General features: G+C 72.0%; 53 protein-coding genes, 1 tRNA gene and 6 pseudogenes (1 of these 60 running past the window's edge). 29 read left to right on the plus strand and 31 right to left on the minus strand.

Annotated elements, in window-relative coordinates:
• Positions 1-61: 61 nt before the first annotated feature.
• The 8 genes and pseudogenes from ACRAWB_RS09915 to ACRAWB_RS09950 all read right to left on the minus strand — a co-directional run.
• Positions 62-447, minus strand: a pseudogene (locus tag ACRAWB_RS09915) (50S ribosomal protein L1); the annotation flags it as partial.
• Positions 448-519: 72 nt separating this feature from the next.
• Positions 520-951, minus strand: a complete 432-nt coding sequence (gene rplK, locus ACRAWB_RS09920; RefSeq protein ID WP_064110975.1) for a 50S ribosomal protein L11 — start codon at positions 949-951, stop codon at positions 520-522.
• 120 nt (positions 952-1,071) lie between these two features.
• The gene (nusG, locus tag ACRAWB_RS09925) at positions 1,072-1,995 is read right to left on the minus strand and encodes a transcription termination/antitermination protein NusG (RefSeq protein ID WP_064110974.1); all 924 of its coding nucleotides are present in this window, start codon (positions 1,993-1,995) and stop codon (positions 1,072-1,074) included.
• 54 nt (positions 1,996-2,049) lie between these two features.
• Positions 2,050-2,322: a preprotein translocase subunit SecE gene (gene secE / locus ACRAWB_RS09930; RefSeq protein WP_018189749.1), complete on the minus strand. Its 273-nt coding sequence runs from the start codon at positions 2,320-2,322 to the stop codon at positions 2,050-2,052.
• Between the two features lie 42 nt (positions 2,323-2,364).
• Positions 2,365-2,437: transfer RNA gene (locus ACRAWB_RS09935), tRNA-Trp, on the minus strand.
• Between the two features lie 126 nt (positions 2,438-2,563).
• Positions 2,564-3,235: a LuxR C-terminal-related transcriptional regulator gene (locus ACRAWB_RS09940; RefSeq protein ID WP_431353176.1), complete on the minus strand. Its 672-nt coding sequence runs from the start codon at positions 3,233-3,235 to the stop codon at positions 2,564-2,566.
• Entirely contained in the window at positions 3,232-4,056 is an 825-nt protein-coding gene (locus tag ACRAWB_RS09945; RefSeq protein WP_431353177.1) for a sensor histidine kinase, read from the minus strand. The genes ACRAWB_RS09940 and ACRAWB_RS09945 overlap by 4 nt, the downstream gene beginning before the upstream one ends.
• On the minus strand, positions 4,029-4,436 hold the full coding sequence (locus ACRAWB_RS09950) for a PspC domain-containing protein (protein WP_431353178.1): 408 nt from the start codon (positions 4,434-4,436) through the stop codon (positions 4,029-4,031). The genes ACRAWB_RS09945 and ACRAWB_RS09950 overlap by 28 nt, the downstream gene beginning before the upstream one ends.
• A 114-nt stretch (positions 4,437-4,550) precedes the next feature.
• Here ACRAWB_RS09950 and ACRAWB_RS09955 point away from each other — a divergent pair, with 114 nt between their 5' ends.
• From ACRAWB_RS09955 to ACRAWB_RS09965, 3 genes are all read left to right on the plus strand, one after another.
• A complete protein-coding gene (locus ACRAWB_RS09955; protein ID WP_431353179.1) occupies positions 4,551-5,789 on the plus strand; it encodes a PspC domain-containing protein in 1,239 nt (412 codons plus the stop codon).
• Between the two features lie 26 nt (positions 5,790-5,815).
• Positions 5,816-6,124 carry a hypothetical protein gene (locus tag ACRAWB_RS09960; protein ID WP_431353180.1) on the plus strand — a complete coding sequence of 103 codons (309 nt, stop codon included), beginning with the start codon at positions 5,816-5,818 and terminating at the stop codon, positions 6,122-6,124.
• Positions 6,125-6,217: 93 nt separating this feature from the next.
• The gene (locus ACRAWB_RS09965; protein ID WP_431353181.1) at positions 6,218-8,308 is read left to right on the plus strand and encodes a RecQ family ATP-dependent DNA helicase; all 2,091 of its coding nucleotides are present in this window, start codon (positions 6,218-6,220) and stop codon (positions 8,306-8,308) included.
• Positions 8,309-8,458: 150 nt separating this feature from the next.
• On the opposite strand, the gene ACRAWB_RS09970 is transcribed toward ACRAWB_RS09965, so the two are convergent.
• From ACRAWB_RS09970 to ACRAWB_RS09990, 5 genes are all read right to left on the minus strand, one after another.
• Positions 8,459-9,349, minus strand: a complete 891-nt coding sequence (locus tag ACRAWB_RS09970; RefSeq protein WP_431353182.1) for a hypothetical protein — start codon at positions 9,347-9,349, stop codon at positions 8,459-8,461.
• Between the two features lie 122 nt (positions 9,350-9,471).
• Positions 9,472-10,611, minus strand: coding sequence for a UDP-N-acetylmuramate dehydrogenase (locus ACRAWB_RS09975; protein ID WP_431353183.1), 1,140 nt, complete (start codon positions 10,609-10,611; stop codon positions 9,472-9,474).
• Positions 10,608-11,060 (minus strand): MaoC family dehydratase, encoded by a 453-nt coding sequence (locus ACRAWB_RS09980; protein ID WP_431353184.1) that lies wholly within the window; start codon positions 11,058-11,060, stop codon positions 10,608-10,610. Before ACRAWB_RS09980 ends, ACRAWB_RS09975 begins: the two co-directional genes overlap by 4 nt.
• Positions 11,060-11,506, minus strand: a complete 447-nt coding sequence (locus ACRAWB_RS09985; RefSeq protein WP_431353185.1) for an FAS1-like dehydratase domain-containing protein — start codon at positions 11,504-11,506, stop codon at positions 11,060-11,062. The genes ACRAWB_RS09980 and ACRAWB_RS09985 overlap by 1 nt, the downstream gene beginning before the upstream one ends.
• A 332-nt stretch (positions 11,507-11,838) precedes the next feature.
• Complete coding sequence (locus ACRAWB_RS09990; protein WP_431353186.1) at positions 11,839-12,870, minus strand: LCP family protein; 1,032 nt, start codon at positions 12,868-12,870, stop codon at positions 11,839-11,841.
• A gap of 204 nt (positions 12,871-13,074) precedes the next feature.
• On the opposite strand from ACRAWB_RS09990, the gene ACRAWB_RS09995 reads away from it, so the two are divergent.
• The 3 genes and pseudogenes from ACRAWB_RS09995 (at position 13,075) to ACRAWB_RS10005 (ending at position 15,969) form a co-directional block, all read left to right on the plus strand.
• Positions 13,075-13,926 (plus strand): fumarylacetoacetate hydrolase family protein, encoded by an 852-nt coding sequence (locus ACRAWB_RS09995; protein WP_431353187.1) that lies wholly within the window; start codon positions 13,075-13,077, stop codon positions 13,924-13,926.
• Between the two features lie 28 nt (positions 13,927-13,954).
• A pseudogene (locus ACRAWB_RS10000) lies at positions 13,955-14,700 on the plus strand (SDR family NAD(P)-dependent oxidoreductase).
• Positions 14,701-14,709: 9 nt separating this feature from the next.
• On the plus strand, positions 14,710-15,969 hold the full coding sequence (locus ACRAWB_RS10005; RefSeq protein WP_431353188.1) for an alpha-hydroxy acid oxidase: 1,260 nt from the start codon (positions 14,710-14,712) through the stop codon (positions 15,967-15,969).
• 413 nt (positions 15,970-16,382) lie between these two features.
• On the opposite strand, the gene ACRAWB_RS10010 is transcribed toward ACRAWB_RS10005, so the two are convergent.
• Positions 16,383-16,643, minus strand: coding sequence for an amidohydrolase family protein (locus ACRAWB_RS10010; RefSeq protein WP_431353189.1), 261 nt, complete (start codon positions 16,641-16,643; stop codon positions 16,383-16,385).
• Entirely contained in the window at positions 16,640-17,221 is a 582-nt protein-coding gene (locus ACRAWB_RS10015; RefSeq protein WP_431353190.1) for an amidohydrolase family protein, read from the minus strand. Before ACRAWB_RS10015 ends, ACRAWB_RS10010 begins: the two co-directional genes overlap by 4 nt.
• Positions 17,222-17,334: 113 nt before the next feature.
• Here ACRAWB_RS10015 and ACRAWB_RS10020 point away from each other — a divergent pair, with 113 nt between their 5' ends.
• From ACRAWB_RS10020 to ACRAWB_RS10035, 4 genes are read left to right on the plus strand one after another with little or no spacing between them, the layout of a single operon-like run.
• A complete protein-coding gene (locus ACRAWB_RS10020; RefSeq protein ID WP_431353191.1) occupies positions 17,335-17,850 on the plus strand; it encodes a hypothetical protein in 516 nt (171 codons plus the stop codon).
• Positions 17,847-18,443: a mandelate racemase/muconate lactonizing enzyme family protein gene (locus tag ACRAWB_RS10025; RefSeq protein WP_431354496.1), complete on the plus strand. Its 597-nt coding sequence runs from the start codon at positions 17,847-17,849 to the stop codon at positions 18,441-18,443. Before ACRAWB_RS10020 ends, ACRAWB_RS10025 begins: the two co-directional genes overlap by 4 nt.
• Positions 18,443-19,423, plus strand: a complete 981-nt coding sequence (locus ACRAWB_RS10030) for an aldo/keto reductase (RefSeq protein ID WP_431353192.1) — start codon at positions 18,443-18,445, stop codon at positions 19,421-19,423. Before ACRAWB_RS10025 ends, ACRAWB_RS10030 begins: the two co-directional genes overlap by 1 nt.
• 58 nt (positions 19,424-19,481) lie before the next feature.
• Positions 19,482-20,180, plus strand: coding sequence for a GntR family transcriptional regulator (locus ACRAWB_RS10035; protein WP_431353193.1), 699 nt, complete (start codon positions 19,482-19,484; stop codon positions 20,178-20,180).
• A gap of 10 nt (positions 20,181-20,190) precedes the next feature.
• Here the strand turns inward: ACRAWB_RS10035 and ACRAWB_RS10040 are convergent, their stop codons facing one another.
• Entirely contained in the window at positions 20,191-20,646 is a 456-nt protein-coding gene (locus ACRAWB_RS10040; RefSeq protein ID WP_431353194.1) for a hypothetical protein, read from the minus strand.
• Between the two features lie 92 nt (positions 20,647-20,738).
• Here ACRAWB_RS10040 and ACRAWB_RS10045 point away from each other — a divergent pair, with 92 nt between their 5' ends.
• Positions 20,739-22,031: an enolase C-terminal domain-like protein gene (locus ACRAWB_RS10045; protein ID WP_431353195.1), complete on the plus strand. Its 1,293-nt coding sequence runs from the start codon at positions 20,739-20,741 to the stop codon at positions 22,029-22,031.
• Positions 22,032-22,172: 141 nt separating this feature from the next.
• Here the strand turns inward: ACRAWB_RS10045 and ACRAWB_RS10050 are convergent, their stop codons facing one another.
• The 7 genes from ACRAWB_RS10050 to ACRAWB_RS10080 are packed head-to-tail and all read right to left on the minus strand — an operon-like array spanning position 22,173 to position 29,367.
• Positions 22,173-22,310, minus strand: coding sequence for a hypothetical protein (locus ACRAWB_RS10050; RefSeq protein ID WP_431353196.1), 138 nt, complete (start codon positions 22,308-22,310; stop codon positions 22,173-22,175).
• A gap of 52 nt (positions 22,311-22,362) precedes the next feature.
• Complete coding sequence (locus tag ACRAWB_RS10055; RefSeq protein ID WP_431353197.1) at positions 22,363-23,115, minus strand: ABC transporter ATP-binding protein; 753 nt, start codon at positions 23,113-23,115, stop codon at positions 22,363-22,365.
• Positions 23,102-24,034, minus strand: coding sequence for an ABC transporter ATP-binding protein (locus tag ACRAWB_RS10060; protein WP_431353198.1), 933 nt, complete (start codon positions 24,032-24,034; stop codon positions 23,102-23,104). The genes ACRAWB_RS10055 and ACRAWB_RS10060 overlap by 14 nt, the downstream gene beginning before the upstream one ends.
• Complete coding sequence (locus tag ACRAWB_RS10065; RefSeq protein ID WP_431353199.1) at positions 24,031-25,395, minus strand: FtsX-like permease family protein; 1,365 nt, start codon at positions 25,393-25,395, stop codon at positions 24,031-24,033. Before ACRAWB_RS10065 ends, ACRAWB_RS10060 begins: the two co-directional genes overlap by 4 nt.
• Positions 25,371-26,723, minus strand: a complete 1,353-nt coding sequence (locus ACRAWB_RS10070; RefSeq protein WP_431353200.1) for a hypothetical protein — start codon at positions 26,721-26,723, stop codon at positions 25,371-25,373. The genes ACRAWB_RS10065 and ACRAWB_RS10070 overlap by 25 nt, the downstream gene beginning before the upstream one ends.
• A complete protein-coding gene (locus ACRAWB_RS10075; protein ID WP_431353201.1) occupies positions 26,720-28,798 on the minus strand; it encodes an FtsX-like permease family protein in 2,079 nt (692 codons plus the stop codon). The genes ACRAWB_RS10070 and ACRAWB_RS10075 overlap by 4 nt, the downstream gene beginning before the upstream one ends.
• Positions 28,795-29,367, minus strand: coding sequence for a hypothetical protein (locus ACRAWB_RS10080; RefSeq protein ID WP_431353202.1), 573 nt, complete (start codon positions 29,365-29,367; stop codon positions 28,795-28,797). Before ACRAWB_RS10080 ends, ACRAWB_RS10075 begins: the two co-directional genes overlap by 4 nt.
• Between ACRAWB_RS10080 and ACRAWB_RS10085 the strand changes: the two genes are divergently transcribed.
• The 4 genes from ACRAWB_RS10085 to ACRAWB_RS10100 all read left to right on the plus strand — a co-directional run bounded on the left by ACRAWB_RS10085 (position 29,368) and on the right by ACRAWB_RS10100 (position 31,411).
• Positions 29,368-29,700: a hypothetical protein gene (locus ACRAWB_RS10085; RefSeq protein WP_431353203.1), complete on the plus strand. Its 333-nt coding sequence runs from the start codon at positions 29,368-29,370 to the stop codon at positions 29,698-29,700.
• A 142-nt stretch (positions 29,701-29,842) separates the two neighbouring features.
• Positions 29,843-30,346, plus strand: coding sequence for a hypothetical protein (locus tag ACRAWB_RS10090; RefSeq protein WP_431353204.1), 504 nt, complete (start codon positions 29,843-29,845; stop codon positions 30,344-30,346).
• A complete protein-coding gene (locus ACRAWB_RS10095) occupies positions 30,295-30,834 on the plus strand; it encodes a hypothetical protein (RefSeq protein ID WP_431353205.1) in 540 nt (179 codons plus the stop codon). Before ACRAWB_RS10090 ends, ACRAWB_RS10095 begins: the two co-directional genes overlap by 52 nt.
• A 286-nt stretch (positions 30,835-31,120) precedes the next feature.
• Complete coding sequence (locus tag ACRAWB_RS10100) at positions 31,121-31,411, plus strand: GIY-YIG nuclease family protein (protein WP_431353206.1); 291 nt, start codon at positions 31,121-31,123, stop codon at positions 31,409-31,411.
• Between the two features lie 63 nt (positions 31,412-31,474).
• On the opposite strand, the gene ACRAWB_RS10105 is transcribed toward ACRAWB_RS10100, so the two are convergent.
• Positions 31,475-33,034, minus strand: coding sequence for an MFS transporter (locus tag ACRAWB_RS10105; RefSeq protein ID WP_431353207.1), 1,560 nt, complete (start codon positions 33,032-33,034; stop codon positions 31,475-31,477).
• A 155-nt stretch (positions 33,035-33,189) separates the two neighbouring features.
• Here ACRAWB_RS10105 and ACRAWB_RS10110 point away from each other — a divergent pair.
• The 6 genes and pseudogenes from ACRAWB_RS10110 to ACRAWB_RS10135 all read left to right on the plus strand — a co-directional run.
• Positions 33,190-33,336: pseudogene (locus ACRAWB_RS10110) on the plus strand (TetR/AcrR family transcriptional regulator); the annotation flags it as partial.
• A gap of 119 nt (positions 33,337-33,455) precedes the next feature.
• Positions 33,456-33,749: a hypothetical protein gene (locus ACRAWB_RS10115; protein ID WP_431354497.1), complete on the plus strand. Its 294-nt coding sequence runs from the start codon at positions 33,456-33,458 to the stop codon at positions 33,747-33,749.
• Positions 33,750-33,788: 39 nt separating this feature from the next.
• Positions 33,789-35,516, plus strand: a complete 1,728-nt coding sequence (locus ACRAWB_RS10120) for a cation:proton antiporter (protein WP_431353208.1) — start codon at positions 33,789-33,791, stop codon at positions 35,514-35,516.
• Between the two features lie 86 nt (positions 35,517-35,602).
• Positions 35,603-35,800, plus strand: coding sequence for a hypothetical protein (locus tag ACRAWB_RS10125; RefSeq protein WP_431353209.1), 198 nt, complete (start codon positions 35,603-35,605; stop codon positions 35,798-35,800).
• 30 nt (positions 35,801-35,830) lie between these two features.
• The gene (locus ACRAWB_RS10130) at positions 35,831-36,274 is read left to right on the plus strand and encodes a Fur family transcriptional regulator (RefSeq protein ID WP_431353210.1); all 444 of its coding nucleotides are present in this window, start codon (positions 35,831-35,833) and stop codon (positions 36,272-36,274) included.
• A 40-nt stretch (positions 36,275-36,314) separates the two neighbouring features.
• The gene (locus ACRAWB_RS10135; RefSeq protein ID WP_431353211.1) at positions 36,315-37,808 is read left to right on the plus strand and encodes a catalase; all 1,494 of its coding nucleotides are present in this window, start codon (positions 36,315-36,317) and stop codon (positions 37,806-37,808) included.
• 24 nt (positions 37,809-37,832) lie between these two features.
• On the opposite strand, the gene ACRAWB_RS10140 is transcribed toward ACRAWB_RS10135, so the two are convergent.
• Positions 37,833-38,531 (minus strand): PhzF family phenazine biosynthesis protein, encoded by a 699-nt coding sequence (locus ACRAWB_RS10140; RefSeq protein WP_431353212.1) that lies wholly within the window; start codon positions 38,529-38,531, stop codon positions 37,833-37,835.
• Positions 38,532-38,589: 58 nt separating this feature from the next.
• Here ACRAWB_RS10140 and ACRAWB_RS10145 point away from each other — a divergent pair, with 58 nt between their 5' ends.
• On the plus strand, positions 38,590-38,811 hold the full coding sequence (locus ACRAWB_RS10145) for a three-helix bundle dimerization domain-containing protein (RefSeq protein WP_431353213.1): 222 nt from the start codon (positions 38,590-38,592) through the stop codon (positions 38,809-38,811).
• 30 nt (positions 38,812-38,841) lie between these two features.
• Here ACRAWB_RS10145 and ACRAWB_RS10150 read toward each other — a convergent pair whose 3' ends face one another.
• Entirely contained in the window at positions 38,842-40,326 is a 1,485-nt protein-coding gene (locus ACRAWB_RS10150) for an NAD-dependent succinate-semialdehyde dehydrogenase (protein ID WP_431353214.1), read from the minus strand.
• A complete protein-coding gene (gabT, locus tag ACRAWB_RS10155; RefSeq protein ID WP_431353215.1) occupies positions 40,323-41,684 on the minus strand; it encodes a 4-aminobutyrate--2-oxoglutarate transaminase in 1,362 nt (453 codons plus the stop codon). Before gabT ends, ACRAWB_RS10150 begins: the two co-directional genes overlap by 4 nt.
• A gap of 90 nt (positions 41,685-41,774) precedes the next feature.
• Between gabT and ACRAWB_RS10160 the strand changes: the two genes are divergently transcribed.
• Together ACRAWB_RS10160 and ACRAWB_RS10165 are read left to right on the plus strand one after the other, a co-directional pair.
• Positions 41,775-43,232, plus strand: coding sequence for a PucR family transcriptional regulator (locus ACRAWB_RS10160; protein WP_431353216.1), 1,458 nt, complete (start codon positions 41,775-41,777; stop codon positions 43,230-43,232).
• Between the two features lie 91 nt (positions 43,233-43,323).
• Positions 43,324-44,246, plus strand: a pseudogene (locus tag ACRAWB_RS10165) (aldose 1-epimerase family protein).
• A gap of 140 nt (positions 44,247-44,386) precedes the next feature.
• Here the strand turns inward: ACRAWB_RS10165 and ACRAWB_RS10170 are convergent.
• Positions 44,387-45,843 (minus strand): annotated as a pseudogene (locus ACRAWB_RS10170) (alpha-amylase family glycosyl hydrolase).
• A gap of 215 nt (positions 45,844-46,058) precedes the next feature.
• On the opposite strand from ACRAWB_RS10170, the gene ACRAWB_RS10175 reads away from it, so the two are divergent.
• The 5 genes and pseudogenes from ACRAWB_RS10175 to araA all read left to right on the plus strand — a co-directional run bounded on the left by ACRAWB_RS10175 (position 46,059) and on the right by araA (position 51,704).
• A complete protein-coding gene (locus tag ACRAWB_RS10175) occupies positions 46,059-46,757 on the plus strand; it encodes a hemerythrin domain-containing protein (protein ID WP_431353217.1) in 699 nt (232 codons plus the stop codon).
• Between the two features lie 46 nt (positions 46,758-46,803).
• Positions 46,804-47,801: pseudogene (locus ACRAWB_RS10180) on the plus strand (LacI family DNA-binding transcriptional regulator).
• Positions 47,802-47,875: 74 nt separating this feature from the next.
• Positions 47,876-49,492, plus strand: coding sequence for a xylulokinase (locus ACRAWB_RS10185; protein ID WP_431353218.1), 1,617 nt, complete (start codon positions 47,876-47,878; stop codon positions 49,490-49,492).
• Complete coding sequence (locus ACRAWB_RS10190; protein WP_431353219.1) at positions 49,489-50,187, plus strand: L-ribulose-5-phosphate 4-epimerase; 699 nt, start codon at positions 49,489-49,491, stop codon at positions 50,185-50,187. Before ACRAWB_RS10185 ends, ACRAWB_RS10190 begins: the two co-directional genes overlap by 4 nt.
• Positions 50,187-51,704 (plus strand): L-arabinose isomerase, encoded by a 1,518-nt coding sequence (gene araA, locus ACRAWB_RS10195; protein WP_431353220.1) that lies wholly within the window; start codon positions 50,187-50,189, stop codon positions 51,702-51,704. Before ACRAWB_RS10190 ends, araA begins: the two co-directional genes overlap by 1 nt.
• 79 nt (positions 51,705-51,783) lie before the next feature.
• Here the strand turns inward: araA and ACRAWB_RS10200 are convergent, their stop codons facing one another.
• The 3 genes from ACRAWB_RS10200 to ACRAWB_RS10210 form a co-directional block, all read right to left on the minus strand.
• Complete coding sequence (locus ACRAWB_RS10200) at positions 51,784-53,436, minus strand: thiamine pyrophosphate-binding protein (protein WP_431353221.1); 1,653 nt, start codon at positions 53,434-53,436, stop codon at positions 51,784-51,786.
• Between the two features lie 119 nt (positions 53,437-53,555).
• Positions 53,556-54,332 (minus strand): isocitrate lyase/PEP mutase family protein, encoded by a 777-nt coding sequence (locus ACRAWB_RS10205; protein ID WP_431353222.1) that lies wholly within the window; start codon positions 54,330-54,332, stop codon positions 53,556-53,558.
• A 100-nt stretch (positions 54,333-54,432) separates the two neighbouring features.
• Positions 54,433-55,367 carry the final stretch of a glycoside hydrolase family 127 protein gene (locus tag ACRAWB_RS10210; RefSeq protein WP_431353223.1) on the minus strand. It continues 991 nt past the right edge of the window, so 935 of the gene's 1,926 nt are visible here — the last part of the coding sequence; its start codon lies off the right edge, out of view — the gene reads right to left on this strand; it ends in the stop codon at positions 54,433-54,435.

The raw sequence follows: 55,367 nt of genomic DNA on the forward strand, positions 1-55,367 counted from the left end.
ATCATACTTCGTTCAGTTGTGTGCTAAGGTTAAGGAGCGACTGCTCGTGTGACAGCACCTCCTTGCCGAGACGGCCGACCTGGCCCATGAGCTCCGGGGTGGAGACGGCCGAGTCGAAGTCGGTGTAACCGCCGGCGACCTTCTCGATCAGGTCGGCGCCGCCGACCTCGTCCGCACCCGCCGCGATGGCCGCCTCGGCCGCGGGGCCAGTGGCGAACACGATGACGCGGGCGGTCTTGCCAGTACCGTGAGGAAGAATGACGGTACCGCGGACCATCTGGTCCGCCTTGCGGGGTCGACGCCGAGCTTCAGCGCGACCTCGACGGTCGAGTTGAACTTCGCGGAGCCGGTCTCCTTCGCGAGGGCGACGGCCTCGCTGGGGGTGTAGAACTTTCCGGCCTCGATCTTCTCGGCCGCGGCCCGGTAGGCCTTGGACTTCTGTGCCATGTGATTTCTCCTAACGAGAATGTGGTGCGAGCCTGGCCGGCTCTTCCACGAGATGTCTTGAGGGGGTCGGGCTTACGCCTCGACCGTGATGCCCATCGAACGGGCGGTGCCGGCGATGATCTTCGACGCCGCGTCGATGTCGTTGGCGTTGAGGTCGACCATCTTCTGCTCGGCGATCTGGCGCACCTGCTCCTGGGTCAGCTTGCCGACCTTGGTGGTGTGCGGGACGCCGGAGCCCTTGGCGACGCCGGCCGCCTTCTTGATCAGCTCGGCCGCGGGCGGGGTCTTCAGGACGAACGTGAACGAGCGGTCCTCGTACACGGTGATCTCGACCGGGATGACGTTGCCGCGCTGCGACTCGGTGGCCGCGTTGTACGCCTTGCAGAACTCCATGATGTTCACGCCGTGCTGACCCAGGGCCGGGCCGATCGGCGGGGCCGGGTTGGCGGCGCCGGCGTTGATCTGAAGCTTGATCAGACCGGTGACCTTCTTCTTCGGTGCCATGTCTCTTCCTTCTTTGTGTATTCGAGCGCCTTCAGGCCGCAGCCCTGCACGCTCTCCCGGTTTCTCAGCCCTTCCGAGACCCGGTGTTCTCTAAAACAGTGGGGAGGCTCTGGATGTTCCCTAGAGCTTGGTGACCTGGTCGAAGCTGAGCTCGACCGGCGTCTCGCGCTCGAAGAGCGACACGAGCACGGTGAGCTTGCCGCTCTCCGGCTTGATCTCGCTGATCGAGCCCGGCAGGCCCGCGAACGAGCCCTCCTTGATCGTGATGGTCTCGCCGATCTCGAAGTCGACCTCGGCGGGGATGACGCGCGCGGCGGCCTTCTGGCCCTTCGCGGCGCCCTTGGCCGGGGCGGCCTCGACCTGCACCAGGCTCTTCAGCATCGAGAAGGCCTCCTCGAAGCGCAGCGGCGTCGGGTTGTGGGCGTTGCCCACGAAGCCGGTCACACCCGGGGTGTGACGGACGACCGACCAGCTGTCCTCGTTGAGGTCCATGCGCACGAGCACGTAGCCCGGGATGCGCACGCGGTTGACCATCTTGCGCTGGCCGTTCTTGATCTCGACCACGTCCTCCATGGGGACCTGCACCTCGAAGATGTAGTCTTCCATGTTCATCGAGACCATGCGGTTCTCGATGTTGGACTTCACGCGGCGCTCGAAGCCCGCGTACGAGTGGATGACGTACCACTTGCCGATCTTGGAGCGCAGCTCGGTGCGGAAGGCCTCGTAGGGGTCGGCGACGGCCTCCTCCTCCTCGTCCTCGACGGCGAGCTGGGCGGCCGCAGCCTCCTCCTCGTCGTCGACTTCAAGGGCCTCGTCGACGGCGCGGTCGGCCTCGGGGTCGACGGCCTCCGCCATCGCGTCCAGCACGGCGTCGAGGTCGATCTCGGTGCCGTCGTCGGCGACGACGTGCAGCGCCTCGTGCTCGGCGGCGTCGGACGCCTCGTCCTCGCTCGCGAGGACGTTGCCGGTCTGCGCCTCGTCGTCTTCGGAGGACTGCTCCGCAGCAGGGGCCCAGTCCACGTCGTCGCGATTCGTCTCAGACACTGAATTCATTCCATTTCTTGTCGGGGGGAGCGGATGCGCTCCGTTCGACGTCGTCTACTTCGGGTTTCCGAAGACCCAGACGACACCCATGCCGAACACCCAGTCAAGGAGTGACACGAGGGCCATCATGATCACCACGAACACCAGCACCACGCCGGTGTAGCTGAAGAGCTCCTTGCGGGTCGGGGTGACGACCTTCTTGAGCTCTCCGATGACCTGCCGGATGAACAGGGCGATCCGGGCGAAGGGGTTGCGCCGCGCAGCGCGATCCTTCTTCGCGTTGGCGACGATCTCCTCGCTCGGCTCGTCGATTACCTTTCGGGCCACCTCGTTACACCTTTCGTGGATCGGCACCAGAGTGCCGACTTGCAGGGCGGACAGGAATCGAACCTGCAACCTGCGGTTTTGGAGACCGCTGCTCTGCCAATTGAGCTACCGCCCTAAGAAGCGAATCGCCGAACCTCACGTCGCACTCATTCGTCACAAAAAAGGGCGCAGAAAAGCTTGGCAGATTCAACCACCGCGTCAAGTGTACGTGACGCCGATGCCCGCCCGCAAAGCGGTCGGCCTAAAGGAGCTTCCGCTCCAGCGCCCAGGCCGTCAGCTCGTGCCGCGACGAGAGCTGGAGCTTGCGGAGCACCGCCGAGACGTGGCTCTCGACCGTCTTGATCGAGATGAACAACTCGGCGGCGACCTCTTTGTAAGCGTACCCGCGTGCGATGAGCCGCATCACCTCCCGCTCGCGGGCGGACAGCCGGTCGAGCTCGTCCGTCGACTCGGCCTGCTCGCCCGCGGCGGCCCCGAATGCGTCGAGGACGAATCCGGCCAGTTTCGGCGAGAAGACCGCGTCCCCTCCTGCGACGGCGAGCACCGCGTCGCTCACCTGGCGGCCCGAGCTGCCCTTCGTGAGGTAGCCGCGGGCGCCGGCGCGGATGACGCCCACGACGTCCTCGGCGGCGTCGGACACGCTCAAGGCCAGGAAGCGGACGGACGGCGCCTCCTGCGCCACCCGGCGGATGACCTCGGCTCCCCCGCCGCCCGCCCCTCCGGGCAGGTGTACATCCAGCAGCACCACGACGGGACGGGTCTCGAGGATGGTGGCGACCGCCGCATCCACATCGGCCGCCTCGCCGACCACCTCCAGCCGCTCGTCGAGGTCGGCGCGCAGCCCGGAGCGGAAGATGGAGTGGTCGTCGACGACCACCACGGTCACGGGGTTCGGGATGTCGGTCTCGCTCATACGGTCTCGCTCGGGATGTCGATGCTCAGGTGGATCTCGGTGCCGGTCTCGCGCGCGGTCACGGTGGCGTGCCCGCCCGCGCGCCGCATCCGGCCGATGATCGATTCTCGGACACCGAGGCGTCCCTCGGGAAGGGCGCCGACGTCGAATCCCGGCCCGCGGTCGCGGATGAACACGTCGGCGCGGTCGGCGGTGTGCTCGATGTAGACCGAGACGTCACCGCCCGCATGGCGCGCCGCATTGAGCATCGCCTCGCGCGCCGCCGCTCCCAGCTCGGACGGCGCCCGTCGTACCGGCTCACCCACCGAGACGACGTCGAAGTGCACGGCGTGGTCGACCTCGAGGGCCGCTGCGACGTCCCGTAGCTCTCCCGCCAGATCGCGCTCCTCCGCATCGGCCGCCGCGGCGTCGGCGTACAGCCAGTCGCGCAGCTCGCGCTCCTGCGCCCTCGCGATGCGCCCGACCTCGCTGGAGGCGCCCGCCCGATTCTGGATGAGGGCCAGCGTCTGCAGCACCGAGTCGTGCAGGTGGGCGGCCATCTCCGCCCGCTGCTCCTCCTTGATGCGCGCCGTCCGCTCCGCGATGAGCTCCCGCCACAGGCGCAGCCCCCACGGCGCGACGAGCACGGCCACGCCGGCGAGCGTGGTGATCAGGATGCCGAGCCACAGGATGCCCGGACCGCCCGCATCCTGGGTCAGCGCCAGCGCGAGGGCCACGACGACCAGGAACGCGCCGCACGCGATACGGAAGACCGTCGGGGTCAGCGGCGCGAACGTGGCGGGCTCCTCGTCGGTCAGCTGCTCCCAGGCCACCGCGACCACCAGCAGCGCCGCCGATGCGACGAGCGCGCCGAATCCCGGGCCGAGCGCTCCCCGCCGGCGAGCACGACGGCGGCGATCCCCGAGACGGCGCCGGCCCCGGCCAGGACCCACGGGACGTTGACGCGGCGGCGCACGCCTTCTGCCGGGTCGTCGCCCGACGGCGCGCGGAGTGGCGTCAGCGCCCAGAACCAGAGGTACAGGAGCACGCCTCCGCCGCCGAGGAACGTCAGCCCGACGAACGCCCAGCGCACGGCCGTCACCGGCCAGCCCAGGTGGTCCGCCAGAGCGACCGACACGCCGCCGATCACGCAGGAGCGCGGACGCTCCAGCGCCGGACGCCGGAGGGGCGCCTGGGGGCCGGCGGATGCGCTGGTGGACATGCCGGTATCCAAGCAGACCCTCCCGCGCCCCGCACGGCGAACGGGCAGGGATCAGGGTGCGGTCAGGGCTTCCCCGGATACCGGCACGGCGAGCGCGTCGCCAGGATGAGGAGCATGTCACAGAACGATCAGACCCGGCCGGTGGGGACGCCCGGCAACCCGTACGGCGGCCCGCAGTCCGGATTCGCCGGCCGCGGCACCCGCTTCTTCGACTGGATGCGCGGGCTCGGCGTGGTGCGCGCCGATGGCTGGCTGGGCGGCGTGTGCGCCGGGATCGCCTACCGTCTGGGCATCGACCCGCTCATCGTGCGTGGGATCGTCGTCGTCGCGGGCATCCTCGGCGCTCCGGTGCTGCTGCTGTACGCGGCGGCGTGGGCGCTCCTGCCGGACCGCGACGGCCGAATCCACCTGCAGAGCCTGTTCGAAGGCGACTTCGAGCCGCCGATCGTGGCCATCGGCGTCATGGTGCTGCTGTCGCTGCTGCCGTGGACGAGCGGGCTGTGGTGGACGCACGGCGCGTTCTGGGATGTCTCGGCCTGGGGTGACGTGGTCGGGCGGGTCGTGTGGACGCTCGTGGTCGTCGGTGCGGTCGTCGCTCTGATCGTCGTGGGCGTGCGGCGCGCGGATGAACGGGCTGCGGGGACGGCGAGGGCGGCGTACTCGTCGCCCGCTCCGGCCTCTACGCCTTCTCCGGTGGATGGGGCCGCCGCAACCGCATCCACGGCGCCGGACGCGACGGCCTCGACGACCGCACCCACCGTCCCGATGCCGTCGACCGTTGCGGAGGCGGATACCGTGCAGCTGGACATCGCCGCCGAGCCGACACCGCCTCCTGCGCCGCAGCAGGGCGCGACGACCGAGGAAGTCGCCGACTGGCAGCAGCGCCAGGCGCAGTGGCGCGCCGACCACGCCGCCTGGAAGGCGCGCCTGGCCGCCGACATGCGTGCGGTGAAGGCCCAGCGCTCGGCCGAGCTCCGGTCGCAGGTCGCGGTCGCGACGGCCGAGGCCGCCGCGCGCCGCGAGGCGTACCGTGCGGCGAACCCGCGCGTCGGGGCGGCGATCGGCTGGCTGACGGTCGGGCTCGCGCTCGTCGCCGGATCGCTGGTGGCGATCGTCTGGCCGCAGCTCACCGATGTCGCCCGGTACACCACCGCGGCCGGGCTCGCGGCGGCGACGGTGGTCGTCGGCCTGGTCGTGCTCATCGCGGGGCTGGCCCGGCGGCGGAGCGGGTTCCTCATCTTCCTCGGGATCCTGCTCGCCGTGCTGACCGGCGCCGCGCTGTTCCTCGCGGGGGACGGCGTCGCCGGCCTGCGCCTCACCACCGAGGGCCTTCCCGTCCTCCTCCAGCAGTGAACGCCCATCCAGAAGGAGTCACGGACATGACCGAGCCGAACACCACCGCACCTGTTCCCACGCCTCCCACCGCGGTCGCGCCGGCCGCGCCGGCCGTCTCGGCCCCCATCCGCTGGGGCGGGGTGGTCTGGGGCGTCCTGCTCACGGCCTTCGGGGTCGCGACGCTGTACATCGTGTCGTCCGCCGAGCGCGCCGACCGGGTCGGCGTCTGGCTGGGGTCGCTCACGCCCGGGTCGGCGTGGGCGCTGGCGGCCGCCCTTCTGGGCCTCGTCATCGTCGTGTCGGCGCTGCTGGGCGGCATCCGCGCGGCGCAGCGACGGCGGGTGCGGCCCTAGTCCGAATCCGTCCACAACCCCGGCCGGGAATCCGTTCTCCACAGATTCCGGCCGTTCGGTGTCGGCGTCGGGCGTCCCTGCGACGATGGCTTCATGACCACAGCGACCGATGCCCTCGTCCGTCTCCGCGCCCTCGTCGGGCGTCCGGAGGCCGAATTCCACGACGGGCAGTACGAGGCGATCTCCGCGCTCGTCGACGATCATCGGCGCACGCTGGTCGTGCAACGCACGGGCTGGGGCAAGTCGGCGGTCTACTTCGTCGCCACGATGCTGCTGCGGGCGCGCGGGGCCGGGCCGACCATCCTCGTCTCGCCGCTCCTCGCCCTCATGCGCGACCAGGTCGCGGCGGCCGAGCGTGCCGGCGTCCGCGCGGTCACCATCAACTCGGCCAACCGGCACGAGTGGGACGACGTCGCCGCCCGCCTGCGCGACGACACGGTGGATGTGCTGCTCGTGTCCCCGGAACGGCTGAACAACCCGGAGTTCCGCGACACCCAGCTGCCGGCGCTCGTGGAACGCTGCGGCCTGCTGGTCGTCGACGAGGCGCACTGCATCTCCGACTGGGGCCATGACTTCCGGCCCGACTACCGGCGACTGCGCGACCTCATCGCCCTCCTCCGCGACGGCGTCCCGGTCCTCGCGACCACGGCGACAGCCAACGAACGCGTCGTCGCCGACGTGGTCGAGCAGCTGGGCACCGGGCGCGAGTCCGAGGTGCTGACCATCCGCGGGCCGCTCGCTCGGCGCTCTCTGCGCCTCGGCGTCCTCCCGCTCCCCGATGCGACCGAGCGGCTGGCGTGGTTGGCCGGGCACCTCACTGACCTACCCGGAAGCGGCATCGTCTACACGCTCACCGTCTCGGCGGCGGAGGACACCGCGCGGGTGCTCCGCCGCGCAGGCCACGAGGCGCACGCCTACACCGGGCAGACGGACACCGCCGAGCGGGAAGAGCTTGAGGGCCGGCTCAAGCGCAACGAGGTGAAGGCGCTGGTCGCGACCAGCGCGCTCGGCATGGGGTTCGACAAGCCCGACTTGGGCTTCGTCGTCCACCTCGGGGCGCCGTCCTCACCGGTCGCGTACTACCAGCAGGTCGGGCGCGCGGGGCGCGCGACCGACAACGCCGATGTGCTCCTGCTGCCCGGACCGGAGGACCGCGCCATCTGGCAGTACTTCGCCACGGCGTCCATGCCGTCGCGCGAGAAGGCGGCCGCCGTGCTCGACGCGCTCGGCGCCCAGCCGCAGTCCACGCGGGTGCTCGAGAGCCGCGTCGACCTGCGCGCGTCCACGCTGGAGCTGCTGCTGAAGGTGCTCGACGTGGACGGCGCGGTGCGACGGGTGAGCGGCGGTTGGGTCGCCACCGGTGCGCCGTGGGAGTACGACGAGGCGCGCTACGAGCGCATCGCCGCTGCGCGTGAGGCCGAGCAGCGGTCGATGCTCGAATACGAGGCCACCTCGGCCTGCCGCATGGAGTTCCTGCAGCGCGCGCTCGACGACCCCGCGGCCGGTCCTTGTGGCCGGTGCGACAATTGCGCCGGCGTGTGGTTCCCCGCCGACGTGGACGCGTCCGCCGCCGGTCAGGTGGGCTCACTGCTCGACAAGGTGGGCGTCGAGATCGAACCCCGCAAGCTCTGGCCGACGGGCGCGGACCGCCTGGGCGTGCCGGTCAAGGGCAAGCTCCGCCCCGAGCAGCAACTGCAGCCCGGGCGCGCGCTCGCCCGCCTCACCGACCTGGGCTGGGGCGGCCGTCTCCGCGACCTCCTCGCGGACGACGCCCCCGATCAGCCCGTCCCGCAGTCCCTCCTCGACGCCTGCGTCCGCGTCCTGGCCGACTGGGACTGGGACGCGCGCCCCGCCGCGATCGCGGCGATGCCGCCACGCCGCCGGCCGCAGTTCGTCGAGTCCCTTGCCCGCGGGCTCGCTACGCTGGGCCGCCTCCCGTTCGCTGGAACGCTCACGTGGCGAGGAGGCCCGCCGTCCGGCGCCCCCGGCGGCAACAGCGCCTTCCGCCTGGCCGCGGTCTGGGACCACTTCTCCGCCGACGACCTGCAGCTGCCGCCCGGCGCCCCCGTCCTCCTCGTGGACGACCTGGTCGACAGCCGCTGGACGATCACTGTCGCCGGCCAGGAGCTCCTGCGCGCCGGCGCCTCCGCGGTGCTCCCCTTCGCGGCGGCGCTGCGGAGCTGAGGGGGTTGGGCGCGGGCGCTGACTCGCCTTTGCTCCATCGCTCAACAGCCGAGGCGCACAGTCGAGACACGTGGGACGCGCTCGGCCCGGCCGGGACACCCCTCCGCTGCCACCCGGTTCACAGCGGAGGTGGGACGCCGCACCCGAAGGTCAGATGAAGTTGCCGCCTCCGAAGTCGCCGCCTCCGAAGTCGCCTCCACCGAAGCCGCCCCAGTCTCCGCCGCCGGAATCGCCGCCCCAACCGCTTCCGCCGTCGCCGCCCCAGCCGCCGGCGTCGCCACCGCCGCCGTCCCAGCCTGCAGCCTCGGTCGAGCCGCCGTCGCCGTAGCCCCCGTCGCCCGCACCGCCGTCGCCGGAGCCGCCGTCACCACCGGAGCCGTCGCCGCCCTGGTCGTCGTTGTTGTCGCCGGCGTTCTGGTTGTCGCCGCCCTGGTCGCCGTTCTGGCCGTCACCGCCCTGATCGGCCTGGTTGTCGAACGGGGACGGCAGGAAGGCGCTCACGAGCGCCGAGCCGATGACGTAGCCGGCCACGCTTCCGAGGAGCGAGCTCGCGAACATGCCGCCGAAGCCCATCCCGCCGCCGTAGCCGCCGCCATATCCGCCGTTGCGGGGCCCGCCGCCGAGGGCGCGCTCGAGCGTCCCGGGCTGGCGCAGCTCGGAGCGCGTCGCGGACTGGGCCAGCGAGCGCGGGTCCTCACCGCGCGGCTGCTCGCCGGCGGGCGCATTCTCGCTGAGCTGCTGGAAGACCATGCGCCTCTGGTCGGGCGTCAGCTTGGCGAACGCCTCCTCGTGCACCTGCTCGATCGTCTCGGGCGGGGCCGTGCGCAGGAGGTAGCGGTAGCGCTCGACCGCGATCTCGTCCTCGCTCCGCGCCTGTCCGGCCGGCGCGCCGCCCGCTGCCTGCGAAGCGCCGGCGGGACCACCCTGCGGCTGACCGCCGCCCTGCGCCTGACCACCCGGGCCCGGGTACCCGGCGTACTGCTGCTGCGAGCCCTCCGGGCGCGGTTCCTCGCGTCCGAGCAGGCGGTCCAGGAATCCCATGACTTCCCCTTCGATCCGGTCCGGCGCGAGCGCGCCGCGGTGGACTCAGCCTAGGGAGCCCGCCGTGAGAATACTCTCAGAGTTCGTCGGGCGTCAGCCCTGTGGGCGCCTCGAAATCGCCGTCAGAGCGACAGGCCCACAAGCACCGGTTCCGGCTGCAGAACCACGCCGAATTCCGCCTGCACCCGCGCCTGGATGAAGTCGGCCAGTTGCACCACATCCGCCGCCGTTCCGCCGCCGCGGTTCACGATCGCGAGCGTGTGCTTCGACGAGATTCCGGCGCCCGATCCGGGCAGGGCGAAACCGCGGCGGATGCCCGCGTGCTCGATCAGCCACGCGGCGCTGAGCTTGACCGTGTATTCGCCGCCGGCGAGCGGCGGAACGTCGAGCGGGTGCAGGCCGCCCGGCGGCAGGGCGATCACCGCGTCCGGTTCCGCCGGCTCCTGCGGCCAGCGCGGGGCGTCCGCCGGCAGCGACCGGGCGAAGCTCTCCGACACGATCGGGTTGGTGAAGAAGGAGCCCGAGCTGACCGAGTCCGGGTCCGCCGGGTCGAGGACCATGCCCTTCGACGACCTCAGGCCGAGCACGGCGCGGCGCAGCTCTGCCACAGGAACGCGCGACCCGAGAGGCACGCCGAGGGCGTCCGCCAGCTGCGCGTACGCCACTGGCGCACTCAGGGGCGCGCCGACGGCTCCGGGCACGCTGTTGTCCGCGAGTTCCAGATCCACGGACAGCACGACACCGCGCCGTCCCCTCTTCAGCACTGACGTGCGGTAGCCGAGGCCGAGTTCCGCGCGCGTCAGGTAGACCGCCTCACCCGACTCGTCGTCCAGGAACTCGACACCCACCAGCGACGACTCGATCTCCTGCCCGTACGCGCCGATGTTCTGCACCGGCGCAGCACCGGTCGAACCGGGGATGCCCGACAGCGCCTCGATGCCCGACCAGCCGTTGCTGACGGTCAGCGCGACGAGCTCGTCCCACGGCTCCCCCGCCTGAACGCGGATGCGGACGCGTCCCTCGGGCGCAGGCAGTCGGTCGACGCCGCGGGTCCGGATATGGATAACCGTGCCCTCGAAGCCGTCGTCGCTCGCGACGGTGTTGGAGCCGCCGCCGAGCAGGAGCCAGTCCTCACCCGAGGCGCGGGCGTCGAGGACCGCCTCGACCAGCGCGTCGCGGTCGTCTGCGGCGACGTACTCGTCCGGCACGCCCCCGACGCGGATGGTCGTCAGGTCGGCGAGAGCGGGGATGGCGTCGGTCATGCGAAGCGGACGCGGACCTGCGCCTTGCCGAGCACGGTCTCCCCACCGAACGCCGTCGTCAGGTCGATGCGGGCGATCCGGGCGTCGGCATCCAGCTGGCCCACCTTAGCGATGACCGTGACGGTCGCGCCCTCGGACGGATCGACGACCACCGGACGCGTGAAGCGCACCTGGTAGTCGACGACGAGTGCCGGGTCGCCGACCCACTCGACGACCGGCTGCACAGCGAGGCCCATGGTGAGCATCCCGTGCGCGATCACGCCGGGGAGGCCGACCGAGGTCGCGATGTCGTCGCGGTAGTGGATCGGGTTGAAGTCGCCGGATGCGCCCGCGTAACGGACGAGCGAGTCTCGGGTCACCTCGAACGTGCGCTCGGCGACGACGTCGCCGACGGTCAGCGCGTCGAAGTCGGGGGTCTCGGGGGCGCCAGAGGCCTCGAAGTACGCCATCACTCGTCTCCTCGCACGACAAGGGTGGAGATCGCGGTCACGACGTGCGCGCCGTCCGCATCCACGATCGTGGACTCGGCGGTCACCATCGAGTGCGCGCCGAGCGACTTGACCGACGTCACGCGCAGGGTGGCCGTCAGCTCGTCGCCGGCGAACACCGGTCGGCTGAACGAGAACCGCTGGTCGCCGTGGACGACGCGGCTGAAGTCGATGCCGGCGTCCGGCTCCGCGAGCAGCTGCGCGAGCGTCGACTCCTGCACCACGACCGGGAAGGTCGGCGGAGCGACGAGGTCGCGATGGCCGGCGGCGCGCGCGGCGTCGAGGTCGTAGCTGACCGGGTCGGTCGCGAAGACGGCCCGCGCGAACTCGCGCACCTTCTCGCGTCCGACCAGGTACGGCCGGGTCGGCGGGAACTCCCGCCCCTGCAGCTCTGGATTCACTGGCACCCGACGATTCTACCGACCGGCCGAAACACCCGGCCCGGAACAACAGAAGACCCCGGAGGCCAGTGGCCTCCGGGGTCTTCGTGCTCGGTGCTAGCGCCTTACTGGCAGCTGTCGCACTGCAGCAGGTCCATGGGGTCGACGGGAACCGAGTAGCCGCCAACGCTGTCGTTTTCGTAGTCCATGATGGCCTCCCCTGAGAAGTCGGTGTTCCGCGGTTCCCGCGGTGTTCACCCACTATATAACCCGAATGACACGATTGTCATTCCACTACATGTAGTGTTTTCGAGATTTTTTCTCCGTGTCCCCAAGACTAGGGTCAACCACCGACATCCCTACCCGGAGAACCCCGCCAACGCGTCGTTCGCCAGTGCCGTCCGCAGCCGCGCCATCGCCGCCGGGTCGACGTTCACGATCGACTGCCCGTCGGCTGACGTGCCGGTCCCGGCGGTCGGGATGGTGAAGGTGTGGATGCTCGACATGCCCGACACCTTCATGCTCGCGGCCAGCCCGATCATGGCCTGCAGGGTGAAGCCCTGGTCCACCTTGACGGACGAGCCCGCGGCGGAGGCGAACGAGGTGAGCTTTCCCGGATCGGTGAGCACCGACAGGCTCAGCAGCTTCGCGCCGAAGCCGCGCATCAGGGCCTGCTGGTCCGCCACGCGCTGGTAGTCTGCGGTCGCGAAGGCGTAGCGCTCCCGCGCGAACGCCAGGGCCTTGTCGCCGTCGAGGTGATTCATGCCCTTCACGAACGTGTAGTGCGGCGACTTGACCGTGGTGAAGGCGACCGGACTGTCCACGTCCACCCCTCCGAGGGCGTTCGTCATGGCCTTCAGTCCGCCGAAGTCGACGATGGCGACGTGGTCGATGCGGGCGCCGAGCAGCTGCTCGACCGTCTGGACCACGAGCGGGGTGCCGCCCCACGCGAGCGCGGCGTTGATCTTCGCCGACCCGTTGCCCGGGATGGGCACCCAGAGGTCGCGCATGATCGACATGATGTAGACGTTCCGCCGGTCGGCGTCGATGTGGACGAGCATCATCGTGTCCGCCCGCTGGTCGGTCACCCCTTCCGCGCCGATCCCCGTCGGTGCGCCGCGGGAGTCCGACCCGAGCAGCAGGATGTTAACTGCGCCGGTCTGCGACACCGCCGGCCGCGTCGCGTCCGCGGGGAAAGCCTTCTGCAGGTGCGACACGTGGGAGTCGAAGGTCGACGCCACCGAGCCGGCGTAGATCGCGCCGCCGCCCACGGCGGTGACGACGATCGCGGCGAGCGCGATGACGAAGACGGCCAGTGCGACGAACCACCGCGAATGGCGGCGTCGAGGCGCGTCCGGACGGTCCGTGTGATGAATGGCGAAGGAGACCACGATCCCCGCCCCTCTCGCGTCCGGTCGGGGACGCATCGACAAGCGACTGAATGAGTAATACTCATTTCCTTGGAGACTACGTCGGGTTCATGGCTTTGTCCTCCGTTTTGCGGACAATCTTGTACCCCACTTATGGGGACAGCTTGAATTCCTATAGGAAATAGCAATAGGCTCGAACGCGGTACGCGAGCGAAAGGACCCTCGATGCGATTCATGCGCTTCGGCGACGCCGGCGCCGAGATCCCCGCCGTCGGAGACGGCACCACGACCTGGGACCTCCGCCCCCTGACCGCCGACATCGACGGCGCGTTCCTCTCCTCCGACGGGCTCGCCCGCGCCGAGGCGGCCGCGGCCGCGGGCGAGTTGCCCGAACTGGACACTTCGGGCCTCCGCATCGGCGCCCCGATCGCGCGTCCGCAGGCGGTCATCTGCATCGGGATGAACTACGCCGCTCACGCCCGCGAGTCCGGCTCCGAGCCGCCCACCGACATCGTCGTCTTCTACAAGCACCCCAACACGGTCGTGGGACCGGAGGACGACATCCTGCTGCCGCCCGGGTCCACCACCACCGACTGGGAGGTCGAGCTCGCGGCCGTGATCGGCACCCGCGCCCGCTACCTGGACTCGCCCGAGCAGGCGCTGGAGCACATTGCCGGGTTCGCGGTCGCGAACGACGTCTCGGAGCGCGAGTACCAGCTGCAGCGCTCGCTCGGGCAGTGGAGCAAGGGCAAGAGCTTCGAGACCTTCAACCCGCTGGGCCCGTGGCTGGTCCCCGCCGCCGAGGTGGGCGACGGGTCGGGACTGGGCATCCGGTCCCGGGTCAACGGCGAGCCCCGGCAGGACTCGTCGACGAGCGACCTCATCTTCTCCGTCGCCGAGATCGTGTACCGGCTCAGCCGGTTCACCGTGCTCGAGCCGGGCGACCTGATCAACACCGGGACCCCGGAGGGCGTCGGTCTGTCCGGGCGCTTCCCCTACCTCGCGGCGGGCGACGTGGTCGAGGTCGAGATCGACGGCCTCGGCACGCAGCGCTCCACGGTCCGCCCCGCACTCTGACCACTCACGCAACGCAAGGGAGACAAGGATGTCGCACTTCGATGGGCTCGTGGCCGCCGTCACGGGCGGCGCATCGGGCCTCGGCAAGGCGATCGCGGACGAGCTCGCGGCGCAGGGGCGCGCGTGTTCGCCCTCGACCTCGCACCGGAGGCCGTAGCGGCGCCGCACACCGGCGTCCGCTGCGACATCGGCGACGACGCGAGCGTGCGGGACGCGATCGCATCGGTCGTGGAACAGGCCGGCCGCCTGGACATCGTGATCGCGAACGCGGGCATCGGCGCGCAGGGCGACATCGAGGCCAACGACGACGACGAGTGGATGCGCGTGCTCAACGTGAACGTCATCGGCTCCGCCCGCACCGTCCGGCACGCGATGCCGCACCTGCGCGAGTCGCCCGCGCCCGCGGTGGTGCTCACCAGCTCCATCGTCGCCTGGGCGGGGCTGCCGCAGCGGGTCCTGTACGCGGCATCCAAGGGCGCGATCTCGGCGATGACGCTCGCCATCGCCGCCGACTGCCTACCGCTCGGGATCCGCGTGAACGCCGTCGCGCCCGGAACCGCGGACACGCCGTGGGTGGGCCGGCTGCTGGACTCGGCGGCCGACCCCGCCGCGGAGCGCGCGGCCCTCGAGGCCCGGCAGCCGAGCGGACGTCTGGTGCGGCCGGAGGAGGTGGCCGAGGCGGTCGCCTATCTGGCATCGCCGACGTCCGGATCGAGCAACGGCGTCATCCTGCCGGTCGACGGCGGCATGTACTCGCTGCGGCCGCGGAGGTAAGACGTTCTCATGGTCGATCGTCACTTGCCGCGTCCGGCGGAGTTGCTGGAGTTGATGCAGTTCAAGAAGCCGGAGCTGAATCCGAAGAAGCGGCGGTTGGAGTCGGCGCTGACCATTGAGGATCTGGCGCGGATCGCTCGCCGTCGGACTCCGCGGGCCGCGTTCGATTACACGGAAGGTGCGGCGGAGGGGGAGCTGTCTCTGGCGCGGGCCCGGCAGGCGTTTCAGGATGTGGAGTTCCACCCGTCGATCCTGCGGGATGTGTCGACGGTGGATACGTCGTGTGAGATCTGGGGTGGGCCGTCGGCGTTGCCGTTCGGGATCGCACCGACCGGGTTCACGAGGTTGATGCAGACCGAAGGGGAGACCGCGGGGGCTGGTGCGGCGGGGGCTGCGGGGATTCCGTTCACCCTGTCCACGCTCGGGACGACGTCGATCGAGGGGGTGAAGGCGGCGAACCCGCACGGTCGGAACTGGTTCCAGCTGTATGTGATGCGGCAGAAGGAGATCTCGTACGGGCTGGTGGAGCGGGCGGCCGCAGCCGGGTTCGACACCCTGTTCTTCACCGTCGACACCCCGGTCGCCGGTGCCCGGTTGCGGGATAAGAGGAACGGGTTCTCCATCCCGCCGCAGTTGACGTTGGGGACGATCGTGAACGCGATCCCGCGGCCGTGGTGGTGGTACGACTTCCTCACTACACCGAAGCTGGAATTCGCGTCGCTGTCCGCGACCGGTGGGACCGTCGGGGATCTGCTGAACGCGGCGATGGACCCGTCGATCGACTACGACGACCTCGCCGAGATCCGCGCGTTGTGGCCGGGGAAGCTCGTAATCAAGGGCGTGCAGAACGTAGAGGACGCGAAGAAGCTCACCGACTTCGGTGTGGACGGGATCGTGCTGTCCAACCATGGCGGCCGGCAGTTGGACCGCGCGCCGATCCCGTTCCACCTCCTCCCCGAGGTGGCTCGCGAAGTCGGGCACCACACCGAGATCGCGATCGACACCGGCATCATGAACGGCGCCGACATCATCGCCGCCTACGCGTTGGGCGCGAAGTTCACCCTGATCGGGCGGGCTTACCTGTACGGCCTCATGGCCGGCGCCCGGGCAGGCGTGGACCGCACCATCCAAATCCTCACCGACCAACTCGTGCGCACCATGAAACTCCTGCAAGTCCGGTCGCTGACCGAACTCGGCCCCCACCACGTGACCCAACTCACGCGGCTGCAGCCCCTCGGCCGCACCACCCCCGAGCGCACCGACGCCTAACGATTCGTGACGAATGCACCGTATTCGTGACGAATAGCGACCATTCGTCACGAATCACGGCCCTCACGGCCCCGCCTCGGAGCGCCGCTCAGTGGAGGGCTTTTGCCCCATGTCCCGGTTTTCGCTGCAATGGACCGGAACATTCGTGACGAATGCACGGTATCGGTGACGAAGAGCGACCATTCGTCACGAATGCCGATCCTCTGCCAGCAGCATCGGCGCGCGCCTAGGTGCGCGAGACGTGCACCACATCGCCGCTCTTGGTGGCGATGGGCTCGACGATTCGTGACGAATGGCGCGCGGGGCGCAGCGTCGGAGATCGGGCGTCGAAACTCCGACGAAGGGCAGTCCGGCAGGCCTTTCGGGCGCCGGGCGGCCGAATGTCCGGCGGGAGCGGGTGCGGAGCGGGGACGTCAGGCGGGGAGGCGGTAGGCGCGCGCGGCGGCGCCGCCGAAGATGTCGTCGCGCTCGGCGGGCGTGAGGGCCGCGACGAGGTCGCGGGCGACCGCGATCGTCTCGGCGTACGGGGTGGCCAGCGTCGAGACGGGCCAGTCGCCGCCGTACAGCATCCGCGAGGGTCGAAAGCTGGCGAGCGCGTGGTCGACAAACGGACGCAGGTCCGCGACCGTCGCTCGGCCCGCCGGCCCGAGGGTGGTGAGGCCCGACAGCTTCACGAACACGTTCGGCCGACGGCCCAGCTCGTCGAGAAGCCGGCCCCACTCCCCGGGTCCGACCCCACCGGCGGCGTGCCGATATGGTCGACCACGAGACGGAGGTCCGGCTGCTCGTCAGCGAGCGCCAGCGCGTGCTCGCGGTGGCGCGGCAGCACGCCGATCACGTCGTAGGCGAGCCCGCGGGATGCGAGCACGGCGAGCGAGCGGTGCACGGCGTCCCGCGCCAGCCAATCGGGATCCGCCTCGTCGTGGATGAGGTGCCGGATGCCGACCAGCGGCCCCTCCGCCGCCAAGCGGTCCAGCGTATCGCCGACCGCGTCCGGCTCGAGGAGGTCGACCCAGCCGACCACGCCTGCAACCTGCGGCTGGGCCGCGGCGACGGCGAAGATGGCAGCGGTGTCCTCCGCGGTTCCGGCCGCCTGCACGAGAACGACGCTGTCGACGCCGGCCGCGGCCAGCTGCGGCTCGACTTCGGCGAACGCGAACGTCCGGTTGATCGGCGCGACCGCATCCGACAGCCAGGAGTACGTGCCATGCTCCAGGTCCCACAGGTGAAGGTGGGCGTCGATCGTGACCACGCTGATTCCCCTCGTCGTCGAATGGATGCGGGTGCGGCGTTGTCACGCGCGACCCGTATCCATATCCTATAGGCAATAGCATCACCATTCGCCCCGAACGAAGCAGGACGACCATGACCCTCACCTCACCCACCGACGGCACGATCGTCAGCGCCGAGGCGTGGATCAGCGACCTGGAGGTGGAGACGGTCCGCACGGACGCCGTGCAGTCGTTCCTCAAGCAGGAGACGATCTTCGTCCGCCTCCGCACCGCCGGCGGCGTCGAGGGGATCGGCTACAGCTACACGATCGGCACCGGCGGCGCCGCCGTGCTCAGCCTCCTGCGCGAGACGCTGCTCGACGTGCTGATCGGGCTGGACGCGAACCGCCCCGAGGACGTCTGGCGCACCCTGTTCTCCTCCACCCGGGCGACGACCGTCGGACTGATCACCTCTCTCGCCCTGGCCGCGGTCGACACCGCCGTGTGGGATGCGCGTTGCAAAGCCGCCGGACTGCCGCTGTGGGTGGCCGCGGGTGGCGCTCAGCCGGGCATCCCCTCTACGACACGGAGGGCGGCTGGCTGCACTTCGGGACGGACGAGCTCGTCGCGCAAGCGCTCGAGTCGCAGGCGCGCGGCCTGGGCGGGGTGAAGATCAAGGTCGGCAAGCCGCGGGCGCACGAGGACTACGAGCGGCTGCTCGCCGTGCGCGAGGCCGTCGGCGACCGGATGGACATCATGGTCGACGCGAACCAGTCCATGACCGCCGCGGAGGCCATCCGGCGCGCGGCGCTGTTCGAGAAGCTGGACATCTTCTGGTTCGAGGAGCCGCTGCCGGCGGAGGACGTCGCGGGGCACCGTCGGCTGGCCTCATCCACGACGGTGCCGGTCGCGGTCGGCGAGTCGATCTACTCGGTGGGACACTTCCGGGAGTACCTGCAGACGGGCGCCGCGTCCATCGTCCAGGTGGATGTGGCCCGCGTCGGCGGCATCACGCCCTGGCTCAAGGTGGCGCACCTCGCGGAGGCGTTCAACGTGTCCATCGCCCCGCACTTCCTGATGGAGCTGCACGTGTCGCTCTGCTGCGCGGTGCCCAATGCGCTCTACCTGGAGCACATCCCGCAGCTGCGCGCGGTGACCCGGTCGGAGATGACGATCCGCGACGGCCGGGGTCTCGCGGCTTCCGCGCCGGGCCTCGGGATCGAGTGGGACCTGGACGCCGTCGACGACCTCCGGGTGGCCTGATGGAGCAGACCACGCGACCCTTCGGACGCGGCGGCCTGACCGTCGGTCCGATCGGCTACGGCTCCGCGGCGCTGGGCAACCTGTTCGCCGCGCGCCCGGATGACGTCTGGCCGCGGATCGTCCCCGCGGCCTGGCAGGCGGGCATACGGTACTTCGACACCGCGCCGCACTACGGGCTGGGCCTCGCGGAGGAACGGCTGGGCGCGGGACTGCGCGACCTGCCCCGCGACGAGTACGTCCTCTCCACCAAGGTCGGCCGCGTCCTCGAGCCGAACCCGGAGTACCGGCCCGGCGAGACCGATATCGCGAACCTGTTCGACGTCCCCACGACCCGGCGGCGGCGGCGAGACTACTCGCGCGACGGCGTCCTCCGCTCCGTCGAGGACTCACTCGAGCGCCTGGGCGTCGACCGCATCGACGTGCTGTTCGTCCACGATCCCGACGAATTCGAGCGGGAGGCCCTGGAGGGCGCGTTCCCGGCGCTCGACGAGCTGCGGTCGCAGGGTGTCATCCGCTCCTACGGCGCGGGGATGAATCAGACCGGGATGCTGACCCGCTTCGTCCGCGAGACCGACCTCGACATCGTGATGTGCGCCAACCGCTACACGCTGCTCGACCCGTCGGCCGAGCGCGACCTGCTGCCGGCGGCGCAGGAGCGCGGTGTGTCCGTCGCGGTGGCTGCCGTGTTCAACTCGGGCATCCTCGCCACCGAGCGCCCGCGCGCCGACGCGACGTTCGAATACGGTGCGGCCTCGCCCGAACTCATCGCGCGGGTCGACCGCATCGCGGAGGTGGCGGAGCGTCACGGCGTCACCGTCCCGCAGCTCGCGGTCCAGTTCCCGCTCCGGCACCCGGCCGTCTGCACCGTCGTGCTCGGAGCGGACACGCCCGAGCAGATCGAGCGGAACGCCGGTCTGGCGACGCCGGCTGTGCCGGAGGCTGTGTGGGATGAGCTCGCTGCGGAGGGGCTGCTCGGGTGACCGCGATCCTGCATCCTCTATCCTCTTGGGTCGGCGTCCCCCGACCTAGGATGTGCACATGACGATCCCCTCCGGCGAGCACTTCCTGCCGGCCCGCCGCGCACTCGCTGACGACGTGTACGACGCCGTGCTCGGCCTGCTCATGGACCAGGTGATCGAGCCGGGCAGCCGCGCCAGCATCGACGGCATCGCGCGCCAGCTCAACGTCTCCCCGACGCCGGTGCGCGAAGCGCTCGCGCGGCTGGAGTCCGAGGGACTGGTCGTCAAGAAGGCGCTCAAGGGGTACACGGCCGCTCCACTGCTCGACAGCGAAGGCCTGCGCCAGCTCTTCGAGATGCGGCGACTGCTCGAGCCCTACGCGACCCGCAACGCCGCGGGCGAGTTGGATGCGGAGACCCTGCAGCAGCTGGAGGACCTGTGCGAGGCCATGCACCGCAGCGGACAGGCGGCGCAGACCGGCGAGGACCGCTTCAAGGACTACAAGGACTTCGCGAACCAGGACGCCGAGTTCCACCGCCTCATCGCCGAGCACTCGGGGAACGCGCTGCTCGCCGACGCGATCGGGCGCCTGCGCTCGCACATGCACCAGTACCGCATCTACTTCAAGCACGGTGTGGTGGATGAGACGGCCGGCGAGCACGAGGCCGTGCTGAAGGCGTTGCGCAGCGGCGATCCGGCCTCCGCCGAGAAGGCGATGCTCGACCACATCGCCAAGTCGTACGCGCGCATCTCGGCGAGCCTGGACGGGGCCGAGTAGGCGGGCGGATTCAGGTCGGTTCCGGCCGATCAACGGCGAAGAACACAGGGGCGACTCCGAGGATCGCACCCCAGGCCGCACCTCCGAATCCGACCGCGAGGAGGGGCAGCCCGGCGTAGTGGCCGATGAAGGCGACGGCGAAGAGGGCGAGCACGCTCCACGGGGCCAGCCGCTGGGTCCAATAGCCGAGATCGTGGCGGCCGGCTCGGATGCGTGCGTCGGTCTCCTCACCGCGCCCGCGCATCGCCGCAGTGAGCGCCGCCAGCGAGAGCACGGCCGCCAGTCCCGCCCAGGACCAGTGCATTCCGAGCGGGTCGGAGATCCCGGATGCCGCGACGACGAGGAACACGGTGAGCACGGCGGATGGGAAGAGCAGGTTGAGGAATCCGTACGGGCCGAATGTCGCTGATTCCCTACGGCGGCCGGACCCCAGCGTCGCGCCCGCAACCTCTCTGTTCTGCAGCATGAGCCGACCCTAGCGGCAGCATCGTCACAGTCGGTGGCATGGGTCCGCTATATCCAATAGGATATTGCCCAGCCGAACGGAAGGACAACGGAGTGAGCATCGTCACCGGCTTCGAGACACTGGACGTGCGATTCGAGACGTCGGCCATGCTCGACGGCTCCGACGCCATGAACCCCGACCCCGACTACTCCGCCGCCTACCTGCGCGTCACCACCGACGCCGGCGACGGCCACGAGGGGCATGCGTTCGTCTTCACCATCGGGCGCGGCAACGACGTCCAGGTCGCCGCCATCGACGCGGTCGCTCACCGCGTCGTCGGCCGCGACGTCGAGTCGATCCTGGACGACCTGGGCGGCTTCTGGCGGGAGTTCGTCCACGACTCGCAACTGCGCTGGCTCGGGCCCGAGAAGGGCGTCATGCACATGGCGATCGGCGCGGTCGTGAACGCGTTCTGGGACCTCAAGGCCAAACGCGCGGGCCTCCCTCTGTGGCAACTCCTGGCGCGGATGACGCCCGAAGAGCTCGTGAGCCTCGTCGACTTCCGCTACCTCACCGACGCGTTGACGCCCGCCGACGCCCTGGACCTGCTCCGCGCGGCCGAGCCCGGCCGGGCCGCGCGCGAGGCCGAACTGCTCGCCACCGGCTACCCCGGTTACACGACGACGCCGGGCTGGCTCGGCTACTCCGATGAGAAGCTGCGCCGGCTCACCCGCGAGGCGGTCGAAGAGGGCTTCGCGCAGATCAAGCTCAAAGTGGGCGACCGGCTAGACGACGACATCCGCCGCCTGGGGATCGCCCGCGACGAGGTCGGCCCGGACATCCGCATCGCCATCGACGCGAACCAGCGCTGGGACCGCGACCAGGCGATCGAGTGGGTCCGCGCCCTCCAGCCCTTCGACCTCGCGTGGGTGGAGGAGCCGACAAGTCCGGACGACGTCCTCGCGCACGCCGCCATCGCCCGCGCGGTCGCGCCGGTGCCGATCGCGACCGGCGAGCACGGGATGAGCCGTGTGCTGTTCAAGCAGCTGCTGCAGGCGGAGGCGGCCGCGATCGTGCAGATCGACTCCACCCGGGTGGCCGGCGTGAACGAGAACGTCGCCATCCTGCTGCTCGCCGCGAAGTTCGGCGTCCCGGTCTGCCCGCACGCGGGCGGGGTCGGATTGTGCGAGGCGGTCCAGCACTTCTCGATGTTCGACTTCGTGGCCGTCTCCGGCAGCCAGGAGGGACGGATGATCGAGTACACCGCGCACCTGCACGAGCACTTCGCGACGCCGGTGCGCCTCGAACGCGGCCGCTATCGGGCGCCACTCGCTCCCGGAACCGGCATGGAGATGCTGGCGTCGTCCCTGCGCGACCACACGGTGGACGCGGCCCTGCTGAGCTGACGCCGCGACCGGTCGCCGGCACGGGGCGCCGGGAGCGGGCGGATGCCGCCTTCATGCGCGAACGACGGCATCCGCTCGCCCCCGGTCCCCCGACGCCGGGGTCGACCGCGCCGGGGGTCGACCGCGCCGGGGTTCACCCCGTCAGGGGCGCTCCTCGTCCTCCTCCAGCGACTCGTCCGCATCCACGAACGTGTCGTCTGTCTCGGTGGCGGCGATCGCCTGCTCCGCCTCGGCCTCGGCCGCTGCGGCCGCCTCGCGTTCCCGTCGCTCGTGGCGCATGTCCTGTCCCCTTACTCCTCGTCCTGAGGCGGCTCCTCGTCCTGACGCGATGCTAACCGCTGACGGCCGCCACGGCATCCGGCTCCAGCGCATGCCGGCCGCGGCGACGCGCCTCGCCTCCGAGGCGTCCGTCGTGCAGCTCCAGGACGCGGTCGGCGCGGGCCATCAGCAGCGGGTCGTGTGTCGTCACGAGGGCCGCGATGCCCTGTCCGTGGACGAGGTCGACCAGGAGGTCCATCACAGCGCGGCCGGTCATGCTGTCGAGCTGGCCGGTCGGTTCGTCGGCGAAGAGGATGCGCGGGTCCGCGGCGAGCGCCCGCGCGATGCCGACGCGCTGCTGCTGGCCTCCCGACAGTTCGGTCGGACGCTGCCGGGCGTGCTGCGCGAGCCCGACGCTGTCGAGCAGGGCGGCGACGCGCGCATCCCGCTCGTCGGCGGCGACCCCGAGCAGGCGGAGCGGCAGCTCGACGTTCTCCGCCGCCGACAGCACGGGAACGAGGCCGAACGACTGGAAGACGAAGCCGGTGCTGCGACGCCGGAGGTCCACCAGCTGCGCCTCGGACGCGGTGGTCAGCTCCACGCCGTCGAGGCGGACCGTGCCGCCGGTCGGCCGGTCGAGGCCGCTCAGCACATTGAGAAGGGTCGTCTTGCCCGAGCCGGACGGCCCCTTCACGACGACGAGCTCGCCGGGATGCACGAGCACGCTCGCGTCCACCAGCGCCGTCACGGTTCCCGCGGCGGTCTCGAAGCTGCGCGAGACGCCCTCTGCGACGAGGAGCGGCTCGCGGTCGTCAGCGTCGGTCATCGTCGTCCTCCCCTGCTCCGTCGGCGTGCGGCCAGACGCCGACGTGGTCCTGCTCCAGCGCGAGGCGCACGCGCTCGCGCATCCCGAGCGTCGTCAGATACTCCTGCGGCAGCTGCAGCCGGCCGACGCGGTCGAGCACCGCGAACTCCTCGGCCACCGTGTGCTCGTCGCCGTGCTCGTTGACGCCGGTGCGCCGCAGCACCTCGGTGGCCGTGCGGCCGTCGCGGATCTGGACGGTCCGGGCGACGTGGCCGGAGACGGTCGGGTCGTGCGTCACGATCAGCGTCGTGACGCCGAGCTCGCGGTTCACACCGCGCATCGCCTCCAGCACCTCGGCGCTCGTGGCCTCGTCGAGTTCGCCCGTCGGCTCGTCGGCGAGCAGGACGGCGGGTTCGTTGGCGAGGCCCACGGCGATCGCGACGCGCTGCTGTTCGCCGCCCGACATCTCGGTGGGCCGGCGGTCGGCGCAGTGCGACACCTCCAGCAGGTCGAGCAGCGCGGTCGTGCGGCGCTCGCGATCCGGGGTGCGCGCGACGGACATCGCCAGCGCCAGGTTCTCGCGGGCGGTGAGGTAGCCGAGCAGGTTGCGCGAGGTCTGCTGCCAGACGAAGCCGACAGTGCGGCGGCGATAGTCGACGCGCTCCTTGGTGCTCAACGCCAGCAGGTCGCGCCCCGCGACGGTCACGGAGCCGGCGGTCGGCTTGTCGAGTCCCGACAGGATGCCGAGCAGCGTCGACTTGCCGGAGCCGGAGGCGCCGACGATGGCGACGAGCTCGCCGCTGTCGACGCGCAGTGTCAGTCCCTGCAGGGCCTGGACCTCGACGCCGTCGGCGGTGAAGATGCGCACCAGGTCGGCGCAGCGGATGGCCGAGTCGGCGAGGCTGGCCGTGTCGGCGCGGTCGGGGGTCACGGTGGTCATTCTCCTCCTGCGTTCCTCAGCACGGTCGCCGGCGAGCGGCGGCGGGCTCCGGCGAGCACGACGACGGTCGCCACGGCCGCGACGACGGCGAAGCCGGCGAGCGCCGCCGTGACGAGCAGCGGATCCTGCACGACCGGCGGCTGGACGGGGCTGCCCGTGAAGCCGCGCAGGTCGAGCGGGTCGAGCACGACGGCGGGAAGCAGCAGCCCGACGACGGCTCCGGCCGCGAGGCCGATCACGAGGACGGGCCCCAGCTCCCACGCGAGCACGCCCGCGGTCTGGCGTGAGCTGTAGCCGATGGTCCGCAGGGTGGCGACCAGCCGGATGCGCGCCGATGTGTTGAGGACGAGCGTCAGCAGCAGCGCGGCGATGCACAGCAGCACCGTGAGAGCGATCGACAGCAGCGCGACCTGCTCGGTTCCGGAGACGAGCGGCGCGTCCCGGAGGCTGTCGCGCTCCGCGATCGCGTCCCCGACCTGCGCGCCCGACCCGCCGATCCGCTGCAGTTCGGCGTGGACGTGCGCGGCGTCGGCACCGGGGGCCAGCTTCACCAGGACGGTCTGCGGTTCGCCGGTGACGCCGCTCGTCGCGGGCAAAGTCGTCCGGTCGAGGAAGACCCACTCGCCGTCGCGCACGTACACGCCCGGCAGGTGGTCGAGCTCCGTCACGGCGAGATGGACGTTGGTGCCGCCGGTGACGACGAGGGCGCTCGTGATCGGCAGCTGGCTGGCCCAGCCGCCGAGCGCGGCACCGGTCCGTCCCGTGATGCCGCCGGTGAGCGCGGCCGATAGACGCGCGTCGGCGGGAAGGCCGGACTGCACGGCGTCGAGCTCCCGCGGGTCGACCAGATAGCCGGACACGTCCGACGTCACCCCGCCCGCGAAGAGGCGGACGCCTCCCGCCCAGTCGACCGTCGCCGTCCGTTCGACGCCGTCGAGACGCTTCACCGCATCCACCTGGGCCCGGCTGAGCGTCGCCGGTGCTGTCAGCGAGAGATCGGAGCCGACCCGGATGCGCGCACCCTCGGCGAGCCCGGCGGTGGAGGTCGCCAGCATGCTGACCGAGAACAGGGCGATGCTGACGCCCGCGACCAGGGTGAACACGGGCCACAGCACACCCGACCCGGCTCCACGGGTCCCGGACGCGCCGACGAAGGCGACGGCGCCGCGGCCGCGGTGCAGGCCGCGCGCCAGACCGTCGAGCGGAAGTCGGGTGAGCCGCACGACGAGGACGCACGCGGCGATCGCGACCAGCACCGGGGTCAGTGCGGCGAGCGGGTCGACTGCCAGGCCGGCTCCCATCGACGACAGTCCGCGACGCGACACGAGCACCACGCTCAGCACAGCCAGGCCGACGGCCACGACCTCGGCGACCCACGTCCAGCGGGAGCGGCGGCGGATCCCCGCACGGCGGGGTCCAGTGAGCCTGCGGCGAGCACCAGCGCGATCGGCGGGAGGAGCGCAGCCACGGCGGCCAGCGACAGCGGCACGGCCAAGGGTTGCGCCCCTGGGGTGACCACCAGGGCGATCACGAAGCCGAGCGCCGCCGCGGGGACCGAGACGAGGGCGCCCTGCGCGGCGAGCTCGGCGCGCAGCCGGCCCGGGGACGCTCCGCGCGCGACGGCGAGAGCCAGCGCGGGCCTCCGGCGCTCGGCGACGAGGCGGGCGCCCTGGGCGAGCACGGCCAGGGCGACCACGAGCGGCCCGCTGAGGAGGATGGCGAACAGCGTCTGCGCCGGCTGGGAGCGCGCGATGAAGTCGTCGAGGGGTTGCTGCACCGCGGTCGCGAACGGCAGCCGCACGCTCGAGCCGCCGGCGGAGACCACGGGAGGCGACGCCAGGAAGCCGCTCAGCGCGCTCCGCACGGCGGGCAGCGTCTCGGACGTGAAGCGGTCGGGCACCACGGGATACCAGATCGCGGCCGTGGTGGCGCCGAACCGTGGGGCCAGGTCCGGCCACGCGGAGGGCGCTACCCACGCGACGCCGACGAAGCTCTTCGGGCTGTCGCCGCCGCCGGAGACGTGGCCGAACTCGCGGACGGGGTCGAGGTCCCAGAAGTCGGCGGCGGCGTCCTTCGGTGCGATCGTTCCGGCGAGGCGCAGGATCGGCGATCCCTCCTGTCCGCCCGAGGCTTCGCGGGTCTCGCCGACCTTCCAGCCGAGCAGCTTCGCGGTCGCGGTGGTGACGACCACCGGCACCGGTGCGCCCGCGGCCGCCGCCGATGGCCACTCCCCCTGGGCGAGCCGCGCCTGCTGCCGCAGACCCCGGTAGGCCTCCAGCGAGACGCCGTAGTGGTCGACGGGGCGCGCGTCGGCGGGCGACGCCGTCGGCAGGTCGTCGCTGCGGGCCGCGGAATCACCGCTCGTGGTCACCGCGCGGAGGGCCGGGCTCATCGCGCGGTGCACCGAGGCGCCGATCGCCGGCAGCTGGTCCCAGAGACGGGCCGGGTCGACCATCGGCCCCGCCGAGAGGAAGCCGGTCCGGATAGGCGCGCTGAGATCCCGGCCACCGGCTCCCGCCTGCTGCAGGTCGTGCCGGAGTTCTCCGCCGAGGATGCCGCTCACCGCCCGCGGCCACGCGGCGAGCGCGGCCGCGGCGACCAGGGCGACCGCCGCGAGCAGCGCCAGTCCCCCGGCGTACGCGCGCAGAGAGCGCAGGAACAGGCGGGCGTCGGTCACCGGCCGGCTCATCGGGTCTCCTCCCGGTAGCCGGTGTCGGCGGCCTGCCGCCGGACCGCGGAACCGTACGCCCACACGGCGGCGGCGAGCGCGGCGGTCAGGGCGAGCAGACCGAGGCCCAGGCCGAGCGGATCCACCCGACCCTGCACCGAGAGCGTGGACGGCGCCGTCACCACGGAGAGTCGCGCGAGGGTGTTGCCGACGAGGAGGACGACGGCGACGCCGCCGACGAGGCCGAAGACGCCCGCCGCGACGGTCACGCCGATGACCTCGAGCCGACGCGTCCACGCCTGCTGCCTGCCGGAGAGTCCGACGGCGCGCAGCACCACCACCTCGCCGCGGCGACGGCGGAGCGCCGAGGAGACGGCCGCGGCGACGGCGGCGAGCGCCAGCACCGCGCATCCCGCCGCTCCCAGCCACGTGCTGAGGACGGCGCCGCCGAGGAAGCGCGAGACGAACCCGCCGTCGGCGGTGGTGACGACGGCCTCTGCGCCGGCGGCACGGGACAGGGCGGTCGCCGTGGCGGAGGTGTCGCCGCCCGACGCCCAGACGGAGGAGGCGCGGGTCACCGAGGGGGTGGTGCGCAGGAGCTGCGCCGAGACGGCGGCGTAGTCGGCGAGCACGGCGCGCTCGGACGCCGTGCCCGGGACGGCGGCGACGATGCGGGCCACGGTGCCGGTCAGGTCGCCGGCAGGCGAACGCACCTCGATCCGGCGACCGACGGCGAGGTCGTCGTCGGCGGCCAGCGCCATCGTCACCGCGAAGCGGAGCGGCGGCAGGCCGTCCGGCACGAACCGCACAGAAGCGGGCGCGTCCAGCGCTGCGGCGGAGGCGGCCGCAGCGCCCGCAGCCCGAAACGGCGTCGACGCCGCGAACGCATCGGGAGCGAGCGTCCAGGCGGAGGAGGCGCGCGGCAGACCGCTCACCGCGACCTTCACATCCACGGCGCCGACGGAAACCACGGCGACGTCCAGGCCGACCAGGCGGTCAGCACTGCCCGGCGGCACGGCGAGGGATGCCGTCCCGTCCGCAGCCACGGACGCCGTGACGGGGACGACCTCCCCGGCGTCGGTGGCGAGCCAGGCCGTGACCGCGGTCGCCCTCGCGGCGCCGAAGCCGGCCGTCGCGTCCGCTTTCACGCGGAGCGTTCGGGGCCCGGAGGACAGGTCGGCGCCCGGTATGCCGTTCGCGGCATGCAGCGCCGATGCCGCCGCCCTCCCGTCGAACAGGTATGCCCCGACCGGGGCGAGTGCGGGGAGCAGAGCCGCGTCGGCGACCACGAGCGCCGCGTCCGTGTCGCCCACGGTGGCGTCCTCCACGATGGCGGGCGAGGCCGTGACCCCCGGACGCTGCAACGCGGCCGCCGGCGACAGGTCGGAGGCGGAGCGCGGGCTCCCGCCGGCGCCCAGGTCGGCGCGCACCGGCGCGCCCTGGACCAGCAGGGTGGAGTCGTGGAGGAAGCCGGCGAACGTCCCGGCGTATCCGGCCGCGAAGCTCAGCGAGCCCACCGCGAGGACGATGAGGGCGACGGGACCGGCGAAGAGCGCGATACCGCGGCCGACCTGTCGCGCAGGAAGCACGCGGGCGACGCCCCGGCCGCGTCCGGCCAGTCGTTCGACGGCTGCGGCGGCCGGTCCGAACAGCGAGAGGCCGACCAGGGCGATGGCGCACAGCACCGCCGCCGGCGCCACGACGCCCGCGGGGTCGACGCCTGCGGTGCCGTCGGCGAGGGACCCGGACGAACTGAACGCGACGAACCGCCAGAGCGTCACGGCGGCGGCGATCACCGCGAGCACCGCAAGGCCGGCGGAGACCGCCGTGCGCGAGCGTCCCGCCTCCACCGCGCCCGGCGCATCCGTGAGCGCCCGCACCGATACGACCATGGTCACGACGGCCGCGAGCACCGCGGTCACCAGCGTCGCGACGGCCGGCACCGCGACATCCACCGCACCGGATGCGCCCGGCGCCGGGCCGCCGACCAACGGAAGCAGCACGATCTGGGCGGCCGCGGCGCCGATCGCGACCCCTGCGACGGCGATGACCGCCGCTTCGAGCGCGGATGCGACGGCGAGCGCTCGGACGGTCATCCCCGCGAGCGCAGCAGGCGCGTCTCGACCCGGCGCGCACCGGCGAGCAGCTGCCCGAGCAGGACGAGCGCGATGATCGAGCAGACCGCGAGCACCGCCAGCGGCACGGGGATGACCGCCTGCAGCGCGACCACCGACCGCTGCATCGCTGCGACCGTCGCCGCGCCCTGCCCGCTCGACGAGAAGGGGCTGGCCGCAGCCGACGGCTCGTCGCTCAGCGCATCGGCGACGCCGTCGAAGCCGGAGCGCAGGCGGGTCAGCTGTGCGGACGTGACACCGGCCGCGTCGGGGGTGAGCACCCACTGTGCCGCGGTCCCGTCGCCCGCGGCGCCCGCCACCGCGTCCGACACGATGACGCGGCCGTCCCTCCCTCCGGCGCCGTCGGTCAGCCCCAGCCAGGCGGGTGCGGCGGTGTCCTGGGGGCGCCAGAGCGCGGTCACGGTTACCGGGACCGCGCCATCCTGACCCGCGAACACCATCGAATCGCCCACGGAGAGGTGACGGGCGCGGGCGAAGGCGGCGTCGACCGCGACCTCGGTGTCCGCCGACGGCCAGCGGCCCTCGGCCACGTGCACCCGATTGCGCAGGTCGTCGGAGGCGACCAGGAGCAGCGCCGACCCTCCCCGGTCACCGCGGCCGACGGGACGAACGCGGTCGCCGCCACGCGCACTGGCGCGCCCCGGAACCGCTCGTGGATCACACGACGGACGGCCTCGTCCTGCGTCACCGCATCCGTCGACCGCGACGCCTGCAACGCCAGAGAGGTGACCGACGCGGGCTCCTCGGCGATCGTCGTGCGCACCGCGGTGTCCGGCGAGCGCAGTGCCAGGCCGGTCATGACCGAGGCGAGGAACGCCACGACGACCACCACGAGACCCATCGCGGCCAGCGCACCCGCCTGAGCCCTGCTGCGCTGGGGCCAGAAGGACCGGGCGCGAACCGATCGACCCTCCCCCGCACGCATTCCCTCAACGTAGCGTGCCTCCGCGCCTGGGATGCGCGTGTGCACGGCCCGTGTCCGGGCGGAGGACTAGATTGCTGACGATGAGCACCGCGACACCCCTCCTCCTCGGCCCCAACCAACCCCTCGACCGTCCCTACCGCGGAGGCGCCGGCATCGCCCGGTTCCGCGGCACCGAGCAGCCGGGCCCGTTCACGCCGGAGGACTTCGTCGGCTCGACCACCGAGGTGTTCGCCGGCGGCGGCGTCGGGCTGACGGTGCTCCCGGATGGGACCACCCTGCGGGAGGCCGTCGCCGCCGATCCGGTTCGCTTCCTCGGCGAGGAGCACGTGCGTTTTTATGGGCCGCGGACGATGCTGCTCGTGAAGCTGCTCGACACCGCCGAGCGGCTGTTCGTGCACTACCACCCCGACGACGCGTTCGCTGCCGCACACCTGAACAGCCCCTGGGCAAGACGGAGGCATGGGCCGTCATCGAGGCGGCGGACGACGCCTACGCCTCGCTCGGCTTCCGGCACGCGGTCACCGACGCCGAGGTGCGCGGCTGGTGGGACGGGCAGGACGCCGACGCCATGGTCGATGCGATGAACCGCGTCCCGCTGGCCGCCGGCGACACCCTGCTGGTTCCCGCGGGACTCGCCCACGCCATCGGGCCGGGGGTCACCCTGGTCGAGCTGCAGCAGCCGACCGACCTGTCGGTGCTGCTCGAACGGCGCACGCTGACCGAGCGGGAGGCGCTGCTCGGGCTCGACCTCGACACTGCCATCGACGGCCTGGTGCGCGAGGTCACGCCCGCTGACCGCATCCACGCCCTCCGGCAGGGGCGCGGAGCCGAGACGCTGTTCCCCGCCGACGCCGACCCGTTCTTCGGCGCGGAGCGCATCCATGTCGCCGGCGGCCGCGAGCTCGACGCATCCTTCTCCGTACTGGTGGTGCTCGGCGGCTCCGGCACCCTCCAGACCGCGGACGTCACCCTGCCGCTGCGGCGCGGCGCGACGGTGCTGACCGCGCACGGCGACGGGCCGATCGCCCTCAGCGGCGACCTGGAGCTCATCCGCTGCCTGCCGCCGCGCTGACCGGCGCTGTCGGCGGCCGGGGCTAGCCTCGCGGCATGGACACGCCCTGCGCGCTCTGCGGCCGGCCGGCGCACCCCGACGCGCCTCTGGCGCTGTGCCTCGCGCACCTGCTCGAAGCGCACGACTCGGTGGATGCCGACCTCGGCGTCACGGACGTCCTCCCTCGCCGTGCGCATTCTGCGGATCGCGGCTCGGCGTCCGCTACCCCTCCGGATGGCTCTGCGCCGTCTGCGAGTGGCGGCTGGGCGAGCCTCCGCCCGACTCGGCCGTCGCGTCCCGGGTCGACGTGGTCTACTACCTCCGCTACCAGGACCGGATCAAGATCGGCACGACCGCGAACCCGGCTCAGCGGTTCTCCGCGCTCCCCCACGACGAGGTGCTGGCCTTCGAGCGCGGCGACCGGATTCTGGAGCAGCGCAGGCACGCGGAGTTCGCGTCCCTGCGCATCCCGGGCACGGAGTGGTTCGAGACGGATGCGACCCTCCGAGCCCACGTCGCGCGGCTGCAGCAGGGCGTACCCGACCCCTGGGCGCTGCTCGCGCGCTGGCGCAGCGAGGCGGCCGCGCTCCACGCCTGAGGCTCGGGATGCGCGAAAGGGCCGCGGAGCGGATCCGCGGCCCTTACGTGCGATCGGTGGGTGTCAGGCGACCTCCAGCGCCTCCCGGCGGTCGTCGGAGCGGCCGGAGTCGGCCTCGACCTTCGCGGCCAGGCGGGCCATGTCGGCCGCCTCCGCGAGCGACGGGTCGACGAGCAGCGCCAGCTCCCCGCCGGCCTCGACGTCGGCGATGGCCGGGTTGACGGCGACCGCGTCCGCGGCGGCGGCGGCACGGGCACGCATGATGAACACGGCGACGACGGTCACCGCACCGGCGGCGAGCGCCAGCACCCCGGCCGTCGCGAAGCCCTCGGTGTAGCCGCTCTCGGCGGGCAGGCCATCCGGAGCGATCGTGCCCGTGACGAGCGCGGTCATCACAGCGGCGCCGACCGCCGAGCCGACCGTGCGGAGGTTGGCGTTCATCCCGCTCGCGATGCCGGTCTGCGTCGGCGGGACGCTCTGCACGACGACGCTCGTGATCGCCGCGTAGATCAGGCCGAGCCCGACACCGAAGAGACCGGAGGCCGCGGCAACCGCGACGAGCGACCCGTGCAGGAACGCGAGGGACAGGCTCGCGGCGCCCATGACGACGGCCGACAGCACGATCTGCGAGCGGAAGCCGACGAAGCGGGCGAGCGGTCCGCTGAGGAAGCCGGTGACAGCCATGGTCACGAGCATCGGGAGCATGAGCATCCCGGACTCCGCGACCGACGCGCCCAGGCCGTAGCCGGTGGAGACCGGGGTCTGCACGAAGCGCGGGAAGAAGGCGAACACGGCGAACATGGAGGCGCCGATGAAGATCGCGGCGGCGTTCATCGACCAGACGCCGGGCTCCCGCATCAGCCGCATGTCGACCAGCGGGTGGCGCGAGCGCAGCTCGACCACGATCCAGGCTGCGAGGAGCACGGCCGCGGCGGCGAACAGAGCGATGACGCCGGGCGACGCCCAGCCCCACTGCGCGCCGGTGCTCAGCGGGAGCAGCAGCGCGACGAGCCAGCCGGAGAGCAGCACTGCCGCCCACGGGTTCACGCCTCCGGTCGCGCGGGTCGGCGACTCGGGGACGAAGATGAGGGCGAGCACGGCCGCCGTGACGGTCAGCACGACGGGGAGCAGGAACAGTCCGCGCCAGCTGAGCGCGGCGGCGAGCGGACCGGCGAGCACCGTTCCGAGTCCACTGCCGATGGCGATGATGGACGCGATGGCGCCGATGGCCGAAGGCAGGCGGCGGGCGGGGAACTCGTCGCGGATGATGCCGAAGGCGAGCGGGAACATGGCGCCGCCGAGGCCCTGGATGACGCGGCCGGCGATCACGACGCCGATGGTGGGCGCGACCGCGGCCACCACGCTCCCGAGGGCGACGGCGAGGAGGGCGAGGACGAGGATGCGGCGCTTGCCGACGAGGTCGCCGACGCGGCCGAGCAGCGGGGTGGCGACCGCGGCGGCGATCAGCCAGGCGGTCATGGTCCAGGTGACGCCCGCGGTCGTGGTGTGCAGGTCGGACTGGATGACGGGAAGGACGGGGACGACGAGCGACTGGAGCGTCGCGAAGGAGCCGACGCTGAGCGCCAGGATGGCGAAGGTCAGGCCCGGGTGGGATCGAGACATTATCCGGTGGTTTCCGTTTCTCGAGGAGATGCCGAAAAGGCGTACAATTGGAGGGAGGCTCCGTTCGGAGGGTTCCTCCGGTTACGGGTTCTACAGTACCGGAGGGTGCCTCCGGTTGCAAGCCCCGTTTCTTGTCGACCCGAGAGGACCCCGCCGTGACCGGCACCGAGACCCCCACCGTCGCCCGCCCGCAGCGGGCCGACGCCCGCCGCAACTTCGACGCGCTGCTCACCGCGGCGCGCGAGGCGTTCGCGGCGCAGGGACCAGGGGCTCCGCTCGAGGACATCGCCCGCCGGGCGGGTGTCGGCATCGGGACGCTGTACCGCAACTTCCCCACCCGCGACGCGCTCGTTGAGGCGGTCTACATCGACGAGGTCGCCGCCGTCGTTCGCGCCGCCGAGGAGGCCGGCTCGCTGGAGCCGTGGGAGGCGGTCGAGGCCTGGCTGCGCCGCTTCGTGACCTACGTGGGCACCAAGCGCGCCCTCATCGAAGGCCTCAACAAGGACAGCGAGGTGCTGATGAGCTGCCGCACCTCCTCTACGACGCCGGCGAGCCACTGGTCCGCCGGGCGCAGGAGGCGGGCGAGCTGCGCGACGACGCCACGATCGGCGACGTCATCAGGATGGTTTCCGGGATCGCCGGCGTCGCCTTCGAGGACGACGCGCAGCGCGACCGCGTGATCGCCATGGCGGTGGACGGCCTCCGCGCCCGCTGAACCCCGCCGCGTTGTACCCCGCTCCCGTACGCTGAGTAGATGGAGCTGGGCGTCTATGCGGTGATCGCCGTCGCGGTCATCGTCGGCGTGGCCGCGTTCGCCCGGAAGCTGGGTGTAGCGGCTCCCATCATCCTGGTCGTGGTGGGCGTCGTACTGTCGTTCCTGCCGGGCGTTCCCGAGATCGAGGTGCCTCCGGAGATCATCCTCGACGGGCTCCTCCCGCCCATCCTCTACGCGGCGGCGATCAGCGTCCCGCTCACCGACTTCCGGCGCAACCTCGCGCCGATCGCGGGACTCTCGATCGTGCTCGTGATCATCACGGCGTTCGCCTCCGGATTCGTCCTCTTCACGATGCTGCCGGACCTCAGCCTGGCGGCCGCCGTCGCACTCGGCGCGATCATCAGCCCTCCGGACGCGGTGGCCGCCACCTCAATCGGACGCAAGCTCGGCCTCCCTCCGCGCCTCCTGACCGTGCTCGAAGGCGAAGGGCTCGTCAACGACGCGACCGCACTGGTGCTGCTGCGCACGGCGCTCGCGGCGGCGCTCGGCGCCCTGACCACGCCGTGGGCGGGCGTGCTCGACTTCCTCTCCGCGGTCGTCATCGCCGCGGTGATCGGCCTGGTCGTCGGATTCGTCTCGGTGTGGGTGCGCTCGAAGCTCAGCGACCCGGTGCTCGACACGGCCCTCTCGGTCGTCGTGCCGTTCGCCGCCTTCGCTCCGACCGAGGCGCTGCACGGTTCGGGCGTGCTGGCGGTGGTCATCACGGGTCTGTACACCGGGCACGCGGCGCCGCAGCAGTTCAGCGCACAGGCGCGGATCAGCGACGCGATCAACTGGCGGACGATCCAGTTCCTGCTCGAGAACGGCGTCTTCCTGCTCATCGGCCTGGAGCTCCGGACCCTGATCGCCGACGTCGAGAACCCGGAGGTGCTGAGCGTCTGGGATGCGGTCGGACTCGGTCTCATCGCGCTGCTGTCGCTGATCGTCATCCGCTTCATCCTGATCATCCCGCTCATCCTCAGCCTCCGAAGACGGGCGGAGCGCGCCGAGCGCTCCGTGCTCCGGGAATGGCTGATGATCAGCTACTTCCGCGACCATCCGGTGCGATACCGGTGGCAGGCGCTGCGCAAGCAGCGGGCCGAGCAGCGCTACGAGCGCCACCGCAGCGACCTGGAGGAGTACCGGCAGGAGGCGATCGACTGGCGCGGCGGCGTCGTGCTCGGCTGGGCCGGCATGCGCGGCGTGGTGACGCTCGCCGCCGCGCAGTCGCTGCCGAGCAGCATCCCGTACCGTCCGCAGCTCATCCTCATCGCGTTCACCGTCGCCTTCGTCAGCCTCGTGCTGCAGGGCGGGACGCTCCCCTGGCTGATCCGCGCGCTGGGTCTGCAGGGCGCCGACGTCGGCGAGGACCGGCGGCTGCTCGCCCAGCTGCTCGACGATCTCAGCGAGGCGGGGCTCGCGGTGCTCGACGACCCGGAGACCGCCGCCGGGACGAGCACACCGGTCGATCCGGAGGTGGTGGAGCGCGTGCGGCAGTCCTCGTACCTCCGCGCCGAGTCGGCCTGGGAGCGCACCCTGGTCAGCGACCCGACGCCCGAGAACCGGCCGCACCACGTGTACCGGACGCTGCGCCTGGCGGTGGTGGACGCGGAGCGCACCCGCCTGCTCCTGGAGCGGGCCCGCGGGTCGTACCCGTCCCGCGTCCTGACCGAGGCGCAGTCGCTCCTCGACATCGAGGAGACGCGCCTCCGCTCCCGCGCGCGGTGAACTTCGCGTTCTACCGTCATGACCCGCACCCATCCCTCGTCTTGAAGGGTGAAGGCACACTAGGGAGTGCCGGAGACGAGGGAATCATGGAGCTCACAGTGATCCGTCATGGCGATCAGCGACGCATGGTCGTGGCCGTCGAGGCCAATAGCGAGGGCGACGCGCTGCGCACCATCCAGAACGCGATCGGCCCGGTGTCGCTCGCGCGGGAGCAGCTGATGGTGCGCGGCCGGAGGAATGCGCTCGCGGCGGAGCGCCACGCCCGGCTTTCCCCGTATTTTTAGTTATTCAAAACATCCCGCTAGGGTCGAAGCATGGACACGGCGGGGCTCGAGCAGACGTTGCGCGGGGCCGGTCTCAAGGTGACGCGGGGTCGACTGGCGGTGCTCGAAGCACTGGCCCAGCGGCCGCACGCCGATGCCGAGACCGTCTTCGGTGCGGTGCTGCCCACCCTGCCCGGCACCTCCATCCAGAACGTGCACAACGTGCTCGGCGATCTGACCGCTGCCGGACTGCTGCGGCGCATCGAGCCGGCCGGCTCGGCCGCGCGGTACGAGCGCCGCATCGGCGACAACCACCACCACGTGGTCTGCACCTCGTGCGGAGCCGTCGCCGACGTCGACTGCGTCGTGGGGCACGCACCGTGCCTGCACCCGTCCGAAGCGGGCGGCTACGCGATCGACACGGCCGAGGTCACCTTCTGGGGCGTGTGCCCGTCCTGCCAGGAGCGCGCCGCCGCGCCCGCTCCGCACAACTAAACGCTCGTCCGCGAGCGTACGTCACCACAGAGGGAGAACCATGTCGGACGACTACACCACCACCCAGACCGGAACGCCGGTCGCCAGCGACGCGCACTCGCTGACGGCAGGGCGTGACGGCGTGACCGCGCTGCACGACCGCTACCTCGTCGAAAAGCTCGCCCAGTTCAACCGCGAGCGCATCCCCGAGCGGATCGTCCACGCGAAGGGCGGCGGCGCGTTCGGCGAGTTCGTCGTCACCGGCGACGTGACCGCGTACACGAAGGCCGCGGTCTTCCAGCCCGGCACGAGCACCCGCACCCTGCACCGCTTCTCGTCGGTCGCCGGCGAGCAGGGCTCCCCCGACACCTGGCGCGACGTGCGCGGCTTCTCGGTGAAGTTCTACACGACCGAGGGCAACTACGACATCGTCGGCAACAACACCCCGGTCTTCTTCATCCGCGACGGGATCAAGTTCCCCGACTTCATCCACTCGCAGAAGCGCCTCCCCGGGTCGGGCCTACGCGACGCCGACATGCAGTGGGACTTCTGGACCCTCTCCCCCGAGTCCGCCCACCAGGTCACCTACCTCATGGGCGACCGCGGCCTCCCGCGCTCGTGGCGCACCATGCCGGGCTACGGCTCGCACACCTACCAGTGGATCAACGCCGCCGGCGAGCGCTTCTGGGTCAAGTACCACTTCCACTCGCTGCAGGGCAACGAGGAGATCACCGGCGTCGAGGCCGAGCAGCTGGCCGGGGCCGACGCGGACTACTACCGCCGCGACCTCTACGAGGCGATCGAGCGCGGCGACTTCCCCGCCTGGCGCGTCTCGGTGCAGGTGATGCCGTACGAGGACGCCAAGACCTACCGCTTCAACCCGTTCGACCTGACCAAGGTGTGGCCGCACAGCGACTACCCGCTGATCGAGGTCGGCATCCACACGCTCAACGAGAACCCGCAGAACTTCTTCGCCGAGATCGAGCAGGCCGCGTTCTCGCCCGCGAACACCGTGCCGGGCATCGACATCAGCCCCGACAAGATGCTCATAGCGCGCGTGTTCTCCTACCCGGACGCCCAGCGCTACCGCGTCGGCACCAACTACAACGAGCTGCCGGTCAACCGCCCGGTCGCGCCGGTGCACAACTACTCGCAGGACGGCTCGCTCCGCCACGGCTTCAAGCCGGCCGACGCCCCGGTCTACGCCCCGAACTCGTTCGGCGGCCCGGCGGCCCAGCCGGAGCGCGCGGGTGACGGCTCGTGGGAGTCGGACGGCGCGCTCGTGCGCTCCGCCGCGACCCTCCACGCCGAGGACGACGACTTCGGCCAGGCCGGCACGCTCTACCGCGAGGTCTACGACGACGCGGCCAAGGAGCGCTTCCTCGACACCATCTCGGGCGCGATCAGCGGCGTGAAGCGCGAGGACATCCGCGAGCGCGCGATCCAGTACTGGACGAACGTCGACGCGACCCTCGGCCGCCTGCTGCGCGACCGCCTCTCCTCGGGCGGCGAGACCCCGAACGAGTCCGCCGAGTACGTCGGCGTCGCCGAGTAACGACGGCGCCCGATCGAGGCGGCGCTACAGCGTCGCCTCGATCGTGCGGTCGTAGACCGTGGTCCCACCGACGCGGATGCGGCCGTCGCCCAGCGGCTCCGTGAGCAGGTCCGAGCCCTCGCCCTGGAGGATGGCGAGCGGGCGGCCGAGGCGCGCGGTCAGAGCCACGGCGGCCGCGCCGGTCGCCTCGTCCTCGATGATGCCCATCTCGGGGGCGAACATCCGCGCCCGGAGGCTGCCGGCCTCCTCGTCGATCCACGCGTACGCGTAGTGCTGTCCCGAGGGGAAGGCGAACGGGTCCAGCGCCTCCACGTCCTCCGGAGACTGGAGCTGCAGCCACTCGAACTCGGGGGTCCACTCCGGGCGCGCGGTGATCCAGGCGCTGTCGTCGTCGAGGTCCACCGACACCTCCACATCCCCCGCCGGCTCGCGCAGCACGTCGACCGGCGTGCGCCGGTCGGCCAGCCACCACGCGGTCCCGACGCTCGGGTGCCCGGCGAACGGCAGCTCCTTCGCCGGGGTGAAGATGCGGATGGTCGCGGTGCGAGCGGCCTCGTCGATCGCATCCACGAACACGGTCTCGCTGAACCCGAGGGCCGCGGCGATGTCCTGCTCCCGGTGGGCGGTGACGGCGGAGCTGCTGATGATGCCGAGCTCGTTCCCGTTCCGGCCGCTCTCGTTCGTGAACACGCGCACGACGACTACTTCGATGGTCTCGTCCATGCCCTCAGCCTGGCAGACGCCATCCCCGCCGTTAACCCTCCGGGTGCATAATCGCGCCATGACGGACGACACGAAGAATGCCAGCGAAGAGGACATCGCCGTGGAGCGTGCCGCCGACCGGCTGGCCGACCGCTACCCGGAGGTCCCGCGCGAGCGCATCGACGAGCTGGTCGAGAAGCACCACGAGGAGTTCGACGGCGCCCCCGTGCGCGACTTCGTCCCGGTGCTGATCGAGCACGACGTCAAGCAGGAGCTGAACGCAGAAGAGCGCGCCGACTGACCGCCGGCGCGCCCCTCTCGTCCCTCCCGGTCAGGCCGGGATGAGCGTGTACTTGGTGCTCAGGTACTCGTGGATGCCCTCGAGCCCGCCCTCACGGCCGAGGCCCGACTGCTTGACCCCGCCGAACGGAGCGGCCGCATTGGAGACCAGGCCGGTGTTGAGGCCCATCATGCCGGTGTCCACGCGGTCGATCATCCGCTGACCGCGGGCGAGGTCCTGCGTGAAGACGTAGCCGACCAGGCCGTACTCGGTGGAGTTCGCGGCGGCGACGGCCTCGTCCTCGGTCGAGAACGTGGTGATCGCCAGGATCGGGCCGAAGATCTCCTCGCGCAGCAGCTCGCTGCCGGGCTGCACATCCACGATGACGGTCGGCTCGAAGAAGAAGCCGTCGCCCTCGGGGGCGTTGCCGCCGGTGAGCACGCGGGCGCCGCGCGAGACGGCGTCCTCGACGAGCTTCGCCATGGACGCGACGGCGCGGTCGTCGATCAGCGGGCCGATGGTCACGCCGTCGTCGGTGCCGCGGCCGACGCGGAACGCCTGCACCTTCTCGGTGACGCGGCGCGCGAACTCCTCGGCGACCGACTCGTGCACGATGAACCGGTTGGCCGCCGTGCACGCCTGCCCAATGTTGCGGAACTTGGCGAGCATGGCGCCCTCCACCGCCTTGTCGAGGTCGGCGTCGTCGAACACGACGAACGGCGCGTTGCCGCCGAGCTCCATCGAGGTGCGCAGGACGTTCTGGCCAGCCTGGGCGAGCAGGGTGCGGCCGACCGGGGTCGACCCGGTGAACGACAGCTTGCGCAGGCGCGGGTCGGCGATGATCGGCTCGGAAACCGTACGGGCGGTGCTGGTCGGGATGATGTTGACCACGCCGTCCGGAACGCCGGCGTCGGCGAGCAGCTGCGCGAAGAACAGCGTCGTCAGCGGGGTCAGCTCGGCCGGCTTCACGACGACGGTGCAGCCCGCGGCCAGCGCCGGGGCGATCTTCCGTGTCGCCATCGCGAGCGGGAAGTTCCACGGCGTGATCAGGTAGCAGGGGCCGACTGGACGCTGCGAAACGACCATGGTGCCCGTCCCCTCCGGGTTCTGGCCGAAGCGGCCGGAGATGCGCACCGCCTCCTCGGAGAACCAGCGCAGGAACTCGCCACCGTAGGTGACCTCGCCGTTCGCCTCGGCGAGCGGCTTGCCCATCTCGAGCGTCATGAGCAGCGCGAAGTCGGCGCGGCGCTCCTGCAGCAGGTCGAACGCACGGCGAAGGATCTCGGCGCGGACGCGCGGCGCGGTGGCGGCCCAGGCGTCGGCAGCGGCGGCCGCCGCATCCAGCGCCCGGATGCCGTCCTCCGGCGTCGCGTTGGCGATGCGCTTGATCACGCGGCCGGTCGCCGGGTCCTGGACCTCGATCGGATCGCGGGTGCCGGCCTCCCAGCGTCCGCCGATGAACAGGCCGTCGGGGACGCGGGCGAGCAGTTCGGCCTCGTTCGGGGCGAGCTCGGTGGTGGTGTCGACGATGGTCATGCGCCTGCCACCGCCTCGGCGACGACGTCCAGCCCCTCGATGAGCAGGTGGTCCGGAATGCTGAGCGGCGGGAGGAAGCGGATGACGTTCCCGTAGGTGCCGCAGGTGAGGAGGATGACTCCGGCGGCGTGGGAGGCGGCAGCCACCTTCGCGGTCAGCGCGGCGTCCGGCTCTCCGGTCTCCGGGTCGACGAGCTCGATGGCGACCATCGCACCGCGTCCACGCACCTCGGCGACGCGCGGGTCGGCGTCGCGCAGGGCGCCCAGCTTCTCGAACAGGATGTCGCCGATCTGGCGGGCGCGAGCGGCCAGGTCCTCGGTCTCGTAGGTCTCGATCGCGGCGAGGGCGGCAACGCAGGCGAGCGGGTTGCCGCCGTAGGTGCCGCCGAGGCCGCCGACCTGCGGCGCGTCCATGATCTCGGCACGGCCGGTGACCGCCGAGAGCGGGAGGCCGCCGGCGATGCCCTTCGCGGTGACGATCAGGTCCGGCGTGATGCCGAACTGCTCGGAGGCGAACATGGTGCCGGTGCGGGCGAAGCCGGTCTGCACCTCGTCGGCGATGAAGACGACGCCGTTCGCGTTCGCCCAGGCCTGCAGGGCCGGGAGGAAGCCGTCGGCCGGGACGATGAAGCCGCCCTCGCCCTGGATCGGCTCGATGATGAGCGCCGCGAGGTTGGCCGCGCCGATCTGCTTCTCGATCATGGTGATCGCGCGCTTGGCCGCCTCGGCGCCGGACAGGCCGCCGTCGCGCAGCGGGTAGCTGAGCGGAGCGCGGTAGATCTCGGGCGCGAACGGGCCGAAGCCGTTCTTGTACGGCTGGTTCTTGGCGGTGAGGCCCATCGTGAGGTTCGTGCGGCCGTGGTAGGCGTGATCGAACGCGACGACGGCCTGCTTGCCGGTGTAGTGGCGCGCGATCTTGACCGCGTTCTCGACGGCCTCGGCGCCGGAGTTGAACAGGGCGCTGCGCTTGGCGAAGTCGCCGGGGGTGAGGCGGTTCAGCGCCTCGGCGACGTCGACGTAGGAGTCGTACGGCGCGACGGTGAAGCAGGTGTGGGTGAAGGCGGCGACCTGCGCGGTCACGGCGTCCACGATGCGCGGCGCGGCGTTGCCGACGCCGGTCACGGCGATGCCGGAGCCGAAGTCGATGAGGGAGTTGCCGTCCACATCCACCAGCACGCCGCCGCCCGCCGCGACCGTGTACACGGGGATGGTGGCGCCGACGCCGGCGGCGACGGCCTGGGCCTTGCGCTCCGCGCGCTTGCGCGACTCGGGGCCGGGGATCGGGGTGACGAGCCGGCGCTCCTGCGGGAGCGAGGGTCCGCCGACGGGAGTGTCGATGGCGGTGTCGAGGATGGTCATGCTCGTAGCGTAGGTCGGGATGCGACGGCGGGAGTAGACAGCACGTACAATCGCTCCGCCGGGGATCGACACCCTGGCAGATGGAGTGACATGCCCGCCACCCTCACCCAGCTCCTGGCCCGTCCCGAGTTGGGTCTGCGCCTGCTGACCCCGCCGACGGTCGGCGACCTGGATGCGCCGCTCGCGTGGGCGCACAGCTCCGACCTGCCGGACCCCACCCCGTTCCTCGCGGCCGGCCAGGTGCTGCTCGTCACCCAGCCGCCCGACGACGCTGAACCGTACGTGCAGCGGCTCGTCGAGCGCGGCATCGCGGCCGTCGGGTTCGGCACGGAGGTGGTGCGGGACGGCACGCCGGCGCCGCTCATCGAGGCCTGCGCCGCGCACGGGCTCCCGCTGTTCGAGGTGCCGTACCGGACGCCGTTCATCGCCGTCGCGCGCTTCGTCGCCGATCGCGTCGCGGCCGACGCCTACGCCCGCAGCACCTGGGCGCTGCGCGCCTCGCGGGCGATCTCGCTCGCCGCGCTGCGTCCGGACGCGCTCGGAGCCGTCCTGTCGGAGCTGTCGCGGCAGATCGAGCGGCCGGTCGCCCTCGTGGGCGCGGATGGCGCGGTGGCGCGCATACATCCGTCGGGCGCACTCGACGCGCAGGCCCGGCGGGCGCTGGCCGACGCAGCCGAACCGTTGCTGCGGAGCGGGCGCCGGGCGGCGGGGACGGTCGAGACGGAGGCCGGGCCGTTCGCCCTGCAGACCCTCGGCGCCGCCGGACGCCTCCGCGGCGTCCTCGCCGTCGGCTCGGAAGGCCTCGACGCGCCGGCGCAGCAGGTCGTCACGGGCGTCGTCGCCCTGGCGGGGCTCGCCCTCGAGCAGTCGCGGGCGGCGGATGCGGCGCGGGCGCGGCTGCGGACCGCCGTGTGGCGCGCGCTGCTCGCCGGCGAATCCGCGGTGGCCGCCTCCATCGCGGAGCCGGTGCTCGGGCCGCTGCCGGAGCCTCCTGTGCGCGTGGCCGTGCTGCACGGCGCGGGGATCGCGGGCGCCGCCGACTGGCTGGAGACGAACGCCGAGGGCTTCTTCGCCCGGGATGGGCAGGAGCTCGTGCTCGTGGGCGACGCGGACGACGAGACTGCCGTGACGCTCGCCTCCCGCTTCGAGCTGCGCGGCGGCCTGTCGTCCGCAACCGGGCTGGGCGGCCTGCCCGCGGCCGTGGCCCAGGCGCAGACGGCAGGCAACCGGTCCACCGCGGACGACCCGGTGGCGTCGTTCGACGACGTGGCGGCGGCGGGGATGCTCGCGCTGCTGCACACGCCGGACGCGCGGGCGGTGGCCGAGACCGCGCTGCGGCCGCTGGTCGCGGCGGACGCGTCCCTCCCCGGCGTGCTGCGCACCTGGCTCGACGCCGACGGCGTCTACGACGTGGCCGCGCGGCAGCTCGGGATGCACCGGCACACCCTGCGCGCCCGCGTCGCCGACGCGGAGCGCCTGCTCGGCCGCGACCTCAACTCCTTCGCCGCCCGCGCCGACCTCTACGCCGCCCTCCGCGCCACCACCTGACCCCGGCCGCCGAGCACAGGAAGAACGTCGCCCCTGAGCCCGCACGACGACGTTTTTCCTGTGCTCGGCGGCGAGGCGCAAGAATGGGCGGATGAGCACACCGATTTCGGGGACACATTTCGGGCTGGCGGCGGGCGATTACCACGCGACGATCGCATCCGTCGGCGCCACCCTGCGCACGCTGGAGTTCGACGGGCGGCCGCTGATCGTCCCGTTCGACGCCGACGAGGTGCGGCCCGCGTTCCGCGGCGCGACGCTCGCCCCTGGCCGAATCGCGTCGTCGACGGGCGCTACACGTTCGACGGCGAGGAGCAGCAGCTGGCCCTGACGGAGCCGAACCGCGGCCACGCGCTCCACGGTCTCGCGGCGTGGCTCGACTTCGAGCCGGTCGACCGCGCCGCCGACAGCGTCACCTTCGCGGCGACCATCCCCGCTCAGGCCGGCTACCCCCACCGGGTGGAGGTGAGCGTCACGTTCTCGCTCGACGAGGAGGGCCTGCACACAACGGTGACCGGCACCAACACCGGCACGAGCCGCGCGCCGTGGGGCACTGGACCGCATCCGTACCTCGTCGCCGGTGAGGGCCGCGTCGACGACTGGACGCTGACCCTCCCCGCGGACGAGGTCCTGGCCGTCACCGAGGACCGCCTCATCCCGACCGGCCTCGAGGACGTCGCGACCGCCGAGGGCGGCGTCTGGGACTTCCGCACGGCGCGCGTCATCGGCGACACCTTCATCGACCACGCCTTCACCGGGCTGTCGCGCACCGCGGACGGTCTCGCGACCGTGCGAGTCACGGCGCCGGAGGGCACCGGCGTCGAGCTGGTCTGGGGCGAGGAGTGCCCGTGGGTTCAGGTCCACACGGCCGATCAGCCGGTCCCGGAGCTCAACCGCCTCGGCCTCGCGGTCGAGCCGATGACCTGCCCGCCGGACGCCTACAACTCCGGCACCGACCTCATCGTGCTCGAACCCGGGGAGTCGGCGTCGGCATCCTGGACCATCCGCGCCGTCTAGTCGGGTCGCCGCAGAAAAGAAGATGCGCGCGGCCTTCCACGACGGGCCGCGCGCATGCCGATGCTACGGGGACGCGTGCACCGCGCATCCTGTACAGCCTGTCGAAGAACCGGCCACCGGGTCGACGTGTCGTCGTTGCGCTAGGCGTGCAGCCAGGCGAACCCGTACGGAGCGAGCGTCCGCCCATCCCACCCCTCGGCGAGCGCCCACTCGAAGTCGCCATCGAGCCGCACCTGCACCGGCTCGCCGGAGAGGTTGTGGAGGGTGATCAGCCCGTCCCGGCGGAGCGCGAGCACGGCGGGACTGCCGACGTCCACGGGCGTCCACCCGCCCGCGTCCGCGTTCTTCTCCCGCCGGATGTCCGAGATGCGGCGCACGAGCGTCAGGTTCGAGGCGGGGTCGTCCTGCTGTGCCCGGACGTTCACCGCGCCGAAGTCGTACGGGCCGTCGCACTGGGCTGGAAGCGTGAGCGGCGACGACTCGGCCGTCGTGAAGCCGCCCCACTCCGAGTCGTCCCATTGCATGGTGGTGCGGGCGGCGCCGCGGCCCTCCACGGTGAGGTCGTCGCCCACGCCGAGCTCCTGCCCGGCCAGCAGAAGGGGCACCCCGGGCAGCGCGTACAGCAGGCTGAGCGTCATCCGGACCCGCTCGGCCGGGTGCATCATCGGCGCCCAGCCGCGGCGGATGCCGCGCCCGTAGATGAGCATCGACTCCTCCGGCGCGAAGTGCTCGAACGCCTCCCGCCGCTCGTCGTCGGTCAGCTGCTGGAGGTCGATCTCGTCGGCGTTGTGCAGGAAGTTGAGCCGCGCCTCGGGCGGGATCGTCTCGTCCAGCCGGCGCAGCGAGTCCAGGATCGGCTCCGCGTCACCCCGGGTCAGGGCCAGAATCACCGCGTTGTTGAGCGAGAAGTCGATGACGGCCTCGAACCGGCCGCGCTCGACGAGCGACGCCATCGACTCCGGCGGCTCGTCCGCCTCGGCGATCAGCGCGACGTCGTGCCGGACCTCCCGCAGCCGCGACCGCAGCTCGTCGAAGAAGCGGCCGTCGTCCACATCGGTGTCGGGCCTCCCCTTGCCCTGGACGATCAGCAGGGCCGCGTCGATGCGGAACCCGTCCACGCCGACCTCGAGCCAGTAGGAGAGCACCCGGACGATCTCCTCGAAGACGTCCGGATCGGTGGCGTTGAGGTCGGGCTGGAACGCGTAGAACTGGTGGTGGTAGTAGCGGCCGGCGCGCTCGTCGAACCGCCAGACCTCGTCGTCCTCGCCCGGGAACATGGGATGGTCGCCCGATTCGATCGAGTCGTCTTCGCTCCAGATGAAGAACCGCCCCGCCTCGCCGTCCGGGTCCTCCGCGCCGCGAGGAACCAGGGATGGCGGTCGGAGGTGTGGTGGAGCACCGCGTCGATGAGGACGCGCATCCCGAGCTCGTGCGCGCGCTCGAGGAAGGCGCGGAAGCCGTCGAGGTCGCCGAAGCGGGGGTCGATGGCGAGGTGGTCGTCCACGTCGTAGCCGTTGTCGCGCCGCCGGCTCGGGTAGAACGGCAGCAGCCAGATCCACGTCACCCCGAGCGAGGCGACGTAGTCGAGATGACGCATGGCGCCGGCGAAGTCACCGAAGCCGTCACCGTCGCCGTCGGCGAAGCGCGACAGGTCCAGTCCGTACACGAGCTCGCCGGGATCCCCGGCCCAACCGTTCTCCCAGGAGTCGCGGCGCGTCGTCGTTTCCGTCACGCTCCACTTCTACTCCCCGCGCCGATCCCGGGCGGAAATGGGGTAGCCCGCGCGGTCCATCCCCGCAGTAGGGTGCCCCCATGTCTGCGACCCCACTCCCCTCGTCCGGCCGGTCGCCGCTCGACGGACCGAAGACCTGCGATGCCAGCGGCATGATCGAGATCCACCGCCTGTTCCGGCACTCCTTCGACGAAGCCCCGGCGTTGATCGAGGGCGTGGCCGAGGGAGACACGGCGCACGCCGCGGCCGTCGCCTCCCAGCTCACCATGCTCTCCACGGCGCTGCACGGTCACCACGAGGGCGAGGACGCGCGCCTCTGGCCCGTGCTGGACGAGCGGGCGCCGTCGTGCGCGCTGCACGTCGAGCGGATGCGGGAGCAGCACGCCGCGATGCTGGTGCAGCTCAACGCCCTCGACGCCGCCCTGCCCGCCTGGCGTGAGCATCCCTCCGCGGTGACGGCCGCGCCGGTGCAGTCGGCACTGGCCGGCATCCGGGCCGCGCTCACCGAGCACCTGCCCGACGAGGAGGCGAACATCGTCCCGCTGATGGAGCACACCATCACGAAACAGGAGGTCGAGTGGTTCGCCGAGCACGGCCGGAAGTCGACCCCGAAGGGTCAGACCTGGTACATGCTGGGCGCCATCCTCGCCTCGCAGCCCGACGGCGGCGGCGTGTGGCTGAAGAAGAACCTGCCCGGGCCGGTGCAGGTGATGTGGCGCTGGGTCGGGGCGCCGAAGTATCAGCGGTTCCGCGCGCAGGTGGAGGGTCGCGCCCGGTAGGCCGGCTGTGCTGAGGCCGCCCGTGCGCATCCCCTAGGGTGTGGATGTGGATGAGCAGGGGCGGGCGCCGGGGGTGCGCGAGGTGGCCGCTGCGGCCGGGGTCTCGCGGCAGACCGTCTCCCGCGTCCTCAACGACCACCCGAGCATCCGGCCGGAGACCCGGGAGCGGGTGCTGGCTGCGATGGAACAGCTGAGCTTCCGGCCCAACCGGGCGGCGCGGATGCTGACGACGGCCCGGTCGCAGACGCTCGGCGTACTGGTCGCGTCGCCGTCGTCGCTGTTCGGCCCGGCGTCCAGCATCGACGCGATCGAGCGCGCGGCGCGGGATGCTGGCTACTTCGTGACCGTGGCGCACGCCGTGTCGCTCGACGCCGCGGCCGTCGAGGCGGCTCTGGAGCAGCTGAGCGCCCAGGCCGTCGAGGGAGTGGTCGTCGTGGCTCCGCAGCAGCGCATCCAGGACGCGAAGGAGGCGGTGGCGCTGCGCGTCCCGTCGATCACCCTGCATGGCGCGGGCACGGCCGGCGACCACGGCGTCTTCGTCGACCAGCTGGAGGGGCGCGGCTCGCCACCCGGTACCTGCTCGACCTCGGGCACACGCGCATCGCGCACCTCAGCGGACCCGGCGACTGGTCGGAGGCGCGGGCGCGGCGCGAGGGCTTCCTGCTTGAGATGGAGGCAGCGGGCGCCGACCCGATCGTCTCGCGCGAGGGCGACTGGACCGCGGCCTCCGGAGCGGAGATCGGGGCGGAGCTGCTGAGGGATGGGGCGCTCACCGCGGTGTTCTCGTCGAACGACCAGATGGCGATCGGCGCGATGCACGCCGCGCGGGTGGCCGGGCGGTCGCTCCCGGACGGCCTCGCCGTGGTCGGGTTCGACGACATCCCGGAGGCGGCGTTCCTCGCGCCGCCGCTGACGACCGTGCGGCAGGACTTCGCCGAGCTCGGCCGCCGCGCCGTCGCCCGGCTGGTCGCCGAGATCGAGGGACGCACGCTCGACTTCGACGCGCCGGTCGCGCCCGAGCTCGTGCGCCGCGCGTCCGCCTGACCCGCCGCTTGACAGGTCGCCGCTGTCCTCGCGTATGATCCAATGTGACCGGTCACAACGACGTGAGGAGCACCATGACCACGCCGGATCCGCGCCAGAGCGACGCCATCGCCGCCGGACGCACCGCCCTCGGCATCGAGTTCGGCTCGACCCGCATCAAGGCCTGTCTGGTCGACGCCGACGACCCGGCGACCGTGCTCGCCGTCGGTTCCCACGAGTGGGAGAACTCCTACCGCGACCGCCTCTGGACCTACGGCCTCGACGAGGTCTGGTCCGGCCTCCAGACCGCCTACGCCGACCTTCTCGCCGACGCCGAGCGCCGCCACGGCGTGCGTCCCGCGACCGTCGGCGCCATCGGCGTCTCGGCGATGATGCACGGCTACCTCGCCTTCGACGCGGCGGGCGAACTGCTCGTCCCGTTCCGCACCTGGCGCAACACGAACACCGGACCGGCGGCGGCCGAGCTGACCGAGGCGTTCGAGGTCAACATCCCGCTGCGCTGGTCGATCGCCCACCTGCACCAGGCCGTTCGGGATGCCGAGCCGCACATCCCGAACCTCGCATCGTTCACCACCCTCGCCGGTTACGTGCACTGGCGGCTGACCGGCCGCCGGGTGCTCGGCGTCGGCGACGCGTCGGGGATGTTCCCGATCGACCCCGCCACGCACACCTACGATGCCGAGCTGCTGCGCCGTTACGCGGCCCTCGGCACCGGCCTCGATCTGCCCGCGCTGCTCCCCGACGTGCTCGTCGCCGGGCAACCGGCCGGCGAGCTCACGGCGGAGGGCGCTGCGCTGCTCGACCCGTCGGGCGCGCTGCAGCCCGGCATCCCGTTCTGCCCGCCGGAGGGCGACGCAGGCACCGGCATGGTCGCCACCGCATCGGTCGCCCCGCGCACCGGCAACGTGTCCGCCGGCACCAGCATCTTCGCGATGGTGGTGCTCGAGCAGCCGCTGGCCGCCGTCCACCACGAGCTCGACCTCGTGACGACCCCCGCCGGCGACCTCGTGGCGATGGTGCACTGCAACAACGGAGCGAGCGAACTGGCGGGATGGGCGGGACTGTTCGGCCGCTTCGCCGAGGCCTCCGGCGCCCCGGTGTCGACCGACGCCGTGTACGACACGCTGTTCCGCGAAGCACTGGGGAGCGACGCCGACGCCGGCGGACTCCTCGCGTACAACCACCTCGCGGGCGAGCCGATCGCCGGGCTCGCCGAAGGTCGTCCGCTCCTCGTCCGCACCCCGGACAGCCGCCTGACCCTCGCCAACTTCGCGCGCGCTCAGCTCTACAGCGTGTTCGGCACGCTCGCGCTCGGGATGCGCGTCCTCCACGACGAGGGCGTGGCGCTCGACCGGATGTTCGCCCACGGCGGCATGTTCCGCACGGCGGGCGTCGCCCAGCGGTTCCTCGCCGGCGCGCTCGACGCGCCCGTGTCCGTCGCCGACACCGCGTCCGAGGGCGGCGCGTGGGGAATCGCGGTCCTCGCCGCCTACCTCCCGGCCGCAGCCGACGGGACCGCACTGGACGCGTACCTCCAGCACCGCGTCTTCGGCGGCTTCGCCTTCGAGACGACCAACCCGCATGACGACGACGTCTCCGGGTTCGCCCGGTACCTCGACCGCTATCAGGCGGGACTCGCCGTCGAACGCACCGCGATCGACGCCCTGCCCGTGGAAGGAGCCTCCGCATGACCGCCTTCGACACCGCCGTCCGCACCGTGCGCGAGCAGGTGGCCGCCCTGCACGCCGAACTCGTCCGCTACGGCCTCGTGGTCTGGACCGGCGGCAATGTGTCGGGCCGGGTACCCGGCGAGGACCTATTCGTCATCAAGCCGAGCGGCGTGGACTATGACGACCTGACGCCCGAGAACATGATCCTCTGCACGCTCGACGGCGAGGTGGTCCCCGGCTCGCTCGGCAGCGAGCGCTCGCCCTCCTCGGATACCGCCGCGCATGCCTACGTCTACCGGAACATGCCCGAGGTCGGCGGCGTCGTCCACACACACTCGACCTACGCGACGGCGTGGGCGGCACGCGCCGAGCCCATCCCGTGCGTGATCACCGCGATGGCGGACGAGTTCGGCGGCGACATCCCGGTCGGCCCGTTCGCGATCATCGGCGACGACTCCATCGGCCGCGGCATCGTGCAGACGCTCACCGGCCACCGCAGCCGCGCCGTGCTGATGCAGAACCACGGCGTGTTCACCATCGGCCGCGACGCGCGCGACGCCGTCAAGGCCGCCGTCATGGCCGAGGACGTCGCCCGCACCGTCCACCTCGCCCGCCAGGGCGGCCCGCTCGTCCCCATCCCGCAGGAGGCGATCGACCGCCTCTTCGACCGCTATCAGAACGTCTACGGACAGTCCCCGGAAGGATCCCTCTCCTGATGCCGAAGCTCACCACCTCCCTCGACGGTTACGAGGTCTGGTTCCTCACCGGCAGCCAGCACCTGTACGGGCCCGAAACGCTCGCGCAGGTCGCCGACCAGTCGCGCGCCATCGCCGACCAGCTCGGCGCCGCCGCCGACGTGCCGGTGCGCGTGGTCTGGAAGCCGGTGCTGACCGACTCCGACGCCATCCGCCGCACGATGCTGGAGGCCAACGCCGACGACTCGGTCATCGGACTCATCGCCTGGATGCACACCTTCAGCCCCGCGAAGATGTGGATCGCCGGCCTCGATGCGCTGCAGAAGCCGCTCCTCCACTTCCACACCCAGGCGAACGTCGAGCTGCCGTGGGGCGAGATCGACTTCGACTTCATGAACCTGAACCAGGCGGCGCACGGCGACCGAGAGTTCGGCTACATCCAGACCCGGCTCGCCGTGCCGCGCACCACCGTCGTCGGCCACGTGTCGAACCCGACCGTCACCTCCCGCATCGGCACGTGGATGCGCGCCGCGGCTGGCTGGGCGGCCACCCGCTCCCTGAAGCTGGCGCGGTTCGGCGACAACATGCGCTTCGTCGCGGTCACCGAGGGCGACAAGACCGAGGCCGAGCTGGTGTTCGGCGTCCAGGTGAACACCTGGGGCGTCAACGAGCTGGCCGAGGCGGTCGCGGCCGCCTCGGACTCGGATGTGGACGCGCTGGTCGCCGAGTACGAGGAGCTGTACGACGTGGTGCCCGAGCTGCGCCGCGGCGGTGACCGCCACCAGTCGCTGCGCGACGGTGCCGCGATCGAGCTGGGCCTGCGATCCTTCCTGGAGGAGGGCGGCTTCGGCGCCTTCACGACCAGTTTCGAAGACCTGGGCGCGCTGAAGCAGCTGCCCGGCCTCGCGGTGCAGCGACTCATGGCCGAGGGCTACGGCTTCGGCGCCGAGGGCGACTGGAAGACCGCCGTCCTGGTGCGCGCCGCCAACGTGATGGGTGCGGGGCTGCCGGGCGGCGCCTCCCTCATGGAGGACTACACCTACGACCTCACACCCGGCGACGAGCGCATCCTGGGCGCGCACATGCTGGAGGTGTCGCCGTCGCTGACCAGCGCCCGGCCGACGCTCGAGGTGCACCCGCTCGGGATCGGCGGCAAGGACGACCCCGTGCGCCTGGTCTTCACCGCCGACCCGGGTCCCGCGGTCGTCGTCGCGCTGTCGGACATGCGAGACCGGTTCCGCCTGGTCGCCAACGTGGTGGAGGTGGTCGAGCCGACCGCTCCCCTGCCGAAGCTGCCGGTCGGCCGCGCGGTGTGGAAGCCGGCCCCCGACTTCACGACGTCCGCGACCGCGTGGCTGGAGGCCGGCGCGGCGCACCACACCGTGATGAGCACCGCCGTCGGCGTCGAGGCGTTCGCGGACTTCGCCCGCCTCGCCCGCACCGAGCTGCTGGTCATCGACGACTCCACTACGCTCCGCGACTTCGCCCGCGAGCTCGACTGGAACGCTGCGTACTACCGCCTCGCCCGCGGCCTCTGACCCAGCCCGCGAGCACAGGGAAAACGCTCCGCTTCGGACGAATCGGCGACGTTTTTCCTGTGCTCGGCGGCTGGGCGGGTCAGGAGTTCACCCGGATGATCTCGTGCTGGTAGGGGGCGATCACGTCGCCGGAGATGCGAAGGTCGAGCACGAGGAACGGGCGGGACTCGGCGGGGCGTGACGCCCACTCGTCCAGCGCCTCCAAGTCTTCTGGGGTCCGGACGATGACACCCTCGGCGCCGGCGGCGCGGCCGAGCGCCGCGAAGTCGACCTCGGGGATCCGCATCGGACCGTCCGCCAGCCCCTTCAGCCCGTACAGGTTGACCTCCGCGCCGTAGGCCGCGTCGTTCCACACGACCGCGAGCCCGCGTCCTCCCGCGACCCGCACCGCCGACTCCAGGTCGGCCAGCGCCATCAACCCGCCGCCGTCGCCCGTGGTCAGCACGATGGTCGACTCGGGATGCGCGAGCGCGGCACCCGGGACACTCGGCCAGCCGAGGCCGATCGACTGGTACGCCGTGCCCACCATGATCATGCGATCCGGGGACGCGACCGGCCAGTACATGTTCGCCCAGCCGATGAAGTGCCCGCCGTCGGAGACGACCACGCGGTCCTCCGGCAGCAGCTCGGCGATCCGGGCTGCCGCCGTGCGCGGGTCGAGCCGGCCGTCCACCGCGAGTCTGTCGCCGAGCGGGCGCTGCCGGACGGCGGCGACATCCACCGACTCCCGCCAGCCGGACGGCTGCGCTCCTGCGTCCGCGAGCGACGACACCAGCGCCTCCGCGATGAGCCGCGCGTCCCCGCGCAGATAGGAGCCGACGTGCGGATGCGTCGCCGCCTGCCGTGTGTCGACCTGGATGACGCGCGTGCCCGGCGCGAACAGCTCACCGAACCGCATCGTGAACTGGTTGAGCGACGCCCCGAAGACGACCGCCACGTCGGCGGACCGGATCAGGTCCATCGCGCCCTCGGCGCCGAAGCCACCGGTCACGCCGAGGTCGAACCGCTCGTCGGGGAAGACGCCGCGCCCGAGCGCCGTGGATGCGGTGAGCGCGCCGGTCGCGTCGGCGAGCGCTCCCAGCGCCGGCCCTGCGCCCGCGAGCCACGCGCCGCGTCCCGCCAGGAGCAGCGGACGGGACGCCCCGGCGAGCGCCGCCGCCGCGTCCGCGATGGCACCCTGCGCGAACGGGTCGCCCGGCGCGCTCGGGGCGGGCAGCACGGGCTGGGGCGCCTCCGGGATGGGTCCGGCGTCCCGTGTCGCGACGTCGTACGGGATCGCGAGCACGGTCGGCACCCGGTAGGTCAGCGCGTGCTCGACGGCGATCGCGGTGGTGGCGGCGGCATCCGCCCGCCCGACCGTATAGGTGCGCGCGCCGACCGCAGCCGCGAGGGCGATCTGGTCGACATCCCACGGCCGCGGCCCGGAGGTGGGCTCGTCACCCACGACGAGGATGAGCGGGATGTGCGCCTGCACCGCCTCGGCGAGCGCCGTCAGCGTGTTGGTGAAGCCGGCGCCGTAGGTGGCGGTCGCCGCGGCGAGGCGGCCGGAGGCGCGGAAGTAGGCGTCCGCGGCGACGACCGCGCCGGCCTCGTGGCGCATGGCGCAGTACTCGCCTCCGCGCTGGCGCTCGAGCGCATCCAGGAAGTGGGCGTTGCCGTTGCCCATCACGCCGAAGACATGGTCGACGTGGCGCGCGAGGGTGGCGGCGACGTGGGCGGAAACGGAGGGCATGGCGGAGCCTTTCGAGACGACGGAGGGACGACTTCCGTATGTGTCTCGCCACCGCGGCTCAGCGGGTGCTTCGTGCCCATTTTTCGAGCACCGGCGATCGAGCGCCGGACGCGACCATATTATCCGCGCGGGGTCGACCGGGCGAAGTCCACCAGCCGCTGCTGGGCCACCGCGTAGGAGGTCGCCGACGGCACCTCCCGCCGCTCGCGCAGCGCCTCGGCCACATCCACCGCCGCGTCGATCGCGACCCGATACGGCAGCGACCCCGTGCTGACGCGGCGCACCCCCAGGCTCTGCAGGTCGTCGAGGGTGAGTCCCGGCACGACGAGCACGTTCAGCGGCAACGGGATGGCCGCGGCCAGCTCGGCGATCGTCGACGGATCGGTCACGCCCGGCACGAAGACGCCGTCGGCGCCTGCGTCGGCGTACCGCTTCGCGCGCTCGACCACCGCATCCACCGTGTCGTCCTCGTGGAACCAGTACGCGTCCGCGCGCGCGTTGACGTACACGTCGGGCGCGGCAGCACGGATGGCGGCGATCTTCGCGGCCGGGATGGCGGGGTCGACCAGCCGGCCTCCCGCCGAGTCCTCCAGGTTGACACCGTCGGCGCCGAGGGACGCCACGAGGTCGGCGACCTCGGCCGGGTCGTCGCTGAAGCCGTCCTCGATATCGGCGGTGATGTAGGCCGGGAGCGCGGAGATGGCGTGCACCAGGGCGACCGTCGCGTCCCGGCTCGCCCCCTCGGCGTCCGGGCGACCGGCGAACGCGTTGACGCCGAAGCTCGTCGTGCCGATCGCGGGGAAGCCCGCGGCGGCGAACGCGAGCGCCGACCCGACATCCCACGCGTTGGGCAGCAGCAGCGGCTCGTCAGCGAAATGCAGTTCGCGGAACGTCATGGCGCTCCCTTCCGATCGGAGGGTAGCGCCGGCGACGGCTCCGGGGCCACAGTGAGGACTCGGCTGCCGACCCCGATGACTCGCCGGCAGCCGAGCGTCGTCAGCCTGCGGCGGGGATCCACACCCGCATCAGGCCAGGTCCCCGGTTCGCCCAGGAGGCGTAGGGGACCAACTCTGCGCTCACACTCCGCCCGCGGGATGCGGGAGCGGCGTCATCGAGCCGTCGGTAGGGCCAGCCGTCATCGGCCGGACGCTCCTCCACGAGCAGGTCGACGCGAGCACCCCGCTCGGTCGGCCGCGGCGACCGGGACGGATCGAGACGGACGTCCTCGAACCGCACGTCCTCCGGGAGATCGGGCGACTCCAGGCACAGCACGAGCGGGCCGCGTTCGACCGCGACCGTGCCGCGCACCGCGTCGATCCCCGGCGCCGCCACCGTGAAGCGGGGCGCGACATCGAGCTCCAGCACGATGTCGTCGCCGCTCGCAAAAGCCCGGTGCAGGCTGGCCGTGTCGCCATCGACCTGCACCTCCTCCCGCGCGACCGTGAGACGCGCGCGCCCCGCGGACCAGGCCGGGATGCGCAACGACAGCGTGAATTCGGCGTCGCGCTCAACCGTCACCACGACGCGGCCGTCGTACGGATACCCGGAGCGCACGCGGAGGGAGACAGCGCGCCCGTCCGGAAGCACGGTGTCGAGGTCGACGTCGCCGTACTGGTGGAGCTGCACGCCGTCGTCGTCCGCCGTCGCGAAGTACGATGCCACACCGGCCAGCGTGCGCGCCACGTTGGTGGGGCAGCACGAGACCTCGAACCAGGCCGCGCGGAGGCTGGCCTCGGCGCGCTCGCTCAGCTCGTCGTCGTCCGTCTCGGAGGCGAGCTGCCGCTGGTGCAGGGTGTTGGCGTAGAAGAAGGCCTCGCCGTCCTCGCGCGGTGAGACGAGGACCGCGTTGAGCAGCGTCCGCTCGATGAGATCGGCGTGGTGGGCCGCGCCGGTCTGCAGCAGCAGCCTCCAGCCCACCATCACCGAGCCGA

It is taken from the genome of Leifsonia poae (assembly GCF_050632865.1).
Taxonomy (GTDB): Bacteria; Actinomycetota; Actinomycetes; order Actinomycetales; family Microbacteriaceae; genus Leifsonia; species Leifsonia poae_B.

What these genes read in the sequence shown, in the direction of transcription:
- ACRAWB_RS10005 (WP_431353188.1), top strand. Translation starts at nt 14,710, where the DNA reads ATGGTCGATCGTCACTTGCCGCGTCCGGCGGAGTTGCTGGAGTTGATG.
- ACRAWB_RS09960 (WP_431353180.1), top strand. Translation starts at nt 5,816, where the DNA reads ATGACCGAGCCGAACACCACCGCACCTGTTCCCACGCCTCCCACCGCG.
- ACRAWB_RS10190 (WP_431353219.1), top strand. Translation starts at nt 49,489, where the DNA reads ATGACCGCCTTCGACACCGCCGTCCGCACCGTGCGCGAGCAGGTGGCC.
- ACRAWB_RS10060 (WP_431353198.1), bottom strand. Translation starts at nt 24,034, where the DNA reads ATGACCACCGTGACCCCCGACCGCGCCGACACGGCCAGCCTCGCCGAC.
- ACRAWB_RS10205 (WP_431353222.1), bottom strand. Translation starts at nt 54,332, where the DNA reads ATGACGTTCCGCGAACTGCATTTCGCTGACGAGCCGCTGCTGCTGCCC.
- ACRAWB_RS10105 (WP_431353207.1), bottom strand. Translation starts at nt 33,034, where the DNA reads ATGTCTCGATCCCACCCGGGCCTGACCTTCGCCATCCTGGCGCTCAGC.
- ACRAWB_RS10070 (WP_431353200.1), bottom strand. Translation starts at nt 26,723, where the DNA reads ATGAGCCGGCCGGTGACCGACGCCCGCCTGTTCCTGCGCTCTCTGCGC.
- ACRAWB_RS10175 (WP_431353217.1), top strand. Translation starts at nt 46,059, where the DNA reads ATGTCTGCGACCCCACTCCCCTCGTCCGGCCGGTCGCCGCTCGACGGA.
- ACRAWB_RS09950 (WP_431353178.1), bottom strand. Translation starts at nt 4,436, where the DNA reads ATGTCCACCAGCGCATCCGCCGGCCCCCAGGCGCCCCTCCGGCGTCCG.
- gabT (WP_431353215.1), bottom strand. Translation starts at nt 41,684, where the DNA reads ATGACCATCCTCGACACCGCCATCGACACTCCCGTCGGCGGACCCTCG.
- ACRAWB_RS10040 (WP_431353194.1), bottom strand. Translation starts at nt 20,646, where the DNA reads ATGCTGCAGAACAGAGAGGTTGCGGGCGCGACGCTGGGGTCCGGCCGC.
- araA (WP_431353220.1), top strand. Translation starts at nt 50,187, where the DNA reads ATGCCGAAGCTCACCACCTCCCTCGACGGTTACGAGGTCTGGTTCCTC.
- ACRAWB_RS10050 (WP_431353196.1), bottom strand. Translation starts at nt 22,310, where the DNA reads ATGCGCCACGAGCGACGGGAACGCGAGGCGGCCGCAGCGGCCGAGGCC.
- ACRAWB_RS10125 (WP_431353209.1), top strand. Translation starts at nt 35,603, where the DNA reads ATGGAGCTCACAGTGATCCGTCATGGCGATCAGCGACGCATGGTCGTG.
- ACRAWB_RS09955 (WP_431353179.1), top strand. Translation starts at nt 4,551, where the DNA reads ATGTCACAGAACGATCAGACCCGGCCGGTGGGGACGCCCGGCAACCCG.
- ACRAWB_RS10130 (WP_431353210.1), top strand. Translation starts at nt 35,831, where the DNA reads ATGGACACGGCGGGGCTCGAGCAGACGTTGCGCGGGGCCGGTCTCAAG.
- ACRAWB_RS10030 (WP_431353192.1), top strand. Translation starts at nt 18,443, where the DNA reads ATGGAGCAGACCACGCGACCCTTCGGACGCGGCGGCCTGACCGTCGGT.
- ACRAWB_RS10020 (WP_431353191.1), top strand. Translation starts at nt 17,335, where the DNA reads ATGACCCTCACCTCACCCACCGACGGCACGATCGTCAGCGCCGAGGCG.
- ACRAWB_RS10135 (WP_431353211.1), top strand. Translation starts at nt 36,315, where the DNA reads ATGTCGGACGACTACACCACCACCCAGACCGGAACGCCGGTCGCCAGC.
- ACRAWB_RS10185 (WP_431353218.1), top strand. Translation starts at nt 47,876, where the DNA reads ATGACCACGCCGGATCCGCGCCAGAGCGACGCCATCGCCGCCGGACGC.
- ACRAWB_RS10150 (WP_431353214.1), bottom strand. Translation starts at nt 40,326, where the DNA reads ATGACCATCGTCGACACCACCACCGAGCTCGCCCCGAACGAGGCCGAA.
- ACRAWB_RS09980 (WP_431353184.1), bottom strand. Translation starts at nt 11,060, where the DNA reads ATGGCGTACTTCGAGGCCTCTGGCGCCCCCGAGACCCCCGACTTCGAC.
- ACRAWB_RS10035 (WP_431353193.1), top strand. Translation starts at nt 19,482, where the DNA reads ATGACGATCCCCTCCGGCGAGCACTTCCTGCCGGCCCGCCGCGCACTC.
- ACRAWB_RS10090 (WP_431353204.1), top strand. Translation starts at nt 29,843, where the DNA reads ATGAGCACCGCGACACCCCTCCTCCTCGGCCCCAACCAACCCCTCGAC.
- ACRAWB_RS09975 (WP_431353183.1), bottom strand. Translation starts at nt 10,611, where the DNA reads ATGACCGACGCCATCCCCGCTCTCGCCGACCTGACGACCATCCGCGTC.
- ACRAWB_RS10120 (WP_431353208.1), top strand. Translation starts at nt 33,789, where the DNA reads ATGGAGCTGGGCGTCTATGCGGTGATCGCCGTCGCGGTCATCGTCGGC.
- ACRAWB_RS10140 (WP_431353212.1), bottom strand. Translation starts at nt 38,531, where the DNA reads ATGGACGAGACCATCGAAGTAGTCGTCGTGCGCGTGTTCACGAACGAG.
- ACRAWB_RS10055 (WP_431353197.1), bottom strand. Translation starts at nt 23,115, where the DNA reads ATGACCGACGCTGACGACCGCGAGCCGCTCCTCGTCGCAGAGGGCGTC.
- rplK (WP_064110975.1), bottom strand. Translation starts at nt 951, where the DNA reads ATGGCACCGAAGAAGAAGGTCACCGGTCTGATCAAGCTTCAGATCAAC.
- ACRAWB_RS09970 (WP_431353182.1), bottom strand. Translation starts at nt 9,349, where the DNA reads ATGGGATTCCTGGACCGCCTGCTCGGACGCGAGGAACCGCGCCCGGAG.
- ACRAWB_RS10160 (WP_431353216.1), top strand. Translation starts at nt 41,775, where the DNA reads ATGCCCGCCACCCTCACCCAGCTCCTGGCCCGTCCCGAGTTGGGTCTG.
- ACRAWB_RS10075 (WP_431353201.1), bottom strand. Translation starts at nt 28,798, where the DNA reads ATGACCGTCCGAGCGCTCGCCGTCGCATCCGCGCTCGAAGCGGCGGTC.
- ACRAWB_RS09940 (WP_431353176.1), bottom strand. Translation starts at nt 3,235, where the DNA reads ATGAGCGAGACCGACATCCCGAACCCCGTGACCGTGGTGGTCGTCGAC.
- ACRAWB_RS09995 (WP_431353187.1), top strand. Translation starts at nt 13,075, where the DNA reads ATGCGATTCATGCGCTTCGGCGACGCCGGCGCCGAGATCCCCGCCGTC.
- ACRAWB_RS10145 (WP_431353213.1), top strand. Translation starts at nt 38,590, where the DNA reads ATGACGGACGACACGAAGAATGCCAGCGAAGAGGACATCGCCGTGGAG.
- ACRAWB_RS10200 (WP_431353221.1), bottom strand. Translation starts at nt 53,436, where the DNA reads ATGCCCTCCGTTTCCGCCCACGTCGCCGCCACCCTCGCGCGCCACGTC.
- ACRAWB_RS09965 (WP_431353181.1), top strand. Translation starts at nt 6,218, where the DNA reads ATGACCACAGCGACCGATGCCCTCGTCCGTCTCCGCGCCCTCGTCGGG.